General features: G+C 60.0%; 45 protein-coding genes and 5 pseudogenes. 22 read left to right on the forward strand and 28 right to left on the reverse strand.

Features of this window, described 5'->3' with window-relative positions; all coding sequences use genetic code 11:
* A pseudogene (locus tag F8N85_RS29655) lies at nt 1-320 on the forward strand (DEAD/DEAH box helicase); the annotation flags it as partial.
* A gap of 67 nt (nt 321-387) precedes the next feature.
* Here the strand turns inward: F8N85_RS29655 and F8N85_RS29660 are convergent.
* The 3 genes from F8N85_RS29660 to F8N85_RS29670 all read right to left on the reverse strand — a co-directional run bounded on the left by F8N85_RS29660 (nt 388) and on the right by F8N85_RS29670 (nt 3,837).
* Nucleotides 388-984: a YceI family protein gene (locus F8N85_RS29660; RefSeq protein ID WP_150807014.1), complete on the reverse strand. Its 597-nt coding sequence runs from the start codon at nt 982-984 to the stop codon at nt 388-390.
* A gap of 32 nt (nt 985-1,016) precedes the next feature.
* Nucleotides 1,017-1,568: a cytochrome b gene (locus F8N85_RS29665; protein WP_150807015.1), complete on the reverse strand. Its 552-nt coding sequence runs from the start codon at nt 1,566-1,568 to the stop codon at nt 1,017-1,019.
* Between the two features lie 397 nt (nt 1,569-1,965).
* A complete protein-coding gene (locus F8N85_RS29670) occupies nt 1,966-3,837 on the reverse strand; it encodes an FAD-dependent oxidoreductase (protein ID WP_150807016.1) in 1,872 nt (623 codons plus the stop codon).
* A gap of 224 nt (nt 3,838-4,061) precedes the next feature.
* On the opposite strand from F8N85_RS29670, the gene F8N85_RS29675 reads away from it, so the two are divergent.
* Together F8N85_RS29675 and F8N85_RS29685 are read left to right on the forward strand one after the other, a co-directional pair.
* The gene (locus F8N85_RS29675; protein ID WP_150807017.1) at nt 4,062-5,468 is read left to right on the forward strand and encodes an adenosylmethionine--8-amino-7-oxononanoate transaminase; all 1,407 of its coding nucleotides are present in this window, start codon (nt 4,062-4,064) and stop codon (nt 5,466-5,468) included.
* Nucleotides 5,469-5,692: 224 nt separating this feature from the next.
* Nucleotides 5,693-6,412, forward strand: coding sequence for a 16S rRNA (uracil(1498)-N(3))-methyltransferase (locus F8N85_RS29685; protein ID WP_150807018.1), 720 nt, complete (start codon nt 5,693-5,695; stop codon nt 6,410-6,412).
* Between the two features lie 124 nt (nt 6,413-6,536).
* On the opposite strand, the gene F8N85_RS29690 is transcribed toward F8N85_RS29685, so the two are convergent.
* The 3 genes from F8N85_RS29690 to F8N85_RS29700 are packed head-to-tail and all read right to left on the reverse strand — an operon-like array spanning nt 6,537 to nt 9,085.
* The gene (locus F8N85_RS29690; RefSeq protein ID WP_150807019.1) at nt 6,537-7,439 is read right to left on the reverse strand and encodes a transporter substrate-binding domain-containing protein; all 903 of its coding nucleotides are present in this window, start codon (nt 7,437-7,439) and stop codon (nt 6,537-6,539) included.
* Between the two features lie 27 nt (nt 7,440-7,466).
* On the reverse strand, nt 7,467-7,817 hold the full coding sequence (locus F8N85_RS29695) for a RidA family protein (protein WP_150807020.1): 351 nt from the start codon (nt 7,815-7,817) through the stop codon (nt 7,467-7,469).
* A 26-nt stretch (nt 7,818-7,843) separates the two neighbouring features.
* Nucleotides 7,844-9,085 carry a D-amino acid dehydrogenase gene (locus F8N85_RS29700; protein WP_150807021.1) on the reverse strand — a complete coding sequence of 414 codons (1,242 nt, stop codon included), beginning with the start codon at nt 9,083-9,085 and terminating at the stop codon, nt 7,844-7,846.
* A 107-nt stretch (nt 9,086-9,192) separates the two neighbouring features.
* Between F8N85_RS29700 and F8N85_RS29705 the strand changes: the two genes are divergently transcribed.
* Nucleotides 9,193-10,107, forward strand: a complete 915-nt coding sequence (locus tag F8N85_RS29705; RefSeq protein WP_150807022.1) for a LysR family transcriptional regulator — start codon at nt 9,193-9,195, stop codon at nt 10,105-10,107.
* Between the two features lie 119 nt (nt 10,108-10,226).
* Here the strand turns inward: F8N85_RS29705 and trhA are convergent, their stop codons facing one another.
* Complete coding sequence (trhA, locus tag F8N85_RS29710; RefSeq protein ID WP_150807023.1) at nt 10,227-10,844, reverse strand: PAQR family membrane homeostasis protein TrhA; 618 nt, start codon at nt 10,842-10,844, stop codon at nt 10,227-10,229.
* 196 nt (nt 10,845-11,040) lie between these two features.
* Between trhA and F8N85_RS29715 the strand changes: the two are divergent.
* A pseudogene (locus F8N85_RS29715) lies at nt 11,041-11,478 on the forward strand (LysR family transcriptional regulator); the annotation flags it as partial.
* Here the strand turns inward: F8N85_RS29715 and F8N85_RS29720 are convergent.
* The 9 genes and pseudogenes from F8N85_RS29720 to pilG all read right to left on the reverse strand — a co-directional run.
* Nucleotides 11,454-12,482: pseudogene (locus F8N85_RS29720) on the reverse strand (malonate decarboxylase subunit alpha); the annotation flags it as partial. The pseudogenes F8N85_RS29715 and F8N85_RS29720 overlap by 25 nt on opposite strands.
* 336 nt (nt 12,483-12,818) lie before the next feature.
* Entirely contained in the window at nt 12,819-13,244 is a 426-nt protein-coding gene (locus F8N85_RS29725; protein WP_150807024.1) for a hypothetical protein, read from the reverse strand.
* Complete coding sequence (locus F8N85_RS29730) at nt 13,207-13,836, reverse strand: nucleotidyltransferase domain-containing protein (RefSeq protein ID WP_150807052.1); 630 nt, start codon at nt 13,834-13,836, stop codon at nt 13,207-13,209. Before F8N85_RS29730 ends, F8N85_RS29725 begins: the two co-directional genes overlap by 38 nt.
* A gap of 142 nt (nt 13,837-13,978) precedes the next feature.
* Nucleotides 13,979-14,443, reverse strand: coding sequence for a chemotaxis protein CheW (locus F8N85_RS29735; protein ID WP_150807025.1), 465 nt, complete (start codon nt 14,441-14,443; stop codon nt 13,979-13,981).
* Nucleotides 14,436-20,393, reverse strand: a complete 5,958-nt coding sequence (locus F8N85_RS29740) for an Hpt domain-containing protein (RefSeq protein WP_150807026.1) — start codon at nt 20,391-20,393, stop codon at nt 14,436-14,438. Before F8N85_RS29740 ends, F8N85_RS29735 begins: the two co-directional genes overlap by 8 nt.
* Nucleotides 20,394-20,431: 38 nt before the next feature.
* Nucleotides 20,432-22,492, reverse strand: a complete 2,061-nt coding sequence (locus tag F8N85_RS29745; RefSeq protein ID WP_150807027.1) for a methyl-accepting chemotaxis protein — start codon at nt 22,490-22,492, stop codon at nt 20,432-20,434.
* 154 nt (nt 22,493-22,646) lie between these two features.
* The gene (locus F8N85_RS29750; RefSeq protein ID WP_150807028.1) at nt 22,647-23,186 is read right to left on the reverse strand and encodes a chemotaxis protein CheW; all 540 of its coding nucleotides are present in this window, start codon (nt 23,184-23,186) and stop codon (nt 22,647-22,649) included.
* Nucleotides 23,187-23,196: 10 nt separating this feature from the next.
* A complete protein-coding gene (gene pilH / locus F8N85_RS29755) occupies nt 23,197-23,562 on the reverse strand; it encodes a twitching motility response regulator PilH (RefSeq protein ID WP_150642387.1) in 366 nt (121 codons plus the stop codon).
* A 43-nt stretch (nt 23,563-23,605) separates the two neighbouring features.
* Entirely contained in the window at nt 23,606-24,013 is a 408-nt protein-coding gene (pilG, locus tag F8N85_RS29760) for a twitching motility response regulator PilG (protein WP_150807029.1), read from the reverse strand.
* A 226-nt stretch (nt 24,014-24,239) separates the two neighbouring features.
* On the opposite strand from pilG, the gene gshB reads away from it, so the two are divergent.
* The 7 genes from gshB (at nt 24,240) to F8N85_RS29795 (ending at nt 30,215) form a co-directional block, all read left to right on the forward strand.
* Entirely contained in the window at nt 24,240-25,193 is a 954-nt protein-coding gene (gene gshB / locus F8N85_RS29765) for a glutathione synthase (protein WP_150807030.1), read from the forward strand.
* Nucleotides 25,194-25,270: 77 nt separating this feature from the next.
* Entirely contained in the window at nt 25,271-26,170 is a 900-nt protein-coding gene (locus F8N85_RS29770) for an energy transducer TonB (RefSeq protein WP_150807031.1), read from the forward strand.
* Between the two features lie 128 nt (nt 26,171-26,298).
* Nucleotides 26,299-26,868 carry a YqgE/AlgH family protein gene (locus tag F8N85_RS29775; protein WP_150807032.1) on the forward strand — a complete coding sequence of 190 codons (570 nt, stop codon included), beginning with the start codon at nt 26,299-26,301 and terminating at the stop codon, nt 26,866-26,868.
* Nucleotides 26,868-27,305 (forward strand): Holliday junction resolvase RuvX, encoded by a 438-nt coding sequence (ruvX, locus tag F8N85_RS29780; RefSeq protein ID WP_150642382.1) that lies wholly within the window; start codon nt 26,868-26,870, stop codon nt 27,303-27,305. Before F8N85_RS29775 ends, ruvX begins: the two co-directional genes overlap by 1 nt.
* 121 nt (nt 27,306-27,426) lie before the next feature.
* Entirely contained in the window at nt 27,427-27,930 is a 504-nt protein-coding gene (pyrR, locus tag F8N85_RS29785; RefSeq protein WP_150807033.1) for a bifunctional pyr operon transcriptional regulator/uracil phosphoribosyltransferase PyrR, read from the forward strand.
* A 12-nt stretch (nt 27,931-27,942) separates the two neighbouring features.
* Nucleotides 27,943-28,947 (forward strand): aspartate carbamoyltransferase catalytic subunit, encoded by a 1,005-nt coding sequence (locus F8N85_RS29790; protein WP_150807034.1) that lies wholly within the window; start codon nt 27,943-27,945, stop codon nt 28,945-28,947.
* Nucleotides 28,944-30,215 carry a dihydroorotase gene (locus F8N85_RS29795; protein ID WP_150807035.1) on the forward strand — a complete coding sequence of 424 codons (1,272 nt, stop codon included), beginning with the start codon at nt 28,944-28,946 and terminating at the stop codon, nt 30,213-30,215. The genes F8N85_RS29790 and F8N85_RS29795 overlap by 4 nt, the downstream gene beginning before the upstream one ends.
* A gap of 172 nt (nt 30,216-30,387) precedes the next feature.
* Here F8N85_RS29795 and F8N85_RS29800 read toward each other — a convergent pair whose 3' ends face one another.
* Nucleotides 30,388-30,807, reverse strand: coding sequence for an NINE protein (locus F8N85_RS29800; protein WP_150807036.1), 420 nt, complete (start codon nt 30,805-30,807; stop codon nt 30,388-30,390).
* A 250-nt stretch (nt 30,808-31,057) separates the two neighbouring features.
* On the opposite strand from F8N85_RS29800, the gene F8N85_RS29805 reads away from it, so the two are divergent.
* Nucleotides 31,058-31,675 (forward strand): C40 family peptidase, encoded by a 618-nt coding sequence (locus F8N85_RS29805; protein ID WP_150807037.1) that lies wholly within the window; start codon nt 31,058-31,060, stop codon nt 31,673-31,675.
* 180 nt (nt 31,676-31,855) lie between these two features.
* Here the strand turns inward: F8N85_RS29805 and F8N85_RS29810 are convergent, their stop codons facing one another.
* The gene (locus tag F8N85_RS29810) at nt 31,856-32,890 is read right to left on the reverse strand and encodes a type IV pilus twitching motility protein PilT (protein ID WP_150807038.1); all 1,035 of its coding nucleotides are present in this window, start codon (nt 32,888-32,890) and stop codon (nt 31,856-31,858) included.
* A 57-nt stretch (nt 32,891-32,947) separates the two neighbouring features.
* Here F8N85_RS29810 and F8N85_RS29815 point away from each other — a divergent pair, with 57 nt between their 5' ends.
* Genes F8N85_RS29815 through F8N85_RS29830 form a run of 4 tightly spaced genes read left to right on the forward strand, consistent with a single transcriptional unit; the run spans nt 32,948 to nt 35,407 of the window.
* Nucleotides 32,948-33,652: a YggS family pyridoxal phosphate-dependent enzyme gene (locus F8N85_RS29815; RefSeq protein WP_150807039.1), complete on the forward strand. Its 705-nt coding sequence runs from the start codon at nt 32,948-32,950 to the stop codon at nt 33,650-33,652.
* Nucleotides 33,653-33,676: 24 nt separating this feature from the next.
* Nucleotides 33,677-34,495: a pyrroline-5-carboxylate reductase gene (proC, locus tag F8N85_RS29820; RefSeq protein WP_150807040.1), complete on the forward strand. Its 819-nt coding sequence runs from the start codon at nt 33,677-33,679 to the stop codon at nt 34,493-34,495.
* Between the two features lie 10 nt (nt 34,496-34,505).
* A complete protein-coding gene (locus F8N85_RS29825; protein WP_150807041.1) occupies nt 34,506-35,096 on the forward strand; it encodes a YggT family protein in 591 nt (196 codons plus the stop codon).
* Between the two features lie 5 nt (nt 35,097-35,101).
* Nucleotides 35,102-35,407 (forward strand): DUF167 domain-containing protein, encoded by a 306-nt coding sequence (locus tag F8N85_RS29830; RefSeq protein ID WP_150807042.1) that lies wholly within the window; start codon nt 35,102-35,104, stop codon nt 35,405-35,407.
* 69 nt (nt 35,408-35,476) lie between these two features.
* Here the strand turns inward: F8N85_RS29830 and F8N85_RS35925 are convergent, their stop codons facing one another.
* The 4 genes and pseudogenes from F8N85_RS35925 to F8N85_RS29845 form a co-directional block, all read right to left on the reverse strand.
* Nucleotides 35,477-36,322: a methyl-accepting chemotaxis protein gene (locus F8N85_RS35925; protein WP_412072521.1), complete on the reverse strand. Its 846-nt coding sequence runs from the start codon at nt 36,320-36,322 to the stop codon at nt 35,477-35,479.
* Nucleotides 36,323-36,340: 18 nt separating this feature from the next.
* Nucleotides 36,341-37,414: pseudogene (locus F8N85_RS35930) on the reverse strand (cache domain-containing protein); the annotation flags it as partial.
* 111 nt (nt 37,415-37,525) lie between these two features.
* Nucleotides 37,526-37,828, reverse strand: a complete 303-nt coding sequence (locus tag F8N85_RS29840) for a cell division protein ZapA (protein ID WP_150807044.1) — start codon at nt 37,826-37,828, stop codon at nt 37,526-37,528.
* On the reverse strand, nt 37,825-38,055 hold the full coding sequence (locus F8N85_RS29845) for a hypothetical protein (protein WP_150807045.1): 231 nt from the start codon (nt 38,053-38,055) through the stop codon (nt 37,825-37,827). Before F8N85_RS29845 ends, F8N85_RS29840 begins: the two co-directional genes overlap by 4 nt.
* Before the next feature lie 290 nt (nt 38,056-38,345).
* Here F8N85_RS29845 and F8N85_RS35935 point away from each other — a divergent pair.
* From F8N85_RS35935 to selO, 5 genes and pseudogenes are all read left to right on the forward strand, one after another.
* Nucleotides 38,346-39,101, forward strand: a pseudogene (locus F8N85_RS35935) (MCP four helix bundle domain-containing protein); the annotation flags it as partial.
* Nucleotides 39,093-39,956: a methyl-accepting chemotaxis protein gene (locus F8N85_RS35940; RefSeq protein ID WP_412072522.1), complete on the forward strand. Its 864-nt coding sequence runs from the start codon at nt 39,093-39,095 to the stop codon at nt 39,954-39,956. The pseudogene F8N85_RS35935 and the gene F8N85_RS35940, both read left to right, overlap by 9 nt.
* A 220-nt stretch (nt 39,957-40,176) precedes the next feature.
* A complete protein-coding gene (locus tag F8N85_RS29855; protein ID WP_150807047.1) occupies nt 40,177-41,919 on the forward strand; it encodes a potassium/proton antiporter in 1,743 nt (580 codons plus the stop codon).
* Between the two features lie 34 nt (nt 41,920-41,953).
* The gene (gene mscK, locus F8N85_RS29860) at nt 41,954-45,304 is read left to right on the forward strand and encodes a mechanosensitive channel MscK (protein ID WP_150807048.1); all 3,351 of its coding nucleotides are present in this window, start codon (nt 41,954-41,956) and stop codon (nt 45,302-45,304) included.
* A gap of 48 nt (nt 45,305-45,352) precedes the next feature.
* The gene (gene selO, locus F8N85_RS29865; RefSeq protein ID WP_150807049.1) at nt 45,353-46,816 is read left to right on the forward strand and encodes a protein adenylyltransferase SelO; all 1,464 of its coding nucleotides are present in this window, start codon (nt 45,353-45,355) and stop codon (nt 46,814-46,816) included.
* 6 nt (nt 46,817-46,822) lie between these two features.
* Here selO and F8N85_RS29870 read toward each other — a convergent pair whose 3' ends face one another.
* The 6 genes from F8N85_RS29870 to F8N85_RS29895 all read right to left on the reverse strand — a co-directional run bounded on the left by F8N85_RS29870 (nt 46,823) and on the right by F8N85_RS29895 (nt 49,284).
* Nucleotides 46,823-47,224 (reverse strand): helix-turn-helix domain-containing protein, encoded by a 402-nt coding sequence (locus tag F8N85_RS29870; protein ID WP_150807050.1) that lies wholly within the window; start codon nt 47,222-47,224, stop codon nt 46,823-46,825.
* Nucleotides 47,221-47,517 carry a type II toxin-antitoxin system HigB family toxin gene (locus tag F8N85_RS29875; RefSeq protein ID WP_150807051.1) on the reverse strand — a complete coding sequence of 99 codons (297 nt, stop codon included), beginning with the start codon at nt 47,515-47,517 and terminating at the stop codon, nt 47,221-47,223. The genes F8N85_RS29870 and F8N85_RS29875 overlap by 4 nt, the downstream gene beginning before the upstream one ends.
* A 219-nt stretch (nt 47,518-47,736) precedes the next feature.
* On the reverse strand, nt 47,737-48,138 hold the full coding sequence (locus F8N85_RS29880) for a helix-turn-helix domain-containing protein (protein ID WP_150807050.1): 402 nt from the start codon (nt 48,136-48,138) through the stop codon (nt 47,737-47,739).
* The gene (locus F8N85_RS29885) at nt 48,135-48,431 is read right to left on the reverse strand and encodes a type II toxin-antitoxin system HigB family toxin (RefSeq protein ID WP_150807051.1); all 297 of its coding nucleotides are present in this window, start codon (nt 48,429-48,431) and stop codon (nt 48,135-48,137) included. Before F8N85_RS29885 ends, F8N85_RS29880 begins: the two co-directional genes overlap by 4 nt.
* 221 nt (nt 48,432-48,652) lie before the next feature.
* On the reverse strand, nt 48,653-49,015 hold the full coding sequence (locus tag F8N85_RS29890) for a type II toxin-antitoxin system PemK/MazF family toxin (protein ID WP_150802200.1): 363 nt from the start codon (nt 49,013-49,015) through the stop codon (nt 48,653-48,655).
* A complete protein-coding gene (locus tag F8N85_RS29895) occupies nt 49,015-49,284 on the reverse strand; it encodes an AbrB/MazE/SpoVT family DNA-binding domain-containing protein (RefSeq protein ID WP_150802201.1) in 270 nt (89 codons plus the stop codon). The genes F8N85_RS29890 and F8N85_RS29895 overlap by 1 nt, the downstream gene beginning before the upstream one ends.
* Nucleotides 49,285-49,470: the final 186 nt, after the last annotated feature.

Consider the following 49,470-nt stretch of genomic DNA (forward strand, 5'->3'; position numbering starts at 1 on the left):
GCGGTGGCGCGGCTCGTCCAAGCGCTCCACGCAGCGGCAGCGGTGCCAGCACTGGCACCCCGCCAGCCAAGCGCAGCGGCCCGCGCAACGGTGCTCCACGTGACGGCCAGGCCCGTCGTGAAGAGCCACGCAACCGTCGTCCAGCGCGTGACGATCAACCGGTACGCCAGGAACCTGCGGTTCAAGGTCCGCGCGACAAGCAGCCGAAGATCATGCACAAGGAGTCCAAAAGCGATCGCTTCCCGACACCTGAGCAGCTCGATCAACTGCCAAGCCGTCCACGTGGCGAAAAACCAGCGTTGCTGACCCGCAATCGCTGATTTACCGCGGCAATAAAAAACGCCCCCGATCGCAAGATAGGGGGCGTTTTTGTTTAAGCGGCAAACGTTATTTCGCTTTGACACCTTCGAACGAGATGTACAGTTCGGCCAAATCGGACTGCGGGCCCAGGTCCTTCATCGGGCCGAAATCAGTGCGTTTGATGCTGGTGGTGCCTTCGAAGCCGGCACGGTAGCCGCCCCATGGATCCTTGCCTTCACCCAGGAAGGTGGCCTTGACCACGATTGGCTTGGTCACGCCGTTCAGGGTCAGGTTGCCCGTCACGTCGGCAGTGTCTTTACCAGCAGCGTTTTTACCGGTGGATTTGACGCCGGTGGAGACGAACTTGGCGTCGGCGTACTTGCCCACATCCAGGAAGTCTTTGCTGGCGATGTGCTTGTCACGTTCAGCGTGGTTGGTGAACACGCTGGCGGTGCGCACATTGAACTCGATCTTGCTGTCTTCAGGCTTGGCGGCGTCGAAGCTGAACGTGCCGTCCAGGTCCTTGAAGGTACCGGTGATGTAGCTGTAACCCAGGTGGCTGATCTTGAAGTCAACGAAGGCGTGCTGGCCTTCCTTGTCGACGACGTAGTTAGCCGCCATCGCCTGACCGGCTGACAACAGTGCAGTACCGATTGCCAGAGTGGCGAGAGTCTTTTTCAACATGCTTTCTATTCCTTTGGAGTCGAGGTTGAACATCAGGCTTTGCGCCCCAGCATTCGCGTAAGGGTCGCGTCACGATCTATAAAGTGGTGTTTCAAGGCAGCCAAGGCATGCACACCGGAAAAGATCACCAATGTCCAGGCCAGGTAAAAGTGCACCGCACCTGCCACATCTGCCTGTTCCGGTAGTCCGGAAATCAATGCAGGGATTTCAAACAGGCCAAACACCGGAATCCCGACACCGTCTGCGGTGGAAATCAGGTAACCGGATATCATCACAACGAACAGACCGAGATAGAGAAAAGCATGGCCGAAACTGGCACCGAACCGGGTCCGGCGGCCATGGTTGGACGGCGCTGGCGGCGGCGGGCTGATAAAACGCCACAGCAGCCGCAGCAACATGATCGCGAACAACGTCAGACCGATGCTCTTGTGCAGGTCCGGTGCATCTTTGCGCCAGGTGTCGTAGTAGTCGAGGCCGACCATCCACAAGCCAAGCGCAAACAGACCGAAGACCGCAAGAGCCACGCCCCAGTGCAAAAAGATGCTGACCCACCCATAGCGGGAGGAAGAGTTACGTAACTGCATTGCCAAAATCCTGTAAGAACAGCGCCCAAGACTAACGACTTACCTATCGATATAAAGCGCAAATTTTCGCTTTGAAATATCGAGAAATACGATCAAGAGTCTGAAGTGGGCTGGTTAAGGAAAGATTAACGACAAAATTGGGGCGGAATATGAAGCGGTGTCCTGGGCCGCTCCGAATATTTGTGGCGAGGGAGCTTGCTCCCGCTCGATCGCGAAGCGATCGCAAGTTGGCCGGCTGGTTGTGTCAGGTAAAACGCGATTGCAGGTTCTACGACTGCTACGCCCGAGCGCGGACCGGCCGGCGGGAGCAAGCGCCCTCGCCACAGGTTCGACGCTCGGCTCAATATCAGGGTTGGATCAAGAAGAGCGCGGCATGGACGCAGCGCTCTGGTGAGGGTTATTGCACCTTGACGTCAGTTGCGGCTGGAGACTTGGCTGCAACTTTTTTCACCGGCTCCACTTTAGCCGGCGCTTTCTTCGCTACAGGCTTGGCCGGGGCCTTTTTGGCTTCGGTTTTCACCACCGGTTTTTTCACCGGCTGAGCTTTGGCCGGGGCTTTTTTCACCGGTTCGGCTTTCGCTGGCAGCAAAGGTTTCGGCGCTTCAACCGGTGCGGGCGCAACTGGCTCCGGAGTTGGCGCTGGAGCGGCTTGCGGAGCAGGTGCCGGCGGTTTGGCCGGGGCCTTTTCCGTAGCACCAAACATCCGCGAGAAGAAGCCAGGCTTGGCGTCTTGTGCTTTGCTCTCGGCTTTTGCCGGTTCAGGTTTCTTGTCGACCGTTTTATCGGACGAGCCACCGAACATATTGGAGAAGAAATTCCCCTGGCTGGCTTTCGCCGCGCCAGCCGCTGCGACTGCAGCCACCGGAAGCACTTTTGCCGGCTCAAAGGATTTGCCTGCCGCCAGGTCTTCAACCTGGCTGGCCGCACGCTGACCGGTGCGTAACGCACCTTCCAGAGTGCCTGGGTACAAGGTGTCGGTATGCTCGCCAGCAAAGACTACGCGTTGCATCGGACGCTCCCACAGGCGCCAGTACTTGCTGATCTGGCCGGGGCCGAAGGCCAGGTAAGCACCACCAGTCGACGGGTCGGTGCTGTAACGACGGATTTCATAACCGGTAAACGCACCACGGGCCTGTGGATAAAACGCGTGCAGCCGGATCAGTACCTGATCGGCCATCTGTTTGTCGCCGAACGCTTGCAGGATCCGCGCATTGTCGCCAGACAGGTTGATCACCACGTTGGCGCCACCTTTGAGGGCCGGTTCGACCCAGAGCATGCCCAGGCCAGTGTTGCTGAAAATTTCACCGGACATCCGTGCCTTGCTTTCCCAGACCGGGGTACTGAACTTCAGCATGATCTGGTCGCGCCAACCGTAGTTGGTGCCCTTGATCGCTTTCTGATGCAACGCATCGAGCGACGGCGTCATCTGGATCTTGCCCAAGGCCCGCAACGGCACCGCCAGCACCACGTAGTCGGCCTGGTAGCCAACGCTACCGACCTTGACCGTGACGCCTTCCTTTTCCTGGATAATCGCTGAAACCGGCGAGCTGGTCTTGATGGTTTTCAGTTGCTTGACGAAGGCCTGGGCCAGCACCGGGCTGCCCCCGAGCAAACGTGAAGCCCGCAGATCGCGATCGGCAATGCCACGGTAGACCCGGCTCTGCTGCGCGAAGTACAGCAGCGACAAACGCGATGGTTCGTCATAACGGGTGCGAATCTGCTGATTGACCAGCTGACGCGCAGTAGCTGGCAATTGCAGGCGATCCAGCCAATTGGCAACGTTGATCTGGTCAAGTGCGAACAGTGTGCTGTTGGCCGCCGGGTTCAGCGGGTCATCAATCGAGCGCGCCAGATCATCCACGGTTGTTTCATAGCGCTTGAGCGCCTCGGCGGTGGCTGGCTGTTTCACCGCCAGATCGGCGGCGCTGAAGTAGGTACCGTCGATCAAGTAACCTGGGGTACGGACGAACTCCGGCGCTGGCGTAGTGCCCAGCTGGAAAGTCTCGACGTACTTGTTCAGGACCGGCTGGGTCTTGCTGTTGCCGATCCATTCACTGGTGGCCATGCCCGAGCGCCCGCCCATGCCCGACTTGGCTTCCAGCAGCGTGACCTGCCAGCCTTTGTTCTGCAGCTCGTAAGCCGCGGTCAGGCCCGACAGTCCACCACCGATCACTATCGCCGTCGGTTGTTTGTCCTTTGCCAGCGCCGAGACGCTGAACAGTCCTATCATCACCAGCGCACAGGCGCGCAGCCAACTACCAGCAGACATTTCCGCGAACTCCAGAAAAAAAACGAGAAAGTGTCGGATTATCAAGGCCGAGCACTCAAAGGGCCGCGAAGAATACGTCAGGCGCCACACGCCCGCCAGCGGCGTCTACTACCCACTTCAGAGTAGCTGAAACTACACAATGGGTTGTCCCGGCGTCATGCATTGCATAGGCTTGCGCGATTGTATGTCCGCGCATGTCGAGGACCGTCTCGAGGAGAGTGAAAATGGGCCTGAATAATCAGTGGATGCAGCGCGATCTCGCGGTTTTGTGGCATCCCTGCACCCAGATGAAAGATCACGAACAACTGCCGCTGATCCCGATCAAGCGCGGTGAAGGTGTGTGGCTGGAAGATTTCGAAGGCAAACGCTACCTCGATGCGGTCAGTTCCTGGTGGGTCAACGTGTTCGGCCACGCGAATCCGCGGATAAATCAACGCATCAAGGATCAGGTCGACCAGCTTGAGCATGTGATTCTGGCCGGGTTCAGCCATCAACCGGTGATTGAGTTGTCGGAACGCCTGGTGAAGATGACCCCGGAAGGCCTGACTCGGTGCTTCTATGCCGATAACGGCTCGTCCTGCATCGAAGTCGCGCTGAAAATGAGCTTTCACTACTGGCTCAACCGCGGCCAGCCGAACAAGAAGCGCTTCGTCACCCTGACCAACAGTTACCACGGCGAAACCATGGCCGCGATGTCGGTCGGTGATGTGCCGCTGTTTACCGAGACCTACAAAGCGCTGCTGCTCGACACCATCAAAGTGCCAAGCCCGGACTGTTACCTGCGCCCGGAAGGCATGAGCTGGGAAGAACACTCACGCAACATGTTCGTCGCCATGGAACAGACCCTGGCCGAGAACCATGACAGCGTCGCGGCGGTGATCGTCGAGCCGCTGATCCAGGGCGCTGGCGGTATGCGCATGTACCACCCGGTGTACCTGCAATTGCTGCGCGCAGCCTGCGACCGCTACGGTGTGCACCTGATTCATGACGAAATCGCTGTGGGCTTCGGCCGTACCGGGACGATGTTCGCCTGTGAACAGGCCGGCATTCGCCCGGACTTCCTCTGCCTGTCCAAAGCCCTGACCGGCGGTTATCTGCCGCTCGCCGCCTGCGTGACCACCGAGGATGTCTACAGCGCCTTCTACGACGACTACCCGACCCTGCGCGCCTTCCTGCATTCCCACAGCTACACAGGGAACCCACTGGCCTGTGCGGCGGCATTGGCGACCCTGGATATCTTCGAACAAGACAACGTGATCGAGAACAACAAGGCCCTCGCCCAGCGTATGGCCACGTCCACCGCGCACCTGGTCGATCACCCGCATGTATCGGAAGTGCGTCAGACCGGCATGGTGCTGGCCATCGAGATGGTTCAGGACAAAGCCAGCAAGACCGCTTATCCGTGGCAGGAACGACGCGGCCTCAAGGTGTTCCAGCATGCGCTGGAGCGCGGCGCCTTGCTGCGGCCATTGGGCAGCGTGGTGTATTTCCTGCCGCCCTATGTGATTACTCCGGAGCAGATCGACTTCCTTGCCGAAGTGGCCAGTGAAGGGATTGACATCGCCACCCGCAGTGACATCCAAGTGGCGGTCCCGGCTAATTTTCATCCGGATTTTCGTGATCCGGGCTAAGGTCCGACTCCGAGCCCAGTGGCGAGGGGGCTTGCCCCCGTTGGGGCGCGAAGCGGCCCTAAAACCGACTGATGCACTTCTACAGATAAAACGCATTGGCAGGTTTTACGACTGCTTCGCAGCCGAACGGGGGCAAGCCCCCTCGCCACAGCAAGCTCCCTCGCCACAAATGCTCTCCAAACCAAGTTCTTCGCCACACATTCGATTTTCAACAGAGATCCAAGATGAGACTGTCCCGCTTCTTTATCGACACCCCTTTGAGCCTCGGCGAGCACGAACTGCCGGAGGCCCAGGCGCATTACATCAGCCGAGTGCTGCGCATGGCCGAAGGCGATGCGCTGCAGGTGTTCGACGGCTCAGGTTTTGAGTTTCGCGGCAAGTTGTTGGAAGTCGGCAAGAAGCGCGTAGTGGTCCAGCTGGATGAAACCTTCGCCGGGCAGATTGAATCACCGCTGCAGATTCATCTGGGCCAGGGTTTGTCCCGTGGCGAGCGGATGGATTGGGCGATTCAGAAAGCCACGGAACTGGGGGTTACCGAGATCACTCCGATCTTCAGTGACCGCTGCGAAGTTCGCCTCAAGGATGAACGTGCCGACAAGCGTCTGATGCACTGGCGCCAGGTTGCCATCAGCGCGTGCGAGCAATGTGGGCGTTCGCGGGTGCCGGTTATTCATCCGCCGCTGTTGCTGGCCGATTGGCTGAAACAGGCCGAAGCCGAATTGAAGCTGGTACTGCACCCGGTGGCCGAGCCGCTCATCAGCCACGCCAAACCGGCAACACTGGCGTTCCTGATCGGCCCGGAGGGCGGGTTGTCCGACGCTGAAGTCGATCAGGCCCAAGGCGCCGGGTTCGAGCCCGCCCGCCTCGGCCCGCGGGTGTTGCGGACCGAGACCGCGCCGGTGGTGGCATTGGCGGTGGCCCAGCAGTTGTGGGGTGATTTCTAACCGCACTATTGTTGATTTGCGGTGACGGGGAAAAGATCGCAGCCTGCGGCAGCTCCTACGGATTTGAGTTCGCTCGCTATCGGGGGTTGAGCCGGCTGGCGCAGCCTGCGATCTTTTTGTCGGGTTATTGCACTGGATCACTCACTGGCTTGGCGATGATTGCCTTCAGCTCGCTGGTCATCGGGAATTCCAGGTTCAGCCCCTTGGGCGGGATGGGCTGTTCGAACCAGCGTTGGTAGATGCCGTTGATTTCACCCGAGCCGTACAGATCCGCCAGCGTTTCATTGACCAAAGCCAGGAACTGCGGATCATCCTTGCGCACCATGCAGCTGTAGATTTCCCGCGACTGTTCTTCCCCTACCACCACCCATTTATGCGGATCGCGGGCTTTGGCACGCTCGCCATACAACAGTGCGTCATCCATATAAAACGCTGCGGCCCGGCCGGTTTCCAGCATCTGGAAGGCTTCGCCGTGATCCTTGGCGCTGATCACGAACATGTCGATCTTGTGCTCGACGTTGTAGTTCTTGAGGAAACGTTCGTTGGTGGTGCCAGCGGTGGTCACCACGTTCTTGCCGCGCAAGTCGGCAAAGCGCTTGATGCCACTGTCTTTGGCAGTCAGCAGCTGGCCTTTGACATAGATAAACCCATAGGAAAACGCCACCTGCTTCTGCCGCTCGGCAGTGACGCCGGTGGAGCCGCATTCCAGGTCGACGGTGCCGTTCTGCACCAGCGGGATGCGCGTCTGCGAGGTCACCAGGTTGTACTTGACCTTGAGCTGCGGCAGCTCGAGTTTGTGCTTGATCCGCTCGACGACTTTGCTCGCCAGGTCCACCGAATAGCCCATCGGCTGGCCAGAGTTGTCACCCACATAGGAAAACGGCACCGATGCATCGCGGTAGCCCAGCGTGATGCTTTTGGCATTGGCAATCTTGTTCAGCGCTCCCGCAAGTGGCGCCTCGGTGGCCTGCAGTTGGGTGCTGAGCAGGAGGCCCAGGGTGCAGCCGATCAACGTGATTTTTTGCATTGTTATTCTCCGTTGTGGGTGTGGGGTTTAGCGGCGAGTTGCGATGACAGTGATTTCCACCAGGATTTCCGGCCGCGCCAGTTCGGCTTGCACAGTAGTGCGAGTGGGCGCCTGGCCGGGCGATAACCAGGCCGACCAAACCTCATTCATCGGGGCGAAATCATTCTGGATGTCTTTCAGGTAAATGGTCGCACTGAGCAAATGATCCTTGTCGCTCCCCGCCTCGGCCAGCAGGAGGTCGATCTTTTCCAGCACCTCGCGCGTCTGGCCAGAGACCTCGGGGCTTGCACCCGGGACCTGGCCGGAAAGAAATACCAGGTCTGCGAAGGTCACGGCAGCTGAGAGTCGGCTGTTGCTGTTGGTTCGATTGATGGTCATGGGATTTTCCTTCTGCGGGATAGGTGTCAGGCGGCATGGGGCGCAAGGCCCTGCATGTCGATCGAGGTACTGCGTTGGCCAATCATTTCACTGAGCAGCCGGGCGCTGCCACTGGCCAAGGTGAAGCCCAGCGCGCCATGACCCAGGTTAAGCCAAAGGTTGCGATAGACACTGGCGCCGATCAGCGGCACGCCGCTGGGGGTGGCCGGGCGCATGCCGGCCCATTCAATGGCAGCGTCGTAGTCCCCGGCATTCGGGAAGGTGGCACAGGCCTGGCGTTTCATCAGCGCCAGACGTTTGGGATCAACCGCTGGATCGAACCCGACGATGTCCACCATCGCCGCTATCCGCAATTGCTCGCCGATGCGGGCATAAACCATCTTGCGGTCGTAATCGGTGATGCTGATGTCCGGCGCGCGATGTTGCGCACCAATCGGCACGGTGAGGCTGTAACCCTTGAGCGGATAAAGCGGCACCTGCACGCCCGGCAGCGCCAGTGCCGGACTGCGATGACCGGCGGCGATCACCAGTTGCTCGACCGGCAGGACTTCGCCACCCATTTCGATAGCCTGCACCGCGCCGTTGCCATGACGAATGCCCGTCACCGTACGACCCAGTAGAAATTCGCAGCGACCGGAAGTCTTGAGCTTCGTCGCCAGTTGCTGGCAGAAAGCGTGACAGTCACCGACCTCTTCGTCAGGGGTGTAGATCGCGCCGACAAAGGGCGAGTCGGCCAGGGTGGGCTCCAACTGTGCGCAGTCGGCCTGAGACAAAACTTGCTGGTGCCGGGTATCGGCCAGGTTGTGCCGGGCATGGGCAAAACTGCCCGACTGGCGGAAGGTCACCAACTTGCCGTTGCGCCGCCAGTTGAAGCCATCGAGGTGATCTTCTTCACGCCAGCATTGCAGCGTGCTCTGGCTCAACAAGGCCAGCCGCAGCAGATGGCCAGCGTTCCTGCGGTTCACTGAAGTGCGGCACGCGCCTAGGAACGACGCCATCCAGCGCCATTGTGCCGGGTCGAAACGCGGGCGCAGCTTTAACGGCGAATCACCGCGCAACATCCAGCCGATCGCCTGCAAGGGCACGCCGGCATCCGCCAGCGGCGCGACGTAGCGATAGGAAAGTTGGCCGCCATTGGCGAAACTGGTTTCGCTGCCCAGCGAGTCCCGCGCCTCGACCAGGGTCACCTCAAAACCGTCGCGAACCAGCGCGTAGGCCGTTGCCAAGCCGATTACGCCACCTCCGATGATGCAAACCCGCTGAGCCATGTCAGTCCTTAGCCGCCATTGATACGAGCTTCAGATTAGGACCAGGTGACAGGCGCGGAACAATGAATAAAGATGCGCTAACCATAAACAAAGGTTATGGACTTGCCATGCGATTGCGACATATCGAGATCTTTCAGGCCATCCGCCAGACCGGCTCGGTCAGCGGCGCGGCGCAACTGCTGCACGTCTCGCAGCCAGCAGTGACCAAGGTCCTGCAGCACGCCGAGCTGCAATTGGGCTTCCCGTTGTTCCTGCGAGTGCGCGGCAAACTGCAAGCCACCCCCGAGGCGCTGGAGCTGGAGCGCGAGGTCGACAAGGTCACCGAAAGCCTGCAGGGCGTACGGCGCCTGGCCCAGAGCCTGCGCCGCGACCCGGGCCACAGCTTGCGCATAGGTGCCACCCCGGCGCTGGCCTTGTCGCTGCTGCCACCGACGATCAGCGAATGGACCCGGCGTTACCCGGACATCGTCTGCGAGCTGTCCAGCGCCCACAGTCGCGAACTGGTGCAGAACCTGTTGATGCGCGAGATTGATGTCGCCCTCAGCCTGCAGCCGCCGGATCACCCAGGACTCAAAGCGCAGGCGTTGGCTCATGGCGTGCTGGTGGTGTTGGCGCCCATCGATTACTGGGCTGACGAGAGCAAGGGCAAACCGTTGCCGTTGATGGAGCTGGCGAATGCGCCGTTGATTGGCTTGTCCAGTGCCGATCCGCTGTCGGCGAAACTCGACAGCTACCTGAAAGCCGTCGAACCGCCACCGCGGATCAGCATTGCCGTGCAGACTTATTCACTGGCCAGGGCCATGGTCGAATCCGGCGCAGGGCTGGCGGTGATCGATCCGTTCACCGCCCTCGGCGCCTCGCCCGCCACCACCGCTATCCGCCCGCTGGCTCCGGCGCTGCCGATCAGCCTGTACGCCGTGACCCGCGCCAATGAAGCGCCTGCACACACCCTGAGCAGTCTGCTGGCGATTTTCAGCAGCCGGGCTCAGGAGCAGTTGGATCGGTTGATGGATAAGGGTTGATCGCGGGGCCTGCTACACGATCGTAGCCTGCGGCAGCTCCTACGGGATGTGCGTTTCGCCAATGACATTGGAGAATCGGCGTAGGAGCTGCCGAAGGCTCGGGCCGCCGATCTTTTCTCTCACAACACATAAAACAGGATCGCCACGAAATGCAGCAAACTCCCGGCGATGACGAACAAATGCCAGATCCCATGGGCATGACGCAAGCGACTGTCGAGGGCGAAGAAAATAATACCCACGGTGTACAACACCCCGCCCGACGCCAGCCAGGCAAAACCGGCCGTGCCCAGCGCCGCCAGCAACGGCTTGACCGCCACCAGCACGATCCAGCCCATCACCGCGTAGATCACGATCGATAGAATCCGCGCCTCGGAGCGCGGCTTGATCTCTTGCAGGATACCGATGATCGCCAGGCCCCAGACAATACCGAACAAGGTCCAGCCCCAAGGGCCACGCAAGGTAACCAGACAGAATGGCGTATAACTCCCGGCGATCAGTAGATAGATCGAAAAATGATCGACCTTTTGCATGATGGTTTTCTTGCGCCCCTGCACGCTGTGATACACCGTCGAGGCGCTATACAACACCAGCAAGGTGAAACCATAAATCGCCACGCTGACAATCTTCCAGGGGCTACCGTCCAGACTGGCAACCACCAGCAACCAGACTGTCCCGATACACGCCGCGACCGCACCCACCAGATGCGTCCAGGCGTTGAATCTTTCCCCGTGATACATGCGCCACTCTCCTCGAAACTCGTTACAACATCGTATACACACATTCCCCGTAGGAGCTGCCGCAGGCTGCGATCTTTTGATCTTCAGCGCCAGAGAGGTCGCTAAAAGATCGCAGCCTGCGGCAGCTCCTACAAAAGCACACACCAGGCTCCCACTAGTTGGGCACAATCAACTCATTCGAATAAGAGTCCGCGCCATGCTGATCGATGAAGAGTTGACCCTGAAAAAGCTCGAGGTATTCCTGGCCTTCATGCGCACCGGCAACCTGGCGCGGGCAGCGGTTGAGTTGCAGACCAGCAACGTCAGCGTGCATCGGGCCATCCACTCCCTGGAAAGCGCCTTGCGCTGCCCGCTGTTCAAACATGAAGGGCGCAACCTGACGCCACTGGAAAGCGCCTATGTGCTGGAAGAGCGCGCCCAGAAACTGATCCAGGACGTGGTCGAAACCGTGCGTCTGACCCGCGAAGCCGCCGGATTCTCCGCAGAGCGTTTCAAGCTGGGCTCGTTGTATTCACTGACGGTCAAGACCGTGCCACAACTGATCATGGGTCTGAAAATCCGCAGCAGCGAGTTGAATATCGACCTGATTCTCGGCTCAAATATCGATCAGAACATCCGGTTGGAACGTAGCGAGCCGTCGCGTCCGGTGAAGAACACGTCCGGCCGCGCGGCGATGTAGTTCTCCATCCCCAGCTCAGTGCCGAAGCAATGCACACTCTCGACCCAGCCGCTTTCGATGGCCGGAATCAGGGTGGGATGGGGGTTGAGGGTCCAGTTGCGGCAGATTTTGCCCTTGAGCCCGAGGGACTCGCCGTAGGTCGGCAGGATCAACTCGATGGCCGCCGTGTCGAAGCCGATGCCATGGTTGAGCGACTGAACGTTGTGCTTCTCGTAGATGCCGCGGATCGCCATCATCGCCATCAACACATGCACCGGTTTGATGTGCCGTGGATCACGGGTGAACAGCGGTTCGATGTAGAACGGCTTGTCGGCCACCACCACGAAGTCGACCCAGGAGGCGGGAATGTCCACGCGGGGCAACTCGCTAACGTCATCCACCAACTGGTTGACCTGGACAATCACGATGCCATCGCTGAAGGCTGCGGGTTCGATCAGCGCCGGGGTGTCTTCGGTGCTCGGCCCGGTGTAGATATTGCCCGCGCGGTCGGCCATGAATCCGGCCGAAAGCACCACGTTGGGAATCAAGTCCACCACCAGCCGGGCATAGAGTTCGATGTAGGTGTGGATCGCGCCGATTTCCAACAGACCGTCTTCGAGCAACTGGCTGATGCGCAGGCTTTGGGTACCGGCGAAAGAGAAATCCAGCTTGCGGGCGATGCCGCGTTCGAACAGGTCCAGATGCTCGGACCGGCCAACGCTCGGCATGATCATGTGCAAATCGTGCAGCTTTGCCGGATCAGCCTTGGCCAGGGAGCGGGAAAGGAAGTCCGCCTGCTTCTGGTTATTGTCTTCAAGCACCACCCGGTCGCCGGGCATAATCAATGCTTCCAGCGCCGCGATAATCTTGTCGGTCGGCAACACCACACCATCGGCGAGACCCCGCACCAGTTCGAGGCGACGCTGCTTCTCGTTGCGCCGCCGCGTCCAGCGCGAGTCGGGGGATATTATTGTTGTCATGCTCACTCCACGGGTTCGCTGTCGTGGAGCTACCTTAGGAGCGAATGATGGGGTGCATCAATCAAGCAAAGAAGCGGATTGTTACGGTCAGGGTAATGAATTGCCCCCTGTGGCGAGGGAGCTTGCTCCCGCTCGGCCGCGTAGCGGTCGTAGTCGGTTCATGGGGCTTGCCTGAAAAAATGTGCTGCGACTTTTTTGGGACCGCTTCGCAGTCCAGCGGGAGCAAGCTCCCTCGCCACATTTGAGTGGTTCGACTGGAGATCTACGTTGGCTGTTTGGCCGTCATCGCGCGGTGTTGAGATTGCCCCGAGCCAGCCTTCATGCACACAATCCAATTCAAAGCCTGTTCATCACCTGTTGCACACGGACCAACAACTGCGAGGTGTTTTCAAGCAGCTGCGCAAGTAACGCCTCGTCCTCATCCATATAACCTTCATATTCCGCCAGATTGCGCCGTTCATGGCACAAGGCGAATAATCGGACCTGAATTTTATCCACATCGGCGGTATGGATCAGACACTGAAACACCAGATAACGCTTATCGGAGCGATAGCCGCACAATCGCAAGGCAGTCAATGCAATGGCATGGGCGGCGTTATAAGCCAGATCAAAACGACTGGCAAAGGAGAGTTGTGTTGCTTGCGCATCTTTCAAGCGGTCCATGGCCGAACGCATCAGCCCTTCACACTCCTTGCGATCGGACGGCTCGGCTTTCAGGCCGCCGCTATGTAGAAGATTCTCCAGGCTTGCGTTGCTGCCCATCCTTGGACTCCAGAGGGTTTTCACCCATCAGATTGATCTTGTCCTGTTGCGCTACCCGCTGAACGAAACTGTTACCGGCCGCCAGTTTGTTCGCCCAGTCTTCAGGGGTGTAGAGCGTCGGGTTGAGGGGACGGCCTAACTGCTCTTCCATTGGCATCAACCGCTCCATCACTTCACTGTAGTGCAGCCCTGTACCGATCAGCATCAGATCTATGTCACTGGATGCGTTCGCCTGATCCTTGGCGATGGAGCCATAGACAAATGCCCATGTCAGTTGAGCTGCAAAGGGTGCCAACGCCATGCGCAGAGGTTCGGCAATACCGAAGGTTTTACGGGTAATGCCGAGCAGTTCCTGATAGATCGAGCAATCGGGATTGGCTTGATAGTGGGTCTGGTTGCCCTGGCGCTTCATGATTAGCACGCCCGCCAACTGCAACCGCTCCAACTCGCGCATGAGGCTGCCTTTGCCAACCTGAGCCCAGCGAGCGATTTGATTGGCATAAAAGCTTTGGTCGGGTTTGCCAAAGAGCAAACCCAAGACTTTTTGCTGGGTTGAGGTAAATAACGCGTCGCTAAGAGACAGGCTTTGCACGGTCACAACCAATGAGTCCCAAAAAGGGAACGATAGGTCCCTTTTTGGGACTTATCAAGTTTTCAGGCGTTTCCTGGACACCTATGTTGTCTGTACGGGCCGCTTCGCGAGCAAGCTCGCTCCCACAAGGTTTGTGTCTGCCTCACTGGCTCTGAACCAGCCCCGCCTCCACCAACAACTCTTCCAGCCCCAGCAAGTCCGGCACTTTGGCCACTTGCTCGGCGATTTGCACCGCGGCTTTTTCCAGTGGGCACAGCGGCACGTCGACATAGCTCAGTTGGCTGTCGAGTTTGTAGGAGCGCGGTATGCCCTGCACCAGCAAGGCGATGAATTTGAGTTGCGGGCGGCCTCCCAGGGCATTGAGCACGACGATGCGCGCGCGGTCGCCGATCACGGTCTTGCTGCCGCAGGCGGATTCAAAACTGAGCAGCGGGATCTGCCGGTCGCGCCAGATCACCAGGCCCAGGTACCAGGGGGGCGTGTCGAGGTCGAAAGCCCCGGGTTGGTAGTCGATCAGTTCGGCGATGGCGACGTTGGGCAGGATCAGGTTGCGGTCGGCCAGGGGCAGCAGCAGCCCGGTGAGGTTGCTGGTGCGGTGATCAAGCATGGGTTTTGCTCCATAGGGCGATGCTCTCCAGCAGGACCGATTCCTGATACGGCTTGCCGAGGTAGTCGTTGACGCCGATGGCCATGGCTCGGTCGCGGTGTTTCTGGCCGGTGCGCGAGGTGATCATGATGATCGGCAGGTGCTGTAAGCGCGGATCGTTGCGGACCTGCATCGCCACTTCGAAACCATCCATGCGCGGCATTTCAATGTCCAGCAGCATCAAGTCCGGCGTGTGCTCCTCCAGCAGCGCCATGGCGTCGATCCCGTCCTTGGCAGTCAGCACGTTCATGCCCTGGCGTTCGAGCAGGCGGCTGGTGACCTTGCGCACGGTGACTGAATCATCGACCACCATGACCAGCAGCGGCCGATGTGGCTCGGCGTCGACCGCAGGCTCACCGCCATTGGCCGCACGTGATTGTGGCAAGCGTGCCTGCATGGCGCGGATGTGCGCCAGCAGATCGAGAATCAGCACCACCCGGCCATCGCCCAGGATGGTCGCACCGGACAAGCCCTGCACTGCGGAAAACTGCGAACCGAGGCTTTTCACCACGATTTCCCGGGTGCCGGCCATGGTATCGACTTGGACCGCGATCCGCCGCTCATTGCACTGCACCAGCAGCACCGGTAACGGCAGGCTCTGACCCAGCAGCTTGGGCTTGGCCACGGTGTGCAGCAACTCGCCGAGGTAGCAGAGTTCGTAGCGTTGCCCGGCGTACTCGTAGACCGGTGGGTCAAGCTGGTAGTAACCTTCGAGCTCGTTGGGCAAAACCCGAACAATGCCTTCAATGGTGTTCAGCGGGATCGCGTACTGGTCCTCGGCGCACTGCACCATCAACGCACGATTGACCGATACAGTGAACGGCAGGCGAATGCGAAAGTGCACGCCCTGCCCCGGGGTCGAGTCGATGCTCATGCTGCCGCCCAGTTGCCGGACTTCTTCGTGAACCACGTCCATGCCAACGCCACGCCCGGAAATCTGGGTGATTTTTTCGGCGGTGGAGAACCCCGGCTGCAGGATGAATTGCAGCACATCGCGGTCGCTGATCTCCAGATCCGGAGCCAGCAGCCCACGCTTGATCGCCTTGCGCCGCACCGCCTCGAGGGGTATACCGGCGCCGTCATCGCGGATGTCGAATATGATGTCGCCGCCTTCGTGAGCCAGGTCCAGGGTGATCCGGCCCTGCGCAGGCTTACCGGCCGCGAGCCGCACCTCGGCAGATTCCAGGCCGTGGTCGACCGCATTGCGCAGCATGTGCTCCAGTGGCGCGACCATGCGTTCAAGTACGTTGCGGTCCATTTCGCTCTCGGCGTTGGCGACAATGAATTCGACGTCTTTGCCCAACTCACTGGCGACCTGCCGGACAATGCGCTTGAGCCGCGGCAGCATGCGCTCAAAAGGCACCATGCGCGTTCGCATCAGGCCTTCCTGCAAATCGGTATTGATTCGCCCCTGCTGCTGCAGCAGGCTTTCTGCCTCCTGGTTGCGCCGATCGAGGGTTTCCTTGAGGTCGAGCAAGTCCGACGCCGACTCGAACAAGGCCCGCGACAGCTGCTGCAATTGCGAATGACGGTCCATTTCCAATGGGTCGAATTCTTCGTAGCCCAGGCGTTCGGCCTCGACTTGTTGACGGCTGAGAATCCGCCCCTGGGTTTCGGTGTCCAGGCGCCGCAACTGGTCGCGCATGCGCTCAATAGTGGTTTCCATCTCGCTCAGTGTCACTCGGGCATCGTTGACTTGTTGCTCGATACGGCCACGGAAGATCGAGGTTTCACCGGCCAGATTGACCAGTTCATCGAGCAGCTCGGCCGAGACCTTGACCATATCGCCGGCCGTGCCGGCTTCGGACTGTAGCGCCGGCGACTCGGATTTGGCCTGAGCCTGGACCTGGACCTGGACCTGAGAGACGCCCTCGCCTGGGAGCGCCTGCGGCTGTAGATCACCGACAGCAGGATGGGTGAAGGCGACGATCGCCTCGATCAAGGCCAGGGCGGGTAACACCGGCTTGCCCGCCCGTGCCGCGTCCAGCATCTGCGCGAGCTGGTCATGGCTGCGTTGCAACAGCGCGAACAACGGCGCCGTCGGTTGCAGCAGGCCGGCTGACAAACCTTCGTAGAGAAATTCCAGTTCATGGGCCAGGTCACCGATCGGCCCGATCTCGACCATCCGCGCTCCACCCTTGAGGGTGTGCAAGTCACGCAGCAGGGTTTCCACTTCAAGGCGGTTTTGCGGCTCGTCCTGCCAGCGCGACAGCGCCGCGCCGGAACTGTCGATAATGTCGAAACCTTCCTCGAGGAAGATTTCCAGCAACTCGGGGTCGTGGCTCGCCGAATCGGTCTGGGGCGCGGCCCCTGCCACCTCGGCGCTGGCGCCGCTGCCCTGACGGAACTCGCGAATCGCCTCGATCAGCTTACCGGGGTCGCTCAGCGGTTGCTGCCTGTGCAGTTGCTCAAGCAACACAGCCAAGCGGTCATGGCTCTGCTGGAGCAGTTGTGCGAGTTCACTGGAATGGTTGTAGCGGCGATCGACCAAGCCTTCATAAAGGCTTTCCAGTTCATGGGCCAGGTCACCGACCGGCCCGACTTCAGCCATCCGCGCACCGCCCTTGAGGGTGTGCAGGTCGCGCTGCAACGACAATAATGGCGCGGCGTTGTCGGGGTCGTCCAGCCAACGCTGCAAGGCTTGCCCGGCGCTTTCGAGGATATCCACCGCCTCTTCGAGAAAGATCGAGACGATTTCATCGTCCAGATCCAGCGCCACCGGCGCCTGCTCCATCTCGCGGGTGGCGGCGCTCAGCTCAGTGATGCTCAGCGTACGACTACCATCACTCCTGATCAGGCCCATGGCCGACGGGTCCAGGCTCTGGTCGAGCAGATCGCGCAGGGCGCGCACTCGATCCGGCCGGGGGCCGACTTCCTGGCCCGCAGCCAGTTGATCAAGCATGTTGATCAACGCTTCGTGGGCGCTGTCGGCCTCATGGAAAAATCGCTCGCTGACCGCCAGGCTGCTCTCTTCCACCGCGCCATACAGGTCAAGCAGGGCTTCGCACAGTTCATCGACCGGATGCAGGTCCGCCAGATGCGCGCCTTCGCCGAGGGTGGTCAACTCATCGAGCAGCGCACTGAGTTCCTGGCGTTCTCCGGGATGTTGCTGCCAGCGACGCAAGAGGTTCTCAGCGTCGAGCAGGATGTCCATGCCCTGGGCGAGGAAATTGCTGATCAGTTGCGGATCTCGCTTGATCCGCAGACCCGGGTTCGGCGAGTTGTGCAGGGCTTCCAGGCGCTCGGTCAATAATTTCCGGGTCCGATCGATCAACGACTGCGCGCCGCTGATCCCGGCCAGTGGATCGGTCTTGAGCTGCTTCAAACTCCGGCGCAATAAACCTTCAGCTTCGAGCAGCAGCTCGACTTCGTCCAGGTCCAGTGCAATCTGGTGCGCCTTGTATTCACGGGTCAGCTGGTCCAGCGGTTTCGCCAGTTCGGCAATTGGCAACACGCCAGCCATGTAGGCGCTGCCTTTGAGGGTGTGCAGTGCACGCTGCAACTCATCGCTGGCCTGTAGCGGCAGGTGTTCGGCGGCTTGATCGAGAAAGTGGTTGAGGCTGTCGAGGTGGCTTTCAGCTTCGTTGCGGAAGATCTCCAGCAACTGCGGATCGAGAACCTCCGGCGTTTGCGCAACAGCGTCCGAAGCCTGCTCATCGCCCTTGGTCAGCCCATGGGCACGAGCGGCCAACTGGTCGACATCATCGCGCTGGCGCTGGGTGTTAGCGGCGAACTCGCCGATCAGTCCGGGCAATAACTGCAGAACGTCATCGAGCAATTGCTGCACCTGTGGCCCGGGTTCGACGCTGCGCTCCAGAACCCGATTGAGCAGGTTTTCCACGGCCCAGGCCAGCTCCCCCAGCACCAGTGCACGGACCATGCGGCCACTGCCTTTGAGGGTATGGAAGGCGCGGCGCAATTCGCTCAATGCGTCTTTGTTGTCGGGATTGGCCAACCATTGCGGCAGGTATTCACGCAATACTTCGAGGACCTCGTCGGTCTCTTCGAGAAAGACTTCCCGCAACTCGTCATCCACCGGCGCTTCATCGTCCGGTGGTGGCAGCAGGCTGCCCGGCGTATGCAAGGCCGGCGGGTTGAGGACGGAAACCGGGCTGGCCAACACCTGCGCCAGGGACTGCACCACTTCAGGGTCGTCCAGCGCTTGCAGGTCCTGCATCACCAGGGCTTCGCTGGGGCTGAGCATTTCATTGAGCAGCGGTACTTGCTGCGGGGTCGGGAAATATCCCAAGGCAGCCAGGCTCTCCTCGGCGACATCCAGTACCTGTTCGCCGGGCGCCTGAGCGTCCTCGCTCAAGCGTTCGAGGTAGTACTCGACGCTGGTAATGACATCGGCCAGATTGTCCAGCTGTTGCCAGTCGGGTTGCAGTCTGTCGACCAGCAAATGCTCGCGAATGTAGCCGTTACAGGCCTCCAGCAGGCTCGCCGCACGGCTCAACGGAATCATCGCCAATGCACCGCGAACCTGGGTCAGCAACTCCGGCAGCGGTTGCAGATGTTGACGGTCCCAGCCGGCGTCGATGTAGTCGACGATGGTGTCCTTGGCTTGCTGCATACAGATCCGCGCTTCCTTGATCACCAGTTGGTGGATCTGCGTCAGGTCGGTAGTCGGCAGTCGGCTTTCTTCCCGGCTTTCCGGCTCGACGGTGCCGACCATCCCGGCCAGGGTCGCCTCGACGTACAACAAGGCCCCGGCCACGTCCATGAGGATCGCGTCATTGGGTTCACGCTGTCCCTGGGCCAGGCTCAGGACCACCGCCAGTTGATCAATGATCACCTTGCGCGGCTGGCCGAAACCCAGCACTGCCAGGGTGTCGGCGATTTGCCGCAGCGGTGCAAGCAAGCTGTCGAGGTCGGAAGCATGCTGGCGGTCGCTGCGCACGAACAGATCCAGGCGCTCCTTGACCCGCACCAGTTCTTCGCACAACGCGGCCAGTACCGAACGCATGGCATCCCGGTCCGGGCCAGCCAGGCGGGCGCGCTCTTCGTCGACCAACGCACTGTTGGGCAGCGCGTCATCGAGTCCGTAACTTTCTTTCATGGTCTGCATCTGCCCGGTGGGGTATTCGGCTTTGGCTATATAGAACAATAGGCTCTTGAGCAATTCTTGCGGGGCCGGTTGATTGATTCCGGCCATTCCTTGCTCGAGCAAGCGCTTGAGTTCCTTGTCGGTGTCTTTGAGCAGGCTGCGCAAGGCTGGACTGTTGGCAATACTGCCTGCGAGCATGCCTTCCACCAGCGCCGAGGCGACCTTCCATAACGGGCTCAGGGGCGCATTGCGGCAAAGTCCTTCAAGACGCTCGAAGACCTTGACCAGATAACCCAGATGGGTTCGATCATCCTGCTCGCGCAGCAACCCGACCAACGCCATTTGCAGCATCTGGCGCAACTTGCGCAACACACTTGGCAAGTCCGCCGGTTCGAGCAGTGCCAGGGCTTCCTCGCTGAGCGCTGGCAAGTCCAGTAGCTGCGGGCTGAACAGGCTGGTTTCCGACAACAGGCTTTCACCGCGGGCGCTGCGCAGATCATTGAGCAGCGGTAACACCACCAGGGGAAGATCGTGGCGGGCGCTGTGTATAAGGTCGAGGTAGATCGGCAACTGGCCAAGCGCTTGCTGCAACAGCCGGATCGCTTCGTCGCGATGATTGACGCGGTTCTGTTCCAGGGCCAGCGCCAGTTCTTCCATTTCTTCGGCGAGCAAGGCCGCGCCATAGAACTCGACCATCTGCAAACTGCCGTGGACCTGATGGATGTACGCCAGGCACTGGCTGAGCGCACGCACCGCCTGCGAGTCGGCAACCAGGCTGTCGAGTGCCCGGCTGGCTTGCTTCAGCGTTTCGGCAATTTCGCCTTTGACCCATTCGAGGGCTACATAGTCGTGGCGATCACCCATAACCACTCCACTCTGTTTTCATACCCGGCATGCACTGCTCACGCTTTATCCGCTGCCGGCTCCGATGCGGCAGGCAAGGTGAAACCGGACACCGAACGCCGCAGCTGACTGGCCATTTTCGCCAGGTTGCCGATACTCTCGGCGGTGGCGGTCGAACCGGACGAGGTTTGCGTGGTTATCTGCTGGATCACGTTCATCGTCAAGGATATCTGACCCGCCGAGGACGTCTGCTGCTGCGCCGCGTTGGAAATGCTCTGGATCAAGGCCGCCAGGGTTTTCGACACGCCTTCGATTTCTTCCAGAGCGACTCCGGCATCTTGAGCCAGTCGCGCGCCGCGCACCACTTCAGTGGTGGTCTGCTCCATGGAAATCACCGCTTCGTTGGTATCGGTCTGGATCGCCCGTACCAGGGTCTCGATTTGCCGGGTGGCGGCCGACGAGCGCTCCGCCAGCCGCTGGACTTCATCGGCGACTACCGCGAAGCCGCGCCCCGCGTCACCGGCCATGGAGGCCTGAATCGCCGCGTTGAGCGCGAGAATGTTGGTTTGATCGGCAATGTCGTCGATCAGGCTGACTATGTCGCCAATTTCCTGGGAAGACTCACCCAGGCGCTTGATTCGTTTTGCCGTATCCTGAATCTGCTCGCGAATGTTGTCCATGCCGTGAATGGTGTTGTGCACCACCTCGTTGCCCTTGTTCGCGATCTCCACCGACCGCTCGGCCACCGCCGACGACTCTGCGGCGTTGGCGGACACCTGATCGATGGACTCGGCCATGTCGTTGATCGCCGCCGACGCCTCGCTGATCTGCTGCGCCTGATGCTCGGAGGCCTGCGCCAGATGCATCGCGGTGGCCTGGGTTTCCTGCACAGCGGCGGCGACCTGGCCTGCGGTGAGGTTGATGGTTGCCACCAGGTCGCGCAATTGATCGACCGAGTAGTTGATCGAGTCGGCAATGGTGCCCGTGAAGTCTTCGGTCACCGAGGCGGTCACCGTCAGGTCACCGTCGGCCAGGTCTTCGATCTCGTCGAGCAGACGCATGATCGCGTTCTGATTACGCTCGTTCTTCTCGGCGGTCTCGCGCAACTGGCGATTGGTTTCACGAACCATCACCAGCCCGATCAGAATGATCGAGGTCAACGCCGCCAGGCCCAGCACATAACCGCCGATGGTATGAGTGGTGCGCCCGGCCGCCAGGTTTTCGAAACCGGTGGCCAGCAGCGAGGCTTCATCGAGGAGGGTTTGCGAGAGGCTGAATATGTGGCTCGCCGACTCCCGGACCTTGAACAGTTCGGGCGAGGTTTCGAGGATTTCATCCACCGAGCCCGAAACGAATTCGAACAGCTCGGCAATTTCGGTCAGCCGGGAACGGGCGTCGCGGTCCTCGACCTGGCTGATTTTCAACGCTGAATTGCCTTGCAGCATGCCGTTGAGCACCTGACCAAAACGTGCCGCATCACGACCAAAGGTATCGGCGGCCTGCACCGCATTGTCGTCACCGGCCAGCACTGTGTTCACCGCACCGAGAATGCGTTCGGCCAATAGCGTCTGCCGCTGGGCCACGGCTACCTGGCTGGCGGGTGCCCCGCGCTGCAGCAGGATCTCCACGACTTTTTCGTATTCGACCTGCAATTGCGGCACGGTCTCGGCCAGTGTCGCCGCGACCTGGTGCAAGGACAGCACGGTCTGCTCACTGGACAGGATCGCGTCGGTGTTTTTCAGCAAACGCTCCCAATCCAGCTGCACCGCACGCATTTCCGGACGCACTTCCCGGGGCGCGCCGGGCAGGCCGGTGGCCGTATCACCTTTCTTGAGGTAACCCCAGCGTCGCGCAAAATCGTTGCGCGCGTCGCTCAGCAGCTTGAATGCCGCAGCCTTTCCGGCGGCCGCTTCGGTCGCGTTCTTGGCGATGCGCTGGGACAGCACCCGCAGTTCACCGGCGTGGCCGATGTACTGCTTGTCGTAATTGGCTTGGGTGTTGAGATAGGCAAAATTGGCGAACAGCAGCATGATGAACACGATCAGTGCCATGAACAGCACGATGATCTGCGAACGGCTGCGCGACCCTTCCATTGGCTTGCCTGTTTTTGCTTTTATCATCGGTATTCGCCTAAACAGCTAAATTCTCTGTGGCCGCCTTAAAAGATCGCAGCCTACGGCAGCTCCTACAGGTATCGCGTACGGCGTAAGAGCTGCCGCAGGCTGTGATCCTGGCGATGCCGAACGCGCCGAAAGTCTATGAGAAGACCTCTTTTTACAGGGCCACATCCATAAACCCCGGCGACCGCGCCAGGGCGAACGGACTGAAGACCCGCCAGAGTTGCTCGCGCTGGAACTGCCCCTTCACGAACGGTGCAATCGCGCCTTCCAGCGCCTGCGCCGCCACCGACTCCAGACAGTCCTGTGCAAAATGCTGCAAGCCGAACACTTCATCCACCAGCAAACCGGCAAATACGTCCTGGTGCTCGACCACCAGCACCCGTCGCTGTTTGCGCACTGTCGACAGCTCGTGGCCGAAGAAACCGCACAGGTCCATAATTGGCAACAGCCTTCCACGCAGATTGGCCACACCTTTGACCCAGGGTTTTACCCCGGGCAGTACGGTATAACGCGGCTCATGCAGCACCTCACTGACTTCGCCCATCGGCGCGACGTACCAGCATTCGCCGATACGAAAGCCGATCCCGCTCCAGCTCTGCTGGCGGGTTTCCTGAGACGGCAAATCCGCCGCCAGCAGGCGACAGCGGTGGTCGATCTCCAGCAGCAGCTCGAAAGCCGTTTGCGACTCGGTCATACGAGCGCCGTCAGCCGGCCAGGACCGCATTCAAGGTTTTAATCAGGGTTTCTTCATCCACAGGTTTCGTCAGGTAGTCCTTGGCGCCTTGGCGGGTGCCCCAGACCTTGTCGGTTTCCTGATCCTTGGTGGTGATGATGATCACCGGGATGTGCCCGGTATCCGGGTCTTTGGTCAACTGGCGAGTTGCCTGGAAACCATTGAGGCCAGGCATGACGATGTCCATCAGCACGGCATCGGGTTTTTCCTGGCGCGCCAGGGCCACGCCGTCGGCGCCGTTTTCAGCCTTCAACACTTCATGGCCGTGCTTTTCCAGCATGCCAGTCAGTTTGTACATTTCAGTCGGCGAGTCATCGACGATCAGGATACGTGCCATGGTCTTCCCCATTCGAGTAGGCGTGCGGCCCGCTGGCCGGACGTCAATGTGCTTGTTCTACTGCAGCGAAACCCGGCACATGGGCCTTGATCGCGCTCAGCAGTTCTTCCTTGCTGAAAGGCTTGGTCAAAAACTGGTCAGAGCCGACGATCCGCCCCTTGGCCTTGTCGAACAGACCGTCCTTGGAGGACAGCATAATGACCGGCGTGGACTTGAACGCACTGTTGTTCTTGATCAGTGCGCAAGTCTGATAACCATCCAGGCGCGGCATCATGATGTCGACGAAGATAATCCCGGGATGATTGTCGGCAATCTTGGCCAGGGCATCGAAACCATCGACCGCCGTGATCACTTCACAACCCACGTTTTTCAACAGCGTTTCGGCGGTGCGGCGAATCGTCTTCGAATCGTCGATCACCATGACTTTCAAGGCGCTGGAATGCTGTTCCATATCTGCTCTACCATCGCCACAGCGAATCGTTTTTATCCATGCACGGGTTACCAGAGCTCGAACCCCTTGATGTTCAAGGGCTCGGCGCCGCATGGGAGCCTTTTTAGCACAGTCGCAAGGTTCAATCTATCGGCCGACCCGCAAGGTGGTTTTTCCTTGACCGGGAACAAGCCGGGCGCCACTCTGACGCCACTTTTCAGCGCCCAATTTTCCAGAGGAATCACCCATGAGCGTTCGCGTCGGGATTGTCATGGACCCCATTGCCAGCATCTCCTACAAAAAGGATAGCTCGCTGGCCATGCTGCTTGCCGCCCAGGAGCGCGGCTGGACGCTGTTCTATATGGAGCAGCGCGACCTGTATCAGGCTGCCGGTGAAGCGCGGGCGCGGATGCGTCCGCTGAAAGTCTTCGCCAACCCCGAGAAATGGTTCGAACTGGAAGCGGAAACCGACAGCGCCCTGAGCGAGCTGGACGTGATCCTGATGCGTAAGGATCCGCCGTTCGACATGGAATTTGTCTATTCCACTTACCTGCTGGAACAGGCCGAAAGCGCTGGCGTGCTGGTAGTGAACAAGCCGCAGAGCCTGCGTGACTGCAATGAAAAGCTGTTTGCCACGCTGTTCCCGCAGTGCACGCCGCCGACCGTGGTCAGCCGTCGCCCGGACATCCTGCGCGAATTCGCCGACCATCACGGCGATGTGATTCTCAAGCCGCTGGACGGCATGGGCGGTGCATCGATCTTCCGTCACACCGCCGGTCACCCGAACCTCTCGGTGATCCTCGAAACCCTGACCCTGCACGGCAAGCAACAAATCATGGCCCAAGGCTACCTGCCGGCGATCAAGGACGGCGACAAACGCATCCTGATGATCGATGGCGAGCCGGTGCCGTATTGCCTGGCGCGAATCCCGGCAGCCGGCGAAACCCGTGGCAACCTCGCCGCCGGTGGCCGTGGTGAAGCGCGTCCGCTGACCGAGAAAGATCGCTGGATCGCCGCGCAGGTCGGTCCGACCCTGCGCGAAAAAGGCCTGCTGTTTGTCGGCCTCGACGTGATTGGCGAGCATCTGACGGAAATCAACGTCACCAGCCCGACCTGTATTCGCGAGATCGACAACGCCTATGGCACCAATATCGGCGGCATGCTGATGGATGCCATCGATCTGAAGCTAAAGGCTCGTTGATCCAGAACTCCCAAGGTGAAACCAACATTGCGTTATCATGCGCCGCCTGTGAAACGCGCGATGTTGGTTTTGTTGATATGACAGTCCCCGCCGATCTGCCCCCCGAACTCTCCCATAGCGGCGTACGCCCGGCCGATCGCCTCGGATTTACCCTGTTTCTCGCGGCGTTGATTCACCTGGCGCTGATCCTCGGCGTGGGTTTTACCTTCGTCGAACCCAAACAGATCAGCCGGACCCTGGAAATCACCCTCGCTACCTTCAAAAGCGAAACCCAGCCGAAAAAGGCCGACTTCCTCGCCCAGGAAAATCAGCAAGGCAGTGGCACCCTGGACAAAAAGGCGATTCCGAAAACCACCGAAGTTGCGCCGTTCCAGGACAACACGGTGAAAAAAGTCACGCCACCGCCCTCGGCGCCACCCGAGGTCAAGGCCGCCTCGCCCAAAGCCGCAGTCGCCACCACCGCACCGACGCCGAAGAAGACCGTCACCACGCGTGAAGAGGTCAAGACCAAGCCCAAGCCCCCGGCCGCTACACCAACTTTCGATAGCTCGCAGCTGTCCAGCGAGATCTCCAGCCTGGAAGCCGAGCTGGCCAATGAGCAGCAGCTGTATGCCAAACGCCCGCGCATCCATCGTCTGAGTGCCGCCTCGACCATGCGCGACAAAGGCGCCTGGTATAAGGACGAATGGCGCAAGAAGGTCGAGCGCATCGGCAACCTCAACTACCCCGACGAGGCCCGACGCAAGCAGATCTACGGCAACTTGCGACTGATGGTCTCGATCAACCGCGATGGCTCGCTGTATGAGGTGCTGGTACTGGAATCTTCCGGGCAACCGCTGCTGGATCAGGCCGCGCAGCGAATCGTCCGACTGGCGGCGCCCTTTGCACCGTTCAGCGGCGACCTGTCGGATATCGACCGCCTGGAAATCATCCGCACCTGGAAGTTTGCCCGTGGGGACAGGTTGTTTAGTAACTGATCGAAGGTTTTATGGCTTGCGCCGAACCTTGCTCCCTCGCCACAAAGGGGTCCGGAGATGAATCCGATCGCCATTTCCTGTGCATCTCCAGCTTGTCAGCTCGCCCCACCAACGCCACACTAGCGCACATGAAGAACGTCAACCCCAGCTACCTCAAGCATCAATTCCTGATCGCCATGCCACATATGGCCGACCCGAACTTTGCGCATACCTTGACCTACATCGTCGAGCACACTGCCAATGGTGCCATGGGGTTGGTGGTCAATCGTCCACAGGACCTGAACCTGGCGGACATCCTCGAACAATTGCGCCCTGATATCGAGCCGCCTCCGCTTTGCCAGCATGTGCCGATCTTTATTGGCGGCCCGGTGCAGACCGACCGCGGTTTTGTCCTGCATCCCAGCGGTTCGACCTACCAGGCCACGGTCGAGCTCGATGGCCTGGCGCTGTCGACCTCCCAGGACGTGCTATTTGCCATCGCTGATGGGGTTGGCCCGCCAAAGAGCCTGATTGCCCTCGGTTATGCCGGTTGGGAAGCCGGGCAACTGGAAGCCGAACTGGCCGAGAACGCGTGGCTGACTTGCCCGTTCGACGCTGACATTCTGTTCAACACCAGCAGCGAACTGCGTCTGGAAGCCGCCGCCAAACGTCTGGGCATCAACTTGAGCCTGCTGACCAGTCAGGCGGGACACGCCTGATGGCCTTGCGGTTACTACTGGGTTTTGACTTCGGTACCAAACAAATCGGCGTCGCCGTCGGCCAAGTGATAACCGGCCAGGCTCGCGAGCTCTGCACCCTGAAGGCGCAGAACGGCATTCCCGACTGGAATCAGGTCGAAGCGCTGATCAAGGAGTGGAAGCCCGACGCCGTGGTCGTCGGCCTGCCGCTGAACATGGACGGTACACCCAGCGACATGTGCGCACGCGCCGAGAAATTTGCCCGGCGCCTGAATGGCCGCTACAACCTGCCCTTTTATACCCACGATGAACGCCTGACTACCTTCGAGGCCAAGGGCGAACGCCTGGCCCGGGGCGGCCAGAAGGGCAGCTACCGCGACAACCCGGTCGACGCTATCGCCGCAGCCCTGCTGTTGCAAGGCTGGCTCGACGAAAATTCAGCGTTGTTCGAATCCTGAAAAACCGAATCCTGAAGGTGGGTGGCTGCCATCGGCCACACACCTGCTGGCTACACACGAACCTGTCTACAACCCGAGCCTCACTGCGCAGAACCCGGCTCGGGCCCATGAAGGAGCAACCATGAGCCTGCCCAATCCCGTCGAACTGATCAGCCAGATGGCCGTCGATCTCAAGGCCCATCTGGCCCACCGCGGCATCAGCGAACCGCGCTACATCGGCATCCGCACCGGTGGCATCTGGGTTGCCCAAGCCTTGCTGGAAGCCCTGGGCAGCGATTCGCCACTGGGCACGCTGGACGTCTCCTTCTACCGCGACGACTTCAGCCAAAGTGGCCTGCACCCCCAAGTGCGCCCTTCAGAGCTGCCGTTCGAGATCGAAGGCCAGCACCTGGTGCTGATCGACGATGTATTGATGAGCGGGCGGACCATCCGCGCCGCACTCAACGAACTCTTCGATTACGGCCGCCCGGCCAGCGTGACCCTGGTCTGCCTGCTGGACCTGGACGCCGCCGAACTGCCGATCCGACCGAATGTGCTCGGCGCCACGTTGTCACTGGCCGCTCACGAGCGGGTAAAATTGTCCGGCCCCGAGCTCCAGCTCGAAATCCAAGACCTCGCCCTTTAAGAGTCCATTGCGATGACGCCTCTCAATACCAAGCGCCCGCTGCAGCTCAATGATCAGGGCCAGTTGCGCCACTTCCTCTCGCTCGACGGTTTGCGCCGCGAGTTGCTGACGGAAATTCTCGACACCGCCGACTCCTTCCTCGAAGTCGGCGCCCGGGCGGTGAAAAAAGTCCCGTTGTTGCGCGGCAAGACCGTGTGCAACGTGTTCTTCGAGAACTCCACCCGCACCCGGACCACCTTTGAACTGGCAGCCCAGCGGCTGTCGGCGGATGTCATCACGCTAAACGTGTCGACCTCCTCGGCGAGCAAGGGCGAAACCCTGCTCGACACCCTGCGCAACCTTGAGGCCATGGCCGCCGACATGTTCGTCGTGCGCCACGGTGACTCCGGTGCCGCGCACTTCATCGCCGAACATGTCTGCCCGCAAGTGGCGATCATCAACGGCGGCGATGGCCGGCACGCCCACCCGACCCAGGGCATGCTCGACATGCTGACCATCCGTCGGCACAAGGGCGGCTTTGAAAACCTCTCGGTGGCCATCGTCGGCGACATCCTGCACTCGCGGGTTGCCCGCTCGAACATGTTGGCGCTGAAAACCCTGGGTTGCCCGGACATTCGCGTAATCGCGCCGAAAACCTTGCTGCCGATCGGCGTCGAGCAATACGGCGTGAAGGTCTACACCGACATGACCGAAGGTCTGAAAGATGTGGATGTGGTGATCATGTTGCGCCTGCAGCGCGAACGCATGACGGGCGGCCTGCTGCCGAGCGAGGGCGAGTTCTATCGCCTGTTCGGCCTGACCACCGCGCGCCTGGCCGGTGCCAAGCCGGATGCCATCGTCATGCACCCGGGGCCGATCAACCGTGGGGTGGAGATTGAGTCGGCGGTGGCCGATGGTCCGCACTCGGTGATTCTCAACCAGGTGACCTACGGTATCGCGATACGTATGGCCGTGCTGTCCATGGCCATGAGCGGGCAAACTGCCCAGCGTCAATTCGAGCAGGAGAACGCCCAGTGAAGCTCAGCATCCTCGGCGCCCGCGTCATCGATCCAGGCACGGGCCTGGATCAAGTTACCGATATCCACGTCGAAGCCTGCAAGATCGTCGCCATTGGCGCCGCTCCGGCCGGTTTCGTCGCCGTCGACACCATCGACGCCAAAGGCTTGGTGGCCGCCCCCGGCCTGGTCGACCTGAGCGTCGCCCTGCGCGAACCGGGTTACAGCCGCAAAGGCACGATTGCCAGCGAAACCCAGGCCGCAGCGGCCGGTGGCGTTACCAGCCTGTGCTGCCCGCCCCGGACCAAACCGGTGCTGGATACTTCGGCTGTGGCCGAACTGATCCTTGATCGCGCTCGCGAAGCCGGCAATTGCAAAGTTTTCCCGATCGGCGCGTTGAGCAAAGGTCTGGAAGGCGAACAACTGGCAGAGCTGATTGCCTTGCGCGATGCCGGTTGCGTCGCGTTCGGCAACGGCCTGGATAATTTCCGCAACACCCGCACCCTGTGCCGGGCACTGGAATATGCAGCGACCTTCGATCTGACGGTGATCTTCCACTCGCAGGACCATGATCTGGCAGAGGGTGGCCTGGCCCATGAAGGCCCGACCGCCAGCTTCCTCGGTTTGCCAGGAATTCCGGAAACCGCCGAAACCGTGGCCCTGGCCCGGGATCTGCTGTTGGTCGAGCAAAGCGGCGTGCGCGCGCACTTCAGCCAGCTGACCAGCGCCCGAGGGGTGGCCCTGATCGCTCAGGCCCAGGCGCGCGGGCTGCCGGTAACCGCCGATGTGGCGCTGTATCAGCTGATTCTGACGGACGAAGCACTGATCGATTTCAACAGCCTGTACCACGTGCAACCACCGCTGCGCACCCGCGCCGACCGCGATGGGCTGCGCGAGGCGGTGAAGTCTGGCGTGGTCCAGGCCATTTCCAGTCATCACCAGCCCCATGAGCGGGACGCCAAGCTGGCGCCGTTCGGTGCGACTGAACCGGGGATCAGCAGCGTCGAACTGCTATTGCCATTGGCCATGACCCTGGTGGAAGACGGTTTGCTCGACCTGCCAACGCTGCTGGCACGCCTCGGTGCCGGTCCGGCCGCAGCACTGCGCCTGCCGGCCGGCAAGCTCGCGGTGGGTGGGCCGGCTGACCTGGTGCTGTTCGATATGGCCGCCTCGACGGTTGCCGGTGAAGCCTGGCAGTCCAAGGGCGAAAATTGCCCGTTCCTCGGCCATAGCTTGCCGGCGACCGTGCGATACACGCTGGTGGATGGGCGGATCAGCTACCAGCGTTGAATTAATGACCAGCTTTTCCAAAAGATCGCAGCCTGCGGCAGTTCCTACGGGACCGCGTACACCTTTGAAATCATGGTGATACGCAGTTCTCTGTAGGAGCTGCCGATGGCTCGGGCCGCGATCGGACGATCTTTTCGCGTCCACCCGGATCATCGCCTGCAAACGCGGTTAATCAACGGCGCTCGGCATTCCTGATGGAAATCTGGTCATTCAAGGTCCAGAAGTCATACAACACGCCGATCAGGAAAAATCCGCCGGTCAGCAGATAAAGAAACCCGGTAATCCACTTGCCCTGATACATGCGATGCACGCCGAACACCCCGAGGAATGCCAGCAACAGCCAAGCGACGTTGTACTCGATCGGACCCGCGGTGAATCGCAGGTCAGCTTCGCGGTCCATCGCCGGGATCAGGAACACGTCGATCAGCCAGCCGATCCCTAACAAACCCAAGGTGAAAAACCAGATAGTTCCGGTCACCGGTTTGCCGTAATAAAAGCGGTGAGCACCGGTAAAACCGAAAATCCACAGCAGGTAGCCAATCACCTTGCTGTGCGTATCCTGCGGTGAAAAATCCTGTCGATAGCTGTTCATGGGTTCCCTCTTTGGACACGATAGATAAATTTTTTCAGTTTTTTTGTGACTTTTTTGTGTCGAGCCGACGTGTGGTTCTCGAACCCCGGACATGGCGCAAAGCCTTATAGCGTCTGACTTGTGTCAGACAATTGCGCCAATTTGCCACACATTTGGCGAACTTGACCCCAAGGTTGAATCGACCAGCGGCCTCGGGAGGGACCAAAAAGCTGTTATAAAGTTGCGCGCCAACTACATAGAGCCTTGCCTAATGCGTTCATTTTTCAAGACATGGCTAACCATTTGCCTATTATTGCCTCTGGCCGCCCACGCCACCAACCGTGAGCAACGTCTTCCAAACGTTAATGGTTACACCGAAAAGTCCCATACATCGTCAGCCACCAAACAAGCCATCAAACGCTCAACCTACTTGAGCAAGGTCGAGAGAAGCACGCTGGTCCCGCCGATGCCGACCAAGCAAAGCAGTAATGTGCTGAGCCGCGCCGTCAATGTGCTGGGTACACCTTATCGTTGGGGCGGCAGCAGCCCAAGTAAAGGTTTCGACTGCAGCGGTCTGGTGAAATACGCCTTTACCGATGTCGCCGCAGTCGATCTGCCGCGTACATCGAATGCCATGGCCAGCGGTCACGGGCAGAAAGTCGACCGCAAGGACCTCAAGCCTGGCGATCTGATCTTCTTCAAACTCAAGAGCCGCAGGGTCAATCACGTTGCCATCTACCTGGGCAATGACCGATTCATCCATGCACCGCGTCGCGGCAAGTCGGTGTCCATCGATACGCTGAAGAAGCCTTTCTGGCAAAGCCACTATGTGGTCGCCAAGCGGGTGCTGCCGAAAGAGTCGACCACCTTGCGGATGGCTCAGCGTTGATTTGAAAGTTCCCGCCTCCTGAAGGCGAGCACTTGTGGCGAGGGGGCTTGCCCCCGTTGGACTGTGAAGCAGTCCTGAAACCTGCAACCTGTTTCGTCAGATGTTACGCGTCAGCCGCTTTACGACCGCTACGCGGCCGAGCGGGGGCAAGCCCCCTCGCCACAGGTCCTTCACCCGACTTCAAATCCCATCCGGCATCCTGGCTTTCTCCCGCGCATGCTCGCGGCTGATCAAGCCCTTTGCCACCAAATCCTTCAAACACATATCCAGGGTTTGCATCCCAACCGAACTTCCGGTCTGTATCGAGGAATACATCTGCGCGACCTTGTCTTCGCGAATCAAATTGCGGATCGCCGAGGTACCGATCATGATTTCGTGAGCCGCGACCCTGCCGCCTCCGATCTTTTTGATCAGGCTTTGCGAAATCACCGCCTGCAACGACTCGGACAGCATCGAACGAACCATCGACTTCTCATCCGCCGGAAACACATCCACCACCCTGTCGATGGTTTTCGCCGCGGACGTGGTATGCAGCGTGCCGAACACCAGATGCCCGGTCTCCGCCGCGGTCAGCGCCAGGCGGATGGTCTCCAGGTCGCGCATCTCGCCCACCAGGATCACGTCCGGGTCTTCGCGCAGGGCCGAGCGCAGCGCAGAAGCAAAACTTCGGGTATCGCGATGCACCTCTCGCTGATTGATCAGGCATTTCTTCGATTCGTGGACGAACTCGATGGGGTCCTCAATAGTGAGGATATGCTGATGCCGCTGGTTATTCAGGTAATCGATCATCGCCGCCAGGGTGGTCGACTTGCCCGAGCCGGTTGGCCCGGTGACCAGCACCAGCCCCCGTGGCACCTCGGTAATCTTGCGAAACACTTCACCCATGCCGAGCTCGTCGAGGCTCATGACCTTCGACGGAATGGTTCGGAACACCGCGCCAGCGCCGCGATTCTGGTGGAACGCATTGACCCGAAAGCGCGCCACTCCGGGCACCTCGAAGGAAAAGTCGAGTTCCAGCTCCTCTTCGAAGTCCGCCCGTTGCTTGTCGTTCATGATGGCGTGGATCAGCTCATGAACCTGCGGGTGGTCCAGCGCTGGCAAGTTGATCCGCCGCACATCGCCATCGACCCGGATCATCGGCGGCAAGCCCGCGGAGAGGTGCAAGTCGGACGCACCCTGTTTGGCGCTGAAGGCCAGCAGTTCAGTGATATCCATAGTGCTCCCCAATTCCAGTAGAATGCCGCGAACCTCAGACCCGTTGGCGCACATTGAATGTCCACAATAGCAGACAACATCGCTCTGGTTCAGACGCGGATTCAGGCCGCGGCACTCGCCGCACAACGTGACGCGAACAGCGTTCATCTGTTGGCCGTGAGCAAGACCAAGCCCGCCGAGGCGCTGCGCGAAGCCTACGCTGCCGGGATTCGCGACTTCGGCGAGAACTATCTGCAGGAAGCACTGGGCAAACAGCTCGAATTGGCCGACCTGCCCTTGAGTTGGCACTTTATCGGCCCCATTCAGTCGAACAAGACTCGCGCTATCGCCGAGAACTTCGCCTGGGTGCACTCAGTGGATCGTCTGAAAATCGCACAACGCTTGTCCGAACAACGCCCTGCCGAACTGCCACCCCTGAACATCTGCATTCAGGTCAACGTCAGCGGTGAAGCCAGCAAATCCGGCTGCACCCCGGCCGACCTGCCTGCACTGGCAAGTGCCATCAACGCCTTGCCGCGCTTGAAACTGCGCGGCTTGATGGCAATCCCCGAGCCGACTGAAGATCGCGCCGTCCAGGACGCCGCCTTTGCTGCCGTGCAACACCTTCAAGCCAGCCTGAATCTGTCACTCGACACACTTTCCATGGGTATGAGCCACGACCTCGAGTCGGCCATCGCCATGGGCGCCACCTGGGTACGAATAGGTACCGCACTGTTTGGTGCGCGCGATTATGGTCATATGGCCAGCCCTGAACGTGGCTGACTCACCTCTCTATAAGGACCTCTCATGAGCAAGACTCGTATTGCCTTTATCGGTGCCGGCAACATGGCCGCCAGCCTGATCGGCGGCCTGCGCGCCAAGGGGCTGGATGCGGCGCAGATCCGCGCCAGTGATCCAGGCGCCGAAACCCGTGCCAGGGTTCATGCCGAACACGGCATCGAACTGTTCGCCGACAACGCACAAGCCATTGAAGGCGCCGACGTCATCGTACTGGCGGTCAAACCCCAGATGATGAAAGCCGTTTGCCAGGGCCTGCGTCCAAGTCTCAAGTCGAATCAATTGGTAGTGTCCATCGCCGCCGGTATCACTTGCGCCAGCATGAACAACTGGCTCGGCGCCCAGCCGATCGTGCGCTGCATGCCCAATACCCCAGCCCTGCTGCGCCAGGGCGTGAGCGGCCTGTACGCCACTGACGAAGTCTCTGCCCCACAGCGTCAGCAAGCCGAAGACCTGCTTTCAGCCGTCGGCATTGCGCTGTGGCTGGAGCAGGAACAGCAACTGGACGCCGTTACCGCGGTTTCCGGCAGCGGCCCGGCGTATTTCTTCCTGCTGATCGAAGCCATGACCGCCGCTGGCGAGAAGCTCGGCCTGCCACGGGAAACCGCCGCTCGACTGACCCTGCAAACCGCCCTGGGCGCCGCGCACATGGCCGTGACCAGTGATGTCGACGCCGCTGAATTGCGTCGCCGCGTGACCTCACCGGCAGGTACCACTGAAGCCGCCATCAAGTCGTTCCAGGCCGGTGGCTTCGAAGCCCTGGTAGAAAAAGCACTGGGTGCCGCTGCGCACCGCTCGGCCGAGATGGCCGAACAATTGGGTCAATAAGGAGCCACTAATGATTGGATTGAACACTGCAGCGGTTTACGTGCTGCAAACCCTCGGCAGTCTGTACCTGCTGATCGTGCTGCTGCGCTTCGTGCTGCAACTGGTGCGGGCGAACTTCTACAACCCGCTCTGCCAGTTCACGGTGAAAGCCACCCAACCACTGCTCAAGCCCCTGCGCCGGATCATTCCGAGCATGTTCGGCCTGGACATGTCTTCGCTGGTATTGGCGATCATCGTGCAGCTGGCCTTGATGGCCCTGACCCTGCTACTGACCTACGGCACCATCGGCAACCCGCTGCAACTGCTGGTCTGGTCGCTCATTGGCGTGACGGCGCTGTTCCTGAAGATTTTCTTCTTCGCCCTGATCATCAGCGTGATCCTCTCCTGGGTCGCTCCGGCCAGTCATAACCCGGGCGCCGAACTGGTCAACCAGATCTGCGAGCCGGCCCTGGCGCCGTTCCGCAAGATTCTGCCAAACCTGGGTGGCCTGGATATTTCGCCGATCCTTGCGTTCATCGTGCTCAAGCTGCTGGACATGCTGGTGATCAACAACCTCGCCGCCATGACCATGATGCCGGCCATCCTGCGTCTGCTGATCTGACCCGGATGAGCTATTTCCGCTGGGACGGCGAGGACCTGATCCTCGATTGCCACCTGCAACCCAAGGCCAGCAGCGATGAGTTCGCAGGCCTGCACGGTGAGCGCTTGAAGATCCGGCTCACCGCCCCGCCGGTGGAAGGCAAGGCCAATGCGCACCTGATGGCGTTTCTGGCCAAGGCCTTCGGCATCTCGAAGAGCCAGGTCAGCTTGCTCAGCGGCGAGCTGAATCGGCAAAAGCGCGTGCGCTTGCAGTCGCCGAAGAAGCTTCCGGATTTACCGGGGTTAACGCCGCCGCCCGCACACTCCGGGTAACTTTCTCGAGGCCAGGCCTGGTTCCTCGCAAGGACGGGTCGGCGTTTGCCGCCCCACACCTGCCGCGTCCTATCTCAACCGAAACCCGCCCATCTGTCGCGCCAGATCGTCGGCCAGACGTTGCAGGGTCTGACAGTCCTCACGGCACGCTCGTACTTCGCTCGCTGTGGCCCGGGCCAGGTCAGAGATACCTTGCACGTTGCGGTTGATCTCTTCCGTCACCGCCGACTGCTCTTCGGTGGCGGTGGCCACCTGCTGGTTCATGTCGCTGATGCGCTCGACCTGACCGGTAATCGCCTTCAGTGAAACCCCGGTGCGCTGGCTCGCCTCAACCCCGGTGCCGGTCGCGGCCTGCCCGGAGTGCATCGACGACACGGCGTTTTCCGCGCCCTGTTTAAGGCTCTGGATCATCTGCTGGATTTCATCGGTGGACGCCTGGGTTCGCCGGGCCAGGGTTCGCACCTCGTCGGCCACCACCGCAAAACCACGGCCCATATCCCCCGCTCGCGCCGCTTCGATCGCTGCGTTCAGCGCCAGCAGATTGGTCTGCTCGGAGATTCCACGAATCACCGCCAGCACCTGATCGATCGACGCCACCTGGGTCGCCAGTTCGCCCACCGCACCGGCAGCGATGCCGATTTCCTCGGACATGCTTTCGATATACCGGATCGAACCACCAACCACCTCGCGCGCCTGCAAGGCTTCATCGCGGGCGGTTTGCGAGGCGACGGCGGCGTTGCCGGCGTTCTGGGCGATTTCCTGCACCGTAAGGCCCATCTCATGCACGGCGGTGGCGACCATGTCAGTCATTTCCTGCTGCCGGCCGGAGCGTTCGGCGGTGTTATCGACCACCAGGGCGACCTGCCCCACCGCAGTGCGCAGCCGCTCACTGGTGGCAAGGACCTCGCCGATCATCTCGCGCTGGCTGTCAAGGAAGCGATTGAATCCACGCGCCAGATCACCCAGCTCATCGGCCCGGGAAGAATCTAACCTCTGGGTCAAATCGCCACCTCCGCTACCAATCGCCACCAACGCCGCTGTTACCTGACGAATCGGCCGCAGCAGTCCACGCGCCAGCAGCACCACCAATAACAGGCAGACCAGCGCCACCGCCAAGCCGATGACACTGGTCAGCCACATCGCTTGTCGGGCCTGGGCGTAGATCTGCGACTGCGGCACTTCGGCCACCAGCGTCCAGCCCAAATCCCGCAGCGGCAGACTCAGGGCCAGGAAATCTTCACCCTCACGGACAAAGTCGCTGCTGCTCAGCCCTTGATGGCCCATCACCGCCAGCGCCGCCGGGCTGCCGATCTGCTCGGCCAACTGACGTTTACCGCTGTATTGAGCCTCTGGATGCACCTGAATCAAACCGTCGGAACGCACCAGGTAGACCTTGCCGCGCTCGCCGAAGCTGAAGTTGTGAATCAATTCCGAGAGCTCGCGCATGCTCAAGCCCAGTCCGGCGACGCCCACCACTTTGCCGGCCTGTTCGACCTTGAGGTCGATAAACAGCGCCAGCTCACCGGTGCGGGTGTCTTGGTCGATGTTCAAGGTTCGCGGCTGGTTGCTGTCGAGGAAGGAATAGAACCAGGCATCGGTGGGGTTGGCTCGACTCAGGGTCCGATCCAGGCCTTTTTCGGTGTAATAGTGGCTCGACTCGGAGCCGGCGATCAGTGCGGTAAAGGCTTTGTGCTCGGCGCGGATGCCTTCCAGGTAGCTGACGAAGCCAGGGGTCTGGGCACTGTGCTCGCCTCCGGCCAGCCATTCGCGCACCATGCTGTTGCTGGCGATGTCTTTGGCGGCGGTCAGCGGCTGGACCAGAATCCGTTCGATGTCATTACGCATCGCTTCGATGCTGGATGGCAGCGCTTTCTCGACCAGATAGCTTTGGGTCAGGCGATTGACCACCAGGGTATAAATGCCAACCACGATCAGAATGCTGACCAGCAGGGCGGTGCCCATGCCGAGGATCAACTGCCACTGAATACTGCGCCGCCAGAACTGCATGGAACACCCCCAAAGAATAAGAGGCTGAAACACTGCAACAGCCGTGCCGATTGTATACAAACTGATAAACAGTTTGTTCGACGGCCTATTCTCTGGTTGTGTTCAATTTGATCAGCCCTGGCCGATCGTCCGTGAAATCACTTCAACCGTGGCGCTGACTTGCTCTTGGTAACGGTCGAGTTCCTGCTTGTGCCGTTTCTGCATATCGATCTGCTGCGAACACAGATTCATCGCTGCCAGCACCAATAACCTGTCACCGATCAGGGTCGGGTACTTCTTCTTGGTGTCAGCCAAGGCGGCTTTTAACATTAATGCGGCGTCCAGCAGGGTCTGCTCTTCCCCGGCCGGCGCCTTGATTGAATAGTCTTCCCCGAGAATCGAGACGACTTTTACCCCTTCGGCGCCCTGTTTCATGCGCTGACAGGCCCGGCGCTGACGCGCTCAACCAGGGCCTGGATACGTGCGGCGGTGGCACCCTGCTTTTCTTCCTGTTCCATCAGGCTCAGTTGCAGGCTTTCATTTTCGTCTTTGACCTGGGCCAGTTCCGCGCTCAGGGTCTGGTTCGTGCCGAGCAGCTCCTGGTTCTGTTGCACCAGTTCGCTGACCAGTTGTTCCAATTGGCTTAGGGATGCTTCTAACATTTTTAATTTCTCGGCATTTTCAGAGGGCGCGTACGATAAAGAAAAGTCACCACGGATGCCAGGGTTATCCGGGCCGGATGCCTTGATTTTCCTGGCGGCGACCTTGCTCGCAAGCTTTAAAGACTGCGATTCCTCTATCTGGTTCCAGACACTTCGTCGTACCGCACCGACTGCGACAAAAACGCGCAGGGGCTCAAGACTTTAGTCGTAGGACCGATAGATCATAGATGCCCAGTCCTGGCACCACGCGCGAACGCGCCTCTCCGGTAATCTCCATGTCCCTTCGCAATATGAATATCGCACCGCGGGCGTTTCTCGGCTTTGCCTTGATCGGCAGCCTGATGCTGGTCCTGGGTGTGTTTGCCTTGAACCAGATGAGCAAAATCCGCGCGGCCGGTGAAAACATCACTCTGAACAGCGTGCCGAGTATCAGAAGCCTTAACGACTTCACCCAACTGAGCTTGCGTCTGCGGGTGCTGTCCAACCGTTTGCTGCTCAACCGTGAACCGGACGTGCAGCAACAGACCCTCGAGCTGTTTGATCAACGCAACCAGCAGATCCGTGCCACTCAGACCCTCTACGAAAAGCTCATCACCAGCCCGCAGGAACGCGCGGCCTACGATCAGTATGTGCAACTACTCGGCCAGTACCGTCAGCTTGAAGACCGTATGAAGAGCTTGTCGCGCAACAATCAGGTCGATGAACTGCGTAACCTGCTGAACACCGATCTGCTGAACAACTCCGAAGCGATCAACACTGCGCTTAATCGTTTACTGGAAATCAACACCCAGCAGACCGTCGACACCAACCAAAAAGCTGCCGACCAATATTCCTCGGCCTTCGACCTGGTGGTCGCACTGCTGGTGATTGCCACCGGTCTGACCCTGCTGTTCGCCTGGTTACTGACCAACAGCATCACCCAACCGATTGCCAACGCCTTGAACGCCGCCGAAGCAATCGCCGAAGGCAACCTCACCCGACCGATCGAGGTCGACGGCAACGATGAAGCCGGTCGCCTGTTACTGGCCATGGCGAAGATGCAGGAAAAGCTGCGCGACACCCTGCAACGGATTTCCGGTTCGGCCACCCAGTTGGCATCCGCGGCTGAAGAACTGAACAGCGTCACCGACGAAAGCGCTCGCGGCCTGACCCAGCAGAACAACGAGATCGAACAGGCCGCCACCGCCGTCAACGAAATGACCAGCGCCGTGGAAGAAGTCGCGCGTAATGCGGTGAGCACCTCCGAAGCCTCGAAGAATGCCACCACCTCTGCCGGCGATGGCCGTGATCTGGTGCAGGAAACTGTCAGCGCCATCGAACGCATGAGCGGCGACGTGCAAAGCACCGCGACCCTGATCGGCGCCCTGGCGGAAGAGTCGCGGGACATCGGCAAGGTGCTGGACGTGATTCGCGGCCTCGCCGACCAGACCAACCTGCTCGCCCTCAACGCGGCAATCGAAGCCGCACGCGCCGGTGAAGCCGGCCGCGGTTTCGCCGTGGTGGCCGATGAAGTTCGTGCTTTGGCGCACCGCACCCAGCAGTCCACCAGTGAAATCGAGCGGATGATCGGCAGCATCCAGAGTGGCACCGAGCACGCCGTCAACTCGATGCGCAACAGCACCGAGCGCGCCGAGTCGACACTGAACATCGCCAAGGGTGCCGGCTTGTCGCTGGACACCATCAACAGCGCCATCGTCGAAATCAACGAACGCAACCTGGTGATCGCCAGCGCCGCCGAAGAACAGGCGCAAGTGGCCCGCGAAGTCGACCGTAACCTGGTAAACATCCGCGACCTGTCGGTGCAATCGGCCACTGGTGCCAACCAGACCAGCGCGGCGAGTAACGAGTTGTCGCGTTTGGCGGTGGACCTGAACAGCATGGTTGGGCGGTTTAGTTTGTAATTCGATACCGCGCTGCTGCGGAAAAGATCGCAGCCTTCGGCAGCTCCTACGCCGACTGCATGCACCTGCAAGGGTATGGGCGCATGCAACCCCCCGCAGGCTGCGATCTTTTGATCTTAAAAAGCTTTTTGACAGCGCAGCATTTCAACAGGTTAGAATCGCTGGCACGCAGACTGCATGGTCAGTTTGTGCCCGCCTTTCTGCTTCTGGAGTACCGCCATTGAATGCGACGACCATCAACAGCCTGTTCTTGATCGGCGCGTTGCTGGTGGGTGCGAGCATTTTAGTGAGTTCTCTTTCGTCCCGCCTCGGCATCCCGATTCTGGTGATCATCCTGGCCGTGGGCATGGCCGCAGGGGTCGACGGCGGCGGCATCATTTTCGACAACTACCCTACCGCTTATCTGGTCGGCAACCTCGCCCTGGCAGTGATCCTGCTCGACGGCGGCCTGCGCACCCGGGTGGCGAGTTTTCGCGTGGCGTTATGGCCGGCGCTCTCACTGGCCACCATAGGCGTGTTGATTACCACCGGCCTGACCGGCATGGCGGCGGCCTGGCTGTTCGACCTGAACCTCATTCAAGGCCTGCTGATCGGGGCCATCGTCGGTTCCACCGACGCCGCGGCGGTGTTCTCGCTGTTGGGCGGCAAGGGCCTCAACGAACGGGTAAGCGCCAGCCTGGAAATCGAATCCGGCAGCAACGACCCGATGGCGGTGTTCCTCACCGTGACCCTGATCGACATGCTTGCCAGCGGCGAAACCGGCTTGCACTGGAACCTGCTGGTGCATCTGCTTCGTGAGTTCGGCATCGGCGCCATCATCGGGCTGGGCGGCGGCTGGCTGATGCTGCAAATGGTCAACCGGATCAAGCTGGCTTCCGGCCTCTACCCGATTCTGGTAATCAGTGGCGGTCTGCTGGTCTTCGCCCTGACCAACGCCCTGCACGGCAGCGGCTTCCTCGCGGTGTATCTGTGCGGCCTGGTGATCGGCAATCGTCCGGTGCGTAGCCGTCACGGCATTCTGCACATGCTCGACGGCATGGCCTGGCTGGCGCAGATCGGCATGTTCCTGGTGCTGGGCCTGCTGGTCACCCCCCACGATTTGTTGCCGATCGCCGTACCCGCCCTGGGCTTGGCGCTGTGGATGATCCTGTTTGCCCGGCCGCTTTCCGTGATCGTCGGTCTGCTGCCGTTCAAGGCCTTCCATGGGCGCGAGAAGGTGTTTATCGCCTGGGTCGGACTACGCGGCGCGGTACCGATCATTCTCGCGGTGTTCCCGCTGATGGCCGGGCTGCCCAACGCCCAGCTCTACTTCAACCTCGCATTTTTTATCGTGTTGGTCTCGTTGCTGGTGCAAGGCACCAGCCTGCCGTGGGTCGCCAAGCTGCTGAAAGTCACGGTTCCGCCAGAGCCAGCGCCGATCTCCCGGGCGGCGCTCGAAGTGCATGTCACCAGTGAGTGGGAGTTGTTCGTCTATCGCCTCGGTGCGGAAAAATGGTGCATTGGTGCGCCCCTTCGTGAGCTGAAAATGCCCGAAGGCACCCGCATCGCGGCCCTGTTTCGTGGCCAGCAACTGCTCCATCCGTCGGGTAGTACCACCCTGGAAGCCGATGATCTGCTCTGCGTAATCGGCCACGAACACAACCTTCCAGCCCTCGGAAAACTGTTCAGCCAGGCGCCGCAGCGAGGACTGGATTTGCGCTTCTTCGGCGATTTCATACTCGAAGGCGACGCCCGGCTGGGCGCGGTTTCGGCGCTGTATGGACTGAAGCTCGAAGGGCTCGACCCGGACATGCCATTGAGTCGCTTCATTAACCAGAAAGTGGGCGGTGCGCCAGTAGTCGGTGACCAGGTTGAGTGGAACAACACCATCTGGACCGTTGCAGTGATGGAAGGGAACAAGATTGGCAAAGTAGGCGTCAGATTCCCCGAAGGAAGTCGCCCGGGGCCCGGACACTTCCTCTAAACTGCCCACTCTCTATCCAGTTTGACCGGTATTTATGTCAACCCTGCGCACTTATTTCGCTATTGTCCTGCTTGGCCTGAGTCTTTCCGTCGGTACGCTGTATGCAGCAGACCTGCCCAGCACTGAGGCAGTCCAGCAGAGCCTGGACAAAATTGCTGATCGAAAACTACCCGAGGCTGACCAAAAGGCCCTGCAAGGGATTCTGCAGCAAACGTTGACCTACTTGGCCAACAAGCAGGATTACGAAAAAAAACTGGCCGCCCTCAAGCAGCAACTGAGCAGCGCGCCGCGCCAGAACAGCGAAAACCAGAAGGAACTGGCACGCCTCAAGGCGACCAAGGTGGTGCCTACGGCGCAACGTTACGCCAACCTGCCAGTCCCGCAGCTCGAGCAGTTGCTGACCGAGCGCACCAGTCAGCAAGGCCAACTGCAAAAAGCCCTGGCCGATGCCAACAGCCTGATCATCACCTCCCAGACTCGTCCGGAGCGGGCTCAGGCCGAGATCAGCAGCAGCCAGACGCGCATCCAGGCGATCAACAACACCCTTAAAAGCGGCAAGGACAACGGCAAGCCGCTGAGTGCCGACCAGCGCAATTTGCTGAATGCCGAAAAGGCCGCGCTTGATGCATTGATTCTTCTGCGCCGCCAGGAACTGGCTGGCAATAACCAGCTGCAAGACCTGGGCAACAGCCAACATGATCTGCTGGAAGAAAAGACCAAGCGCATGGAGCAGGAAATCCAGGACCTGCAAACCCTGATCAATCAGAAACGCCTGGCCCAGTCCCAGGAGACCGTGGCACAACAGTCGATCGAAGCGCAAAAATCCGGCGGCAGCACCCTGCTCGCCACCGAAAGCGCGGCCAACCTGAAACTGTCCGACTACCTGCTCAAAAGCACCGACCGCCTCAACGAGGTGACCCAGCAGAACCTGCAGACCAAGCAGCAACTGGACAGCGTGACCCAAAGCGATTCAGCCCTGGAAGAGCAGATCAACGTACTCAGGGGCAGCCTGCTGCTGTCGAAGATTCTCTACAAACAAAAACAGTCGCTGCCACACCTCAAGCTCGACCGCGATCTGGCCGATCAAATCGCCGATATTCGCTTGTACCAGTTCGAGGTCAGCCAGCAACGAGAGCTGCTCAGTAATCCGAGTGCCTACGTCGACACCCTGCTGGCGACCCAGCAGCCGGAGCAAGTCACCCCACAGCTGCGCAAGACCCTGCTCGACCTGGCGGTGACCCGCGCCGATCTGCTGGAACGACTGAACCGCGAGCTGAGCGCTGTACTGAACGAATCCATCACCCTGCAACTGAACCAGAAGCAACTGCTCAGTACTGCGCAAAGCCTGCGCGCGACCCTCGATGAACAGATGTTCTGGATCCCCAGCAACAAGCCGCTGGACCTCGAATGGATGCGAATGGTACCTGAGCGTCTGGAAAGACAGATCACCACCCTGCCATGGGCTTCAAGCCTGAGTGAACTGGCTGACGGCCTGACCCAGCGCCCGCTGCTGTTCCTGCCGCTGGCGTTGCTGATCGGCGCCTTGCTGTGGCGACGCAAGTACCTCTATGCCCAGCTGAACAAGGTTCACCAGGACATCGGCCACTTCAAACGCGACAGCCAGTGGCATACCCCCCAGGCGATTCTGATCAACATCCTGCTGGCGATGCCGATTTCCCTGGCGCTGGCCCTGTGCGGCTACGCCTTGCAGATCGATGCCCGGGGGCAGAACACCAACCTGGGCGCTGCGCTACTGCAAGTTTCCCAGGCCTGGCTGGTGTTCTACACCGCCTACCGAACCCTCGCGCCGGGTGGCGTGGCCGAACTGCATTTCCGCTGGGAAAAGCGCCAGGTCGAATTTCTCCAGGGCTGGATCCGCCGGCTCGGGCTGGTAGTGATAGCGCTGGTAGCGGTGGTCGCCGTTGCGGAACTGCAACCCGCGACATTGGCCGATGACGTACTCGGGATGCCGGTGGTCCTGACCTGCTACGCCTTGATGACCTGGCTGCTCAGCCGGCTGTTGATCAGCAGCCCGGCACACCGCAACGCCTCGCTGTTTCGCAAGGCTGTCGGGGTGATGTTCACGGCCCTGCCGATCGCCCTGTTCATCGCCGTATGCTTTGGCTACTACTACACCGCACTGAAACTCAGCGACCGACTGATCAACACCCTCTACCTGCTGATGTTCTGGCTGGTGATCGAAGCCACCTTCGCTCGCGGCCTGGGTGTCGCGGCGCGGCGCCTGGCCTACCAGCGCGCGCTGAGCAAGCGCCAGGCGGCCAAGGAAGCCGGCGACGGCGAGGTGGTGGTTGAAGAACCGACGCTGGACATCGAGCAGGTCAACGAACAGTCCATGCGCCTGATCCGACTGGCGCTGCTCGGTGGTTTCATCGCCGCGCTGTATTGGGTCTGGTCGGACCTGATCACGGTCTTCTCGTACCTGGACAACGTCACCCTCTACGAATACACCAGCGGTACCGGCGCCAACGTCAGCATGGTGCCGATCAGCATCGGCGACTTGCTCGGGGCGCTGATCATCATCGGCATTACCTTCGCGCTGGCGCGCAACCTGCCCGGCTTGCTGGAGGTGCTGGTGCTGTCCAAGCTCAATCTGGCTCAGGGCAGCGCCTACGCCACCACCACGCTGCTGTCCTACGTGATCGCCGGGATCGGTTTCGTCTCCACGCTGTCCACCCTCGGCGTGAGCTGGGACAAGCTGCAATGGCTGGTGGCGGCGCTGTCGGTAGGTCTGGGTTTCGGCATGCAGGAAATCTTCGCCAACTTCATCTCGGGGATCATGATCCTCTTCGAGCGCCCGGTCCGGATCGGCGACACCATCACCATCGGCAACCTGTCCGGCACGGTGAGCAAGATCCGCATCCGCGCCACGACTATCACCGACTTCGACCGCAAGGACATCATTGTCCCGAACAAGACCTTCATTACCGGGCAACTGATCAACTGGTCGCTGACCGACACCGTCACTCGGGTCACCCTCAAGCTCGGCGTCGACTATGGCTCCGACCTCGACCTGGTCAAGGAGCTGCTGCTCAAGGCCGCCCGGGACAACCCACGGGTGTTGAAAGAACCTGAGCCCCATGTGTATTTCCTGAACTTCGGCGAAAGCACCCTGGACCACGAACTGCGTATGCACGTGCGTGACCTCGGCGACCGTAACCCGGTGCTCGATGAGGTCAACCGCTTCATCAACCGCGAGTTCAAGAAACAGCACATCAACATTTCGTTCCGGCAGATGGAGGTCTACCTGAAAAATCTTCAGGGCCAGGAGTACAAAATGGTACCCATCGAATCGGAAAACAAAACCATCGTACCCGCCCCCGTCGGAGAGTCGACGCAAGAGCCACCGCCGACCAAACTCGACTAACCCTGCTATCCCTAGCAGAATGCTCGGACATTCTGCTGGAGATGGCCGTTGAAAGCCCTCGACGAACTGACCTTCGATAATCGCTTCGCCCGCCTGGGTGATGCGTTCTCAACCCATGTGCTGCCTGAACCTGTCGCCGACCCACGGCTGGTGGTAGCCAGCCCTGCCGCCATGGCCCTGCTCGACCTGGACCCGGCAATCGCCGAGACTCCGGTGTTCGCCGAACTGTTCAGTGGCCATAAGCTCTGGGCTGAGGCCGAGCCGCGGGCGATGGTTTATTCCGGGCATCAGTTCGGCTCCTACAACCCGCAACTGGGGGACGGTCGCGGGCTGCTGCTGGGCGAGGTCTACAACGAAGCTGGCGAGCATTGGGACCTGCACCTCAAGGGCGCCGGGCAAACCCCCTATTCACGCATGGGCGATGGTCGGGCGGTGCTGCGCTCATCGATCCGCGAGTTTCTTGCCTCTGAAGCGCTGCAGGCGCTGGGCATTCCCACTACCCGTGCGCTCTGTGTGATTGGTTCGAGTACGCCGGTCTGGCGCGAGAAGCAGGAACGCGCAGCGATGCTGCTGCGCCTGTCGCCAAGCCATGTGCGCTTCGGGCATTTTGAATATTTTTACTACACCAAGAGACCCGAGCAACAGAAGCAGCTCGGCGAGCACGTGTTGGCGATGCATTTTCCAGAGTGCCTGGAACAACCCGAGCCCTATCTGGCGATGTTTCGCGAGATCGTCGAGCGTAACGCCGAGTTGATTGCCAAATGGCAGGCCTATGGCTTCTGCCACGGCGTGATGAACACCGACAACATGTCTATCCTGGGCATCACTTTCGACTTCGGTCCGTTCGCCTTCCTCGATGACTTCGACGCCCAGTTCATCTGCAACCACTCCGATGACCAGGGCCGCTACTCCTTCAGCAACCAGGTGCCCATCGGCCAGTGGAACCTTAGCGCCCTGGCCCAGGCCCTGACACCGTTCATCAGCGTCGAGGCCTTGCGCGAAACCCTTGGCCTGTACTTACCGCTGTACCAGGCCCATTACCTGGACCTGATGCGCCGCCGCCTCGGCTTCACGACCGCGCAGGACGACGATCAGAAACTGGTCGAAGGCTTGCTGCAACTGATGCAGAACAGCGGCGTCGACTACAGCCTGTTCTTCCGTCGACTGGGTAATGAGTCAGCCGAACTGGCCGTCGCCCGCCTGCGTGACGACTTCGTCGATCTCAAGGGCTTCGATGCCTGGTCCGAGCGCTACACCGCCCGCGTCGCTCGCGAGGGTTGCGACAACCAGGAACAGCGCCAAAGTCGCATGCACGCGGTCAACCCGCTCTACATCCTGCGCAACTATTTGGCGCAGAAAGCCATCGATGCGGCCGAGAGCGGCGACTACCAGGAAGTCCGTCGCCTGCAGGCGGTACTGAGCAATCCATTCGAAGAACAACCCGGAATGGAAAGCTATGCCGAACGCCCACCGGAGTGGGGCAAGCATCTGGAGATCAGCTGTTCGTCGTGAAGCAGCTTAGAAAAACACATCCGCCTTCACACTGAAGCGCTCGGCCAACCAGCGAATCTGTCGCAGGTTGAGCTTACGCTTGCCACTGAGGATTTCCGAGACCACCGACTGGGCTCCCACGCCTGGCAGGTCGCTCTGGCTCAAGCCATGCTCACGCATCAGATAGCGTAGAACCTCAACGCCACTGGCCACGGGCATCGGTCGATGCTCACGGTCATAGGCCTCTATGAGATCACCCAAAATAGTCGCCAGACTGGCTAACGGGTTCGACTCGTCTTCGCCGATCAGCTCCAATAACTCATCCAGCGATGCGACCAGCAGATCGTAATCCGCCTCGTTTGCCGGTTTGCTCAGCAGCGGCGACACGAAGTGCCAGTGCTCGGCGGCTTGCTTGATCAGAACGCTCATCGACGCTCCTCCTTCCACTTTCCCTTGTCATAGTCGCGATGATCCAGCACATGCTTGATGTAAAGCCGTTGCGCTCGATAATGAACGGCCGCAATCAATCGCAGCTTGTTCCCGCCGATATCAAACACATGCAACGGGCCTACCTTATCCGTTGCAGGAAACATCCTCTTCATTGCTGCAAAGTCGCCAGGGCTATTGGCCTTGACCACTCGATACCATGCATCCAGCGCGCTGGCGGAGTGTGGCCATTTTTCCTTGGCTTCCCAGATTCGTTTTTCAGTAATCACATGCATGCAACATCCTTATCGCATATTGCTATGGAGGTTAAACGCAGAATTCAACTATCGCAAGTTGCTATATTCCCGAGTAGACCAGTGGCATGACCTTCACGCCTTCTCACAGCCTGGATTCGGAGCGCTTCGAGGCTCGGTCGGAAATGCAAGGACATGAGAACCACCAGCTGTTCGAGTGGAGGCAAGCATCTGGAGATCAGCTGTTCGTCGTGAAGCAGCTTAGAAAAACACATCCGCCTTCACACTGAAGCGCTCGGCCAACCAGCGAATCTGTCGCAGGTTGAGCTTACGCTTGCCACTGAGGATTTCCGAGACCACCGACTGGGCTCCCACGCCTGGCAGGTCGCTCTGGCTCAAGCCATGCTCACGCATCAGATAGCGTAGAACCTCAACGCCACTGGCCACGGGCATCGGTCGATGCTCACGGTCATAGGCCTCTATGAGATCACCCAAAATAGTCGCCAGACTGGCTAACGGGTTCGACTCGTCTTCGCCGATCAGCTCCAATAACTCATCCAGCGATGCGACCAGCAGATCGTAATCCGCCTCGTTTGCCGGTTTGCTCAGCAGCGGCGACACGAAGTGCCAGTGCTCGGCGGCTTGCTTGATCAGAACGCTCATCGACGCTCCTCCTTCCACTTTCCCTTGTCATAGTCGCGATGATCCAGCACATGCTTGATGTAAAGCCGTTGCGCTCGATAATGAACGGCCGCAATCAATCGCAGCTTGTTCCCGCCGATATCAAACACATGCAACGGGCCTACCTTATCCGTTGCAGGAAACATCCTCTTCATTGCTGCAAAGTCGCCAGGGCTATTGGCCTTGACCACTCGATACCATGCATCCAGCGCGCTGGCGGAGTGTGGCCATTTTTCCTTGGCTTCCCAGATTCGTTTTTCAGTAATCACATGCATGCAACATCCTTATCGCATATTGCTATGGAGGTTAAACGCAGAATTCAACTATCGCAAGTTGCTATATTCCCGAGTAGACCAGTGGCATGACCTTCACGCCTTCTCACAGCCTGGATTCGGAGCGCTTCGAGGCTCGGTCGGAAATGCAAGGACATGAGAACCACCAGCTGTTCGAGTGGAGGCAAGCATCTGGAGATCAGCTGTTCGTCGTGATGATACGTTCAGTCCTGGGGGTCAATTGCACTGACAACTCGTGAAATGATGTCCATCATTGTCACGTCGTCGAGACGCTCAATGAACTTGGCGGAGCCCTCTTGGATTCGTTGCTCGATATCGAAGCTGCGCACCTGATTACACACCGCGACGCCATTGGTTTCGTGCCCGGTGACAACCACCGCCAAACCAGAATTGCGGCTAAACGTGCCTCCACTGGTCACCGGGACGGTCATGCTCACACCCAAGGCATTGATCTCTCGTGGTGTTATCACAACAAAACGGTGGCGATTCATCATCTCTCTACCTGCCACCGGATTCGGGTCAATCCAGTAAACATCGCCCCGCTGCGGGGCTTGTCGACGAACCATCAGCCCAACTCCCGACCAACTGGATCGCCTTCACGAGTATCCGCTGTGGCGGCATTCAGTTCGGCAATTGCTTCGGCCCCCTCGAGCAATTCGGCCAGGGTATAGCGCTTGCGCACCGGCTGTACGACGGGGCGAGCGATCAATTCGCCATCGACCACATTGAGCTCCAATTGCGCGCCCACCTCCAGATGCAGGAGTTTCAATAAAGTCGGCGGGATGGTCATCACCGCAGCACCGCCTTGTCGGCGGATTTTGGAAGTCACGGACATGAGAGGACTCCGATCCGAAATAAGGTTGATATCGACGCCTCGATAAGTGCAACAAAAGTAGCACACGGATGGGAGCAAAGCGAATTCCTCACTAGGTCACTTCAAAGTATTTAACGCTATTCCCAGCCTAGACTTGCGGCGTAAGCGACCAGCCTCAAATATGTGAGAGCATGCGACAGCTGCCCA

This window comes from Pseudomonas fluorescens (assembly GCF_902497875.1).
Lineage (GTDB): Bacteria > Pseudomonadota > Gammaproteobacteria > Pseudomonadales > Pseudomonadaceae > Aquipseudomonas > Aquipseudomonas fluorescens_BR.

Bases quoted from the DNA above. Each gene is read 5' to 3' on its own strand.
- F8N85_RS29745 (WP_150807027.1), bottom strand. From the start codon at position 22,492: ATGATAAAAGCAAAAACAGGCAAGCCAATGGAAGGGTCGCGCAGCCGT.
- F8N85_RS29705 (WP_150807022.1), top strand. From the start codon at position 9,193: ATGCGATTGCGACATATCGAGATCTTTCAGGCCATCCGCCAGACCGGC.
- F8N85_RS29750 (WP_150807028.1), bottom strand. From the start codon at position 23,186: ATGACCGAGTCGCAAACGGCTTTCGAGCTGCTGCTGGAGATCGACCAC.
- F8N85_RS29700 (WP_150807021.1), bottom strand. From the start codon at position 9,085: ATGGCTCAGCGGGTTTGCATCATCGGAGGTGGCGTAATCGGCTTGGCA.
- F8N85_RS29685 (WP_150807018.1), top strand. From the start codon at position 5,693: ATGAGACTGTCCCGCTTCTTTATCGACACCCCTTTGAGCCTCGGCGAG.
- proC (WP_150807040.1), top strand. From the start codon at position 33,677: ATGAGCAAGACTCGTATTGCCTTTATCGGTGCCGGCAACATGGCCGCC.
- F8N85_RS29665 (WP_150807015.1), bottom strand. From the start codon at position 1,568: ATGCAGTTACGTAACTCTTCCTCCCGCTATGGGTGGGTCAGCATCTTT.
- F8N85_RS29840 (WP_150807044.1), bottom strand. From the start codon at position 37,828: ATGAAACAGGGCGCCGAAGGGGTAAAAGTCGTCTCGATTCTCGGGGAA.
- F8N85_RS29830 (WP_150807042.1), top strand. From the start codon at position 35,102: ATGAGCTATTTCCGCTGGGACGGCGAGGACCTGATCCTCGATTGCCAC.
- mscK (WP_150807048.1), top strand. From the start codon at position 41,954: ATGTCAACCCTGCGCACTTATTTCGCTATTGTCCTGCTTGGCCTGAGT.
- F8N85_RS29670 (WP_150807016.1), bottom strand. From the start codon at position 3,837: ATGTCTGCTGGTAGTTGGCTGCGCGCCTGTGCGCTGGTGATGATAGGA.
- F8N85_RS29815 (WP_150807039.1), top strand. From the start codon at position 32,948: ATGTCCACAATAGCAGACAACATCGCTCTGGTTCAGACGCGGATTCAG.
- F8N85_RS29690 (WP_150807019.1), bottom strand. From the start codon at position 7,439: ATGCAAAAAATCACGTTGATCGGCTGCACCCTGGGCCTCCTGCTCAGC.
- F8N85_RS35940 (WP_412072522.1), top strand. From the start codon at position 39,093: ATGCAGGAAAAGCTGCGCGACACCCTGCAACGGATTTCCGGTTCGGCC.
- F8N85_RS29725 (WP_150807024.1), bottom strand. From the start codon at position 13,244: ATGGGCAGCAACGCAAGCCTGGAGAATCTTCTACATAGCGGCGGCCTG.
- trhA (WP_150807023.1), bottom strand. From the start codon at position 10,844: ATGTATCACGGGGAAAGATTCAACGCCTGGACGCATCTGGTGGGTGCG.
- F8N85_RS29875 (WP_150807051.1), bottom strand. From the start codon at position 47,517: ATGCATGTGATTACTGAAAAACGAATCTGGGAAGCCAAGGAAAAATGG.
- F8N85_RS29770 (WP_150807031.1), top strand. From the start codon at position 25,271: ATGACAGTCCCCGCCGATCTGCCCCCCGAACTCTCCCATAGCGGCGTA.
- F8N85_RS29880 (WP_150807050.1), bottom strand. From the start codon at position 48,138: ATGAGCGTTCTGATCAAGCAAGCCGCCGAGCACTGGCACTTCGTGTCG.
- F8N85_RS29885 (WP_150807051.1), bottom strand. From the start codon at position 48,431: ATGCATGTGATTACTGAAAAACGAATCTGGGAAGCCAAGGAAAAATGG.
- F8N85_RS29895 (WP_150802201.1), bottom strand. From the start codon at position 49,284: ATGTCCGTGACTTCCAAAATCCGCCGACAAGGCGGTGCTGCGGTGATG.
- pilH (WP_150642387.1), bottom strand. From the start codon at position 23,562: ATGGCACGTATCCTGATCGTCGATGACTCGCCGACTGAAATGTACAAA.
- ruvX (WP_150642382.1), top strand. From the start codon at position 26,868: ATGGCCTTGCGGTTACTACTGGGTTTTGACTTCGGTACCAAACAAATC.
- F8N85_RS29660 (WP_150807014.1), bottom strand. From the start codon at position 984: ATGTTGAAAAAGACTCTCGCCACTCTGGCAATCGGTACTGCACTGTTG.
- F8N85_RS29805 (WP_150807037.1), top strand. From the start codon at position 31,058: ATGCGTTCATTTTTCAAGACATGGCTAACCATTTGCCTATTATTGCCT.
- F8N85_RS29825 (WP_150807041.1), top strand. From the start codon at position 34,506: ATGATTGGATTGAACACTGCAGCGGTTTACGTGCTGCAAACCCTCGGC.
- F8N85_RS35925 (WP_412072521.1), bottom strand. From the start codon at position 36,322: ATGATCGGCGAGGTCCTTGCCACCAGTGAGCGGCTGCGCACTGCGGTG.
- F8N85_RS29890 (WP_150802200.1), bottom strand. From the start codon at position 49,015: ATGGTTCGTCGACAAGCCCCGCAGCGGGGCGATGTTTACTGGATTGAC.
- F8N85_RS29695 (WP_150807020.1), bottom strand. From the start codon at position 7,817: ATGACCATCAATCGAACCAACAGCAACAGCCGACTCTCAGCTGCCGTG.
- F8N85_RS29790 (WP_150807034.1), top strand. From the start codon at position 27,943: ATGACGCCTCTCAATACCAAGCGCCCGCTGCAGCTCAATGATCAGGGC.
- F8N85_RS29845 (WP_150807045.1), bottom strand. From the start codon at position 38,055: ATGTTAGAAGCATCCCTAAGCCAATTGGAACAACTGGTCAGCGAACTG.
- F8N85_RS29775 (WP_150807032.1), top strand. From the start codon at position 26,299: ATGAAGAACGTCAACCCCAGCTACCTCAAGCATCAATTCCTGATCGCC.
- pyrR (WP_150807033.1), top strand. From the start codon at position 27,427: ATGAGCCTGCCCAATCCCGTCGAACTGATCAGCCAGATGGCCGTCGAT.
- F8N85_RS29675 (WP_150807017.1), top strand. From the start codon at position 4,062: ATGGGCCTGAATAATCAGTGGATGCAGCGCGATCTCGCGGTTTTGTGG.
- gshB (WP_150807030.1), top strand. From the start codon at position 24,240: ATGAGCGTTCGCGTCGGGATTGTCATGGACCCCATTGCCAGCATCTCC.
- F8N85_RS29870 (WP_150807050.1), bottom strand. From the start codon at position 47,224: ATGAGCGTTCTGATCAAGCAAGCCGCCGAGCACTGGCACTTCGTGTCG.
- pilG (WP_150807029.1), bottom strand. From the start codon at position 24,013: ATGGAACAGCATTCCAGCGCCTTGAAAGTCATGGTGATCGACGATTCG.
- F8N85_RS29740 (WP_150807026.1), bottom strand. From the start codon at position 20,393: ATGGGTGATCGCCACGACTATGTAGCCCTCGAATGGGTCAAAGGCGAA.
- F8N85_RS29800 (WP_150807036.1), bottom strand. From the start codon at position 30,807: ATGAACAGCTATCGACAGGATTTTTCACCGCAGGATACGCACAGCAAG.
- F8N85_RS29735 (WP_150807025.1), bottom strand. From the start codon at position 14,443: ATGCTTGATCACCGCACCAGCAACCTCACCGGGCTGCTGCTGCCCCTG.
- F8N85_RS29810 (WP_150807038.1), bottom strand. From the start codon at position 32,890: ATGGATATCACTGAACTGCTGGCCTTCAGCGCCAAACAGGGTGCGTCC.